Genomic DNA, 56,199 nt, shown 5'->3' with positions numbered 1-56,199 from the left:
GAACTCGATCTCACTCACCTCACCGGTGGCGTAGTCGAGCATGCCCAGACGCGCCAGACCGCCGCGGCGGTAGCCGAGCACGCCCCAGTCGCGGAAGGTCGACACGCCGAGCAACCGCTCGCCGGCACGGTGGGGGATCACGACGGAGCGGCCGCCGGCGGGATCGGATGCGGGGACCCGCACGAGTTCGAAGTCCAGGGCGCCGTCGTTGTGCAGGACGAAGAGCACGTCCTCGCCGTCCACGACGGCGTGCGCGCTCTCGTACTCGACGCCCTCGACGCGCGGCCACACCACGCGCGGCTCCGAGCGCAGGTCGGAGGCATCCACGAGCCATTCCTCCGACGTGATCGACGAGCCGAGCCCGATCACGAGGTAGCGGTCGCTGCGCGTGAATCCGGCCCCGACCCAGTAGCGCTCGTCGGGTTCGTGGAAGAGCTTGGCGTCGTCGTCGACCGAGGTGCCCAGCTCGTGCAGCCACACGGTGTCGGGGCGCCAGGCGTCGTCGACGGTGGTGTAGACGATGAACCGGCCGTCGGGTGAGAACGTGGCGCCCGCGAACGTCTCGGGGATCTCGTCGGGCAGCTGCTCGCCGGTGACGAGGTTGCGCACGCGCACCGTGTAGCGCTCGTCGCCGGCGACATCGACGCCGTAGAGCATCAGCGTTCCGTCGTTCGAGACCTCGAAGCTGCCGAGCGAGAAGAACTCGTGCCCCTCGGCCTCGATGTTGCCGTCGAGCAGGATCTGCTCGCCCGGGACCTCGGTATCGGGCGACAGCTCGGGCGGCGTCCAGTCGTCGGGCGACGCGAGCGGCGCACGGCACTGGATGCCGTACTGCTTGCCCTCGACGGTGCGCCCGTAGTACCACCACTGGCCGCGCCGCGTCGGCACCGACAGGTCGGTCTCGAGGGTGCGGCCCTTGATCTCCTCGAAGATGCGCTCGCGCAGTCCCGCGAGGTGCGCGGTGCGTTCCTCGGTGTAGGCGTTCTCGGCTTCGAGGTGCGAGATGACGGCGGCGTCCTCCTTGGCGCGGAGCCACTCGTAGCGATCCTCGACCTCATCACCGTGGTGGGTGCGGACGATCGGCCGGGCTTCGGCGATCGGTGCGGATGTACGGGCGGATGCTGCGGCAAGCGTGTCGTCGACGGTCACATGTCTACGCTAGTCGAGCCCCCGGGCACCGGCTCAGCGGACGGTGATGAGCAGACGCTGCCAGCCGGTCGAGCCGTCGGGCGCGATGGGCGCGCGCTCCTGGATCTGGACCGTCCCGTCGTTGTCGACCGCGCGCGCCGTGATGTAGTGCGTTCCCGGCGTCGCCTCCCACGCCAGCCGCCACTGCACCCAGGTGTCGTCGTTGAGCGGCGCCGACAGCTCCGCCGGCTGCCAGTCGCCGTCGTCGATCGAGACCTCGACCCGCTCGATGCCGATCGTCTGCGCCCACGCCATGCCGGCGATCGCGATGGCTCCGGCGTCGATGGGCGTGCCTGCGCGCGGGGTGTCGATGCGCGACGACATCTTGATGGGGGCCTTGGCGCTGTAGCCGCGCGGCGTCCAGTACGCCTCGTCCTTCTCGAACGTCGTCACCGTGAGCTGGGTGAGCCATTTGGTCGCCGACACGTAGCCGTAGAGGCCCGGCACCACCATGCGCACCGGGAATCCGTGTTCGAAAGGGAGCGGCTCGCCGTTCATCGTGACGGCGAGGATGGCGTCGCGGTCATCGTCGGTGAGAGTCTCGAGCGGCGTACCGGCGGTGAAGCCGTCGACGCTGCGCGAGAGCACCATGTCCGCACCCCCGGTGGGCTTCGCCAGTCGCAGCAGATCGCGCACCGGCACGCCGGTCCAGATGGCGTTTCCGACGAGACCGCCGCCGACCTCGTTCGACACGCAGGTGAGAGTGATCGCATACTCGTCGAGCCCGCGGTCCAGCAGCTCCTGAAAAGTGAGCTCGAGCGGTTGCTCCACCATGCCGTCGATGGTCAGCCGCCAGGACTGTGGGTCGATCGAAGGCACCGTGAGGGCGGTGTCGACGCGGTAGAAGTCGCTGTTCGGCGTGATGAGCGGCGAGAGACCCGGCACGTCGAGCTCGGCGCCCGCGGGAATCGACACCTTCGAGCGCGGTGCCGGCAGACGAAGCGCGTCACGGATGCCGGCGATCGAGCTCGTGGCCACCGACACCGCCCGTGCTCCCACACCGACCACGACCGCCGCTGCGGCCGAGATCAGGGCCAACGTGAGGAAGGCGCGACGGTTCGGCGCGACGGCGGATCCGGTGGCCGCGTCGGATTCGGGGGAGGGGGCCGACGCGGCATCACGCCATGCGCGGAGCCGCCGCGTCAGCAGCCACAGCACCGCGCCGCCGGCGGCAGCGCCGGCGAGCGGCGGGAGGAAGGCGAACGTGGTCGCGCCGGCCCGGGTGAGGATCGCGGCTGTCGCCAGAGCGGCGCCGACGGTGAGCAGTGCGACGCCCCACAGCGGCCTGGCCAGCTCGACCAGCCCGGCGATCGACGACGCCACCACGACGGCGAGGCAGAGGCCGGCCAGCAGCGCGATCTTGTCGTACTCGCCGAAGGTGCTGATAGCCAGCTCCTTGAGCGGCTGCGGCACGATGTCGATGACGAACGAGCCGACGGCCAGCAGCGGGCTGACCTCGCGGGCGGTGACCAGAGCCACCAGCTCGGCGGTGGCGAGCAGCACGGCCGCCGAGACGACGCCGGCACCCGCGGCCAGCAACCAGAAGCGTGCCCCTGCCATCCGCGTTCGCATGTGCCGCCCCTCCGTCGCCGACGCCGTTGCGCCCGGTGGTTGTTCGCGGCGGGGACGGAAGCGGATTGGAAGCCGCGAGCATGCCGGCCGGCGGCATTCACACCGCAGCCGGGCGAGTTGAACCGCGGGACCGCCGATGTAGGATTCTTTCTGGCCGGTTGCCGGTTCCTGAACACCTGGTGAACTCTTCGTTCGTCACGCCGATCCCGTCGGCATCCACATCCCTTCTTCCCGGAAAGCGAACGGTGGAAACCGCAACCCTCATCACCGTCGTGCTGGTGATCGCACTGGCGCTGTTCTTCGACTTCACGAACGGCTTCCACGACACCGCCAACGCCATGGCGACGCCGATCGCCACCGGTGCGCTCAAGCCCAAGACCGCGGTGCTGCTCGCGGCACTGCTCAACCTCGTCGGTGCATTCCTGTCGACGGAGGTGGCGAAGACCATCTCGGGCGGCATCATCTACGAGGATCAGATCTCGGAGTCGGTCTTTCCTGCGGTGATCCTCGCGGGCCTCATCGGCGCCATCACGTGGAACATGCTCACGTGGCTGCTCGGCCTGCCCTCGTCCTCGTCCCACGCTCTGTTCGGCGGACTGATCGGCGCGACCATCGTGGGCGTCAGCGTCACCGCGATCGACTTCGGCGTGGTCATGTCGAAGGTGATCCTGCCCGCGCTCATCGCGCCGTTGACGGCGGGGATCATCGCGTTCACGGTGACCAAGATCGCGTACGCCCTGACTCGCCGCTACGACGGCAAGCCCGACGGACGTGACGGCTTCCGCATCGGTCAGATCTTCACGTCGTCGCTCGTGGCGCTGGCGCACGGCACCAACGACGCGCAGAAGACGATGGGCATCATCACGCTGCTGCTGATCACCGTCGGTCTGCAGGACCACCCTGAGCCCGAGTGGTGGGTCATCTTCGCGTGTGCGGTCACGATCGCGCTGGGCACCTACATGGGCGGCTGGCGCATCATCCGCACGCTCGGCAAGGGGCTCACCGACGTCAAGCCTGCACAGGGCTTCGCCGCCGAGAGCTCGACCGCGGCGACGATCCTCGCATCCAGCGCGCTGGGCTTCGCGCTGTCCACCACGCAGGTCGCGTCGGGCTCGGTCATCGGATCGGGACTCGGGCGACGTGGCTCGCAGGTTCGCTGGCGCACCGCGGGCCGCATCATGGTGGGCTGGGTGCTCACCCTGCCCGCTGCCGGTGCGGTCGGTGCTCTGGCCGCGCTCATCGTGACCTGGCTCGGCTTCTGGGGCATCATCATCGACGCCGTGCTCGCCGCCGCGGTGATCCTCGCGATCTTCCTGCGCTCGCGTCGCAACGAGGTCACCGCGTCCAATGCGATGAGCGAGGTGGCGGAATCGGGCCGCGCCGTCAAGGTCAAGCGCAACCCGCCGCCCACCCGCCGCCAGCGGGCCATCGCCCGCGAGGAGGCGCGCACGCGCGCGGCGGAGCAGACCGCCGCGAAGAAGGCGGCCAAGGCCGCCAAGGCTGCCGAGCGATCGACGCGGCCCCCGAAGGACGGAGGCGCGCGATGATCGCGATCGACTGGTTCGCGTTCGTCCAGGTGTTCGCCGCCGCCCTCACCGCGGCCGTCCTGGTGGTCGGGTTCTACGCGCTGGGACTGCGACTCCTCGTCCGCGCGGGACGACCGCCGGTGGTCGCCCCCGCGGAGTTCACCGACGCCATCACCGTCATCTCCGAGAAGGAGGCGCGCCGGGCCGAGAAGGCCGCGGCGAAGGCGGCCAAGCGCAACCCGCTCACCGACGCGCAGAAGCGGCTGGCACTCGTTGGAGCGTACGGCTCGTTCAGCGTCTGCGCAGCCGCCGTCGTCGGCGGCATCCTGCTGATCGTCTTCAACCACTGACGGAACGGATGCCGCGACGCGGCCCGCATCGCCGGCGCGGGCGTCGCGACCACCGCTTAGGCTGAGCGCATGACCCCTGCGGCATCGGTCCAACTCGGTCAGTATCCGCCTGCCAGGCGGACCCTCCTGCATCTCAGCGACACGCACCTGCTGGCGGGCAATCGCCCGCTCGGCGGGCGGTTCGACACCGCGGCGAACCTCGCGCGCACCCTCGAGGCGGCTGAGGCCACCGGCATCCGTCCCGACGCCGTCGTCTTCACCGGCGATCTGACGGATCTGGGTGAGCCGGAGGCGTACGCGGCTCTGCGGGCGGTCGTGGAGCCGTTCGCCGAGCGGCTCGGCGCGCCGGTCGTGTGGATCGCGGGCAACCACGACGAGCGGCCCGAGCTGCGGCGGAGCCTGCTCGATCTGGAGCCGACGCAGGAGCCGGTGACGGGCGTGTGGGATCTGGACGGTCTGCGCCTGATCGCACTCGACTCGACCGTCCCGGGCTGGCATCACGGCGACCTCGACATGCGGCAGCTGGAGTGGCTGAGCGAGGTCCTGGCGGTGCCGGCTCCGCTGGGCACGATCCTGGCGCTCCACCACCCGCCGCTGCCCTCGCACGTGCCGCTGTTCGACATCCTCGAGCTGCGGGATCAGGGGCGCTTCGCCGAGGCGATCGCCGGCACCGACGTGCGCGCGATCCTCGCCGGACACCTGCACTACTCGACGAGCGGGACCTTCGCGGGCGTGCCCGTGAGCGTCGCCGCAGCGAGCTGCTACACGATGAATCTCGCGCGGCCGGCGGTGGACGTCAACGGCATGGACGCCGGTCAGTCGTTCCACCTCGTCCACGTGTACGACGACACCATCACGCACGCGGTCGTGCCCGTCGTCGACGCTCCGACCGGCGATTACTTCTCGGCGGAGTGGCTCGAGCGGATGTCGCGGCTGACGCCGGAGGAAAGGCTCGAGGCCTTCTCGCGCAAGCGCCCGTGACGCGGCGCGCGGGTTCGCCGCGGCGTATGGCCGAGCGATGCGGTTGTACTTCGTGGACAGCGGCCGCCGAGCGGCGCGCGGGTAGTCTCGAGGCATCTCCGCACACCGCTGTGATCGACCCACGAGGACTGCACACATGGCACTGGACGCAATGATGCGAACCCGCACCGAGACCGACTCCCTGGGATCGCTGGAGATCCCCGGCGACGCGTACTGGGGCATCCACACCGCCCGCGCGCTGGAGAATTTCCCCATCTCGAAGCGGCCGATCTCGGTCTACAAGGACCTCGTCAAGGCGCTCGCGATGGTCAAGCAGGCATCCGCACGGGCCAATAAGGAGATCGGCGTCCTCGACGCCGAGAAGGCCGACCTCATCGATCGCGCCGCGCAGTTGGTCATCGACGGTCAGTACCACGACCAGTTCGTCGTGGGCGTGATCCAGGGCGGCGCCGGCACGTCGACCAACATGAACGCGAACGAGGTCATCACCAACATCGCGCTCGAGCTCGCCGGCCGTGAGAAGGGGGACTACGCCTTCCTCTCGCCGATCGACGACACCAATCGCAGCCAGTCGACCAACGACGTCTACCCGACAGCGATCAAGGTCGGGCTGGGGCTGGATCTGCTCACGCTGCTGGATGAGCTCGATCTGCTGCGCAAGGCCTTCCTGGCCAAGGCGGTCGAGTTCCACGACGTGCTGAAGGTGGGACGTACGCAGCTTCAGGACGCGGTGCCGATGACGCTCGGTCAGGAGTTCCACGGATTCGCCACGACGCTCGGCGAGGACCACAGCCGGCTCAAAGAGAACGCGTACCTGCTCTACGAGATCAACATGGGCGCCACGGCGATCGGCACCGGCATCACGACGCATCCCGGGTACGGTCAGGCGGTGCTCCGGCACCTGCGCGAGATCAGCGGGCTCGACCTGGACCTCGCCACCGACCTCGTGGAGTCCACGAGCGACACCGGGGCGTTCATGTCGTTCTCGTCGTCGCTCAAGCGGAACGCGATCAAGCTGTCGAAGATCTGCAACGACCTGCGTCTGCTCTCGTCCGGTCCGCAGGCCGGATTCGGCGAGATCAATCTGCCGGCGCGGCAGGCAGGGTCCAGCATCATGCCCGGCAAGGTGAACCCGGTGATCCCCGAGGTCGTGAATCAGGTCGCGTTCGCAGTGGCGGGCGCCGATCTTACGGTGACCATGGCGGTCGAGGGCGGCCAGCTGCAGCTCAACGCATTCGAGCCCGTGATCGCGCACTCGATCTTCCAGTCGATCACCTGGATGCGCCGCGGCATGCACACCCTGCGCGTCAACTGCGTCGAGGGCATCACCGCGAACCGCGAGCGGCTGGGCGGCATGGTGGGCTCATCGGTCGGCGTGATCACCGCGCTGACGCCGTTCATCGGCTATTCCGCCGCCGCAGCCCTCGCCAAGACCGCGCTGCTGACAGGTCGTAGCGTCGCCGACCTCGTCGTCGAGGCCGGGCTCATGTCGCGCGAGGACGTCGTCAAGCAGCTCTCGCCGGCGCGCCTGTCGGGGCTTGAGGCGATCACGGCGGCGATCCCGGTGATCCCGCCGGTGGGTGATCCGGCCAGCGAGCACGGCGACGATCCGCGGACTCCGTAGTCCGGATCCCGGCGCGGACGATTGCCCGCGGTCGCCGGTGCCGATACGGTCGTGCTCAGCCCCCGCCATCGAGAGGAAACGACATGACCGATCCGCAGAACCCCGCCGACCCCGCGCCGCCCGCCTCGGGCAGCGTGCCGCCGGCGCCGCCGGCCTACGACGCCCCGCCCGCCTACGACGCTCCGCCGGCGGCAGCGCCGGCAGCGGCGCCCGCCGCCTCCGGGTATCCCACGGCACCGCCGCCCGCATACGGCGCTCCGGAGAACGCGCCCGTCCCGGGCAAGACGCTCGGCATCGTCGCGTTCATCGTGTCATTCTTCGCGTCGCTCATCGGCCTCATCCTCGGCATCGTCGCGCTCGTGCAGAGCAAGAAGGCCGGGCACAAGAACGGCTGGGCGCTGGCCGCGATCATCCTCGGCTCGGTCTTCCTGGTGATCACGATCATCGTGGTGATCGCGCTGGTGAGCATCGCCGCCGCCGGTGCAGCCCAGATCGCCGAGTTCTGCGCGCAGGTCGGCTCCGGCACGCACACGACGACGTCCGGGCTCACGATCACGTGCCCGTGAGCTGAGTCTCGCGCCCAGTGAAGAGGGCGGATCCGCGACGCGGGTCCGCCCTCTTCGCATTCAGTCCAGGATGCGGCAGTGCGTCGTGAGCGAGCCGATGCCGTCGATCCCGACGGTGACCGTCGACCTGTCGCGCAGGAACACCTGCGGGTCGCGCGAATAGCCCGCTCCACCCGGGCTCCCCGTCGAGATGAGCGTTCCCGGCAGCAGCGTCGCGGACTTCGAGAGGTGTGCGATCAGAGTCGAGACCGGCCGCACCATCTGGGCGGTCGTGGCATCCTGCATCGTCCGCCCGTCGAGCACCGTCCAGATGTGGAGGTCCTGCGGGTCGGGGACCTCGTCCGCGGTGACGACGAAGGGGCCTGTCGGCGTGAACCCGTCGAACGACTTGCAGCGGGACCACTGCGCCTCGGAGTACTGGATGTCGCGCGCCGTGATGTCGTTGACGACGGTGTAGCCCCACACGTGCTCGAGAGCGGTCTCGGGCGCGACATCCTTCGCGGGGCTTCCGATGATCACGCCGAGTTCGGCCTCGTAGTCGACGGACTCGCTGAGCGAGCGCGGCCAGATGGTGGTGTCGTCGTGCCCGGCCAGCGAGTTCGGCCACAGCACGAACACGGTCGGCGTCGAGTCGGTCTTCAGCCCCAGTTCGCTGGAATGGGCCGCGTAGTTCAGTCCGATCGCGAGGATCACGGGAGGGGAGAGCACGGCGGACGCGTACCGCTGACCGGAGAGCGGATGCCTCGTCCCGGTCGGCGCGGTCTCTCGCACGCGCTCCAGCAGGTCATCGCCGCCGGCGATGAGCTGTTCGAGCAGCCGGGGCGCGCCGTCGAACAGCTCGTCGACGAACACGGCCTCATCGCCATCGACCAGGATGAGCCGCGGGGCGTCAGATCCGGGCGGGACGACGTGGGCGAAGCGCATCCTTCCAACCTACCTGGCCGCTTCCGGAGAGGCGGCGCGTCGGTTCTAGGCTGGGCGCATGACGCACGATCAGGGCCCCGCTCAGCCCCGGCCCTCGCTCACCCCGCCCGAATTCGCGTCGGCGCTGTCGCAGCCCCGTCACGCGGCTCCCGCCGTGATCGCACCGCCGGCCACCTCACCCGCGCCGGTCCCGGTCGCGGGCGCGGCTCCGCGGCGGGGGCGGACCGCCACCATCTGGATCGTCGGGCTGCTCGTCCTGGTGCTGGTTGCGCTGGTGGGGTACTTCCTCAACGCGATCGGGCCGGGAGCATCGCTCGTGGGCATGGTGCTGGCGCTGCTTCCCCTGGCGGGTGTGCTGTTCGCGGTGCGGCTGGTCGATCGGTGGGAACCCGAGCCCCGCGGCCTGCTCGTCCTCGCCGTGGCGTGGGGAGCCGTCGCCGCGGTCGGCATCGCACTCGGAGTCGACCTGCTCATCACGCTCGCCATCGGAGTCGACGCGTCCCCGCTGCGCGAGGCGTTCTCCGTCGTCGTGCAGGCACCGATCGTCGAGGAGCTGGCCAAGGGGATCGGCGTCTTCCTCATCTTCGCCACCGCGCGGCGGGCGTTCGACGGTCCCGTCGACGGCATCGTCTACGGCGCCCTCGTCGGCGCCGGCTTCGCGTTCACCGAGAACATCCAGTACTTCGCGCTGGCGTTCATCGAGGGCGGCGCTGCCGAGACGTCGGCGACCTTCTTCGTGCGGGGCATCCTGTCTCCCTTCGCGCACGTCATGTTCACGAGCGTGACGGGTTTCGCCCTCGGGCTCGCCGCACGTCGCGGAGTGACGGCGGGTCAGGCGGTGGGCCCGTGGCTGCTGGGCCTGGCCGGGGCGATCGCCCTGCACGCCCTGTGGAACGGGTCCGCCCTGTTCGGCGACTTCTTCGTGCTGTACCTCACCCTGCAGATCCCGCTGTTCGCCGGCTTCATCCTCGGGGTGATCGCCTTGCGCCGCGAGGAATCGCGCCTGACCCGGCGGCGCCTCGGCGAATACGCCGCGGCCGGCTGGTTCACCCCGCAGGAGGTCGACATGCTGGCCACGTCGGCCGGCCGCCGGACCGCGATGGCGTGGGCGCGCACCCTCCGCGGCGACCGCACACCGCTCATGAAGGGGTTCATCGCCGACGCCACCGCGCTCGCGGCGACGCGGCAGCGGGCCCTCACCGGGCGCGACCCGCATGCCGCGTCGGAGGAGCGCGAACTGCTCTCGCGCACCGCCGCGACACGCGCCGCGATGTTCGCTCCGTAGCTCTTGACACCGCTGAGGTGCCTCGGCATCCTGAAGTCAGGCCAACTCAGCGCTCGGTTGACACGCAGGCATCGCCGCGGCACCGAGCGCTGAGTTCTGAAGCAGGACGGCTCGGTTTCCCTCTCGGCGAACTCGCCGCGTGCGCTCGCGGCGAGCGTGCTTGGATGGTTCCATGACTGACGACCGAACCAAGCCCGAGATCGACGCACCCGCGGGCCCGGCGCCCGCCGACCTCGTCGTCCGCGACATCATCGTGGGCGAGGGCGCCGAGGCGAAGCCCGGCGACACCGTGACCGTCCACTACGTGGGCGTCGAGTACGAGACCGGCGAGGAGTTCGACTCGTCGTGGAACCGCGGCGAGAGCATCCAGTTCCCGCTCCGCGGCCTCATCCAGGGCTGGCAGGACGGCATCCCGGGCATGAAGGTCGGCGGACGCCGCGAGCTCGTCATCCCGCCGCACCTCGCCTACGGCCCCGCTGGCGGGCACTTCCTGGGCGGCAAGACCCTCATCTTCATCATCGACCTCATCGCGGTCGGCTGACCCCCGCCCACGTGCAAGGGACGGATGCCGTGAGCCACGGCATCCGTCCCTTCCGTCTTTGTACCGGTCGTCGACTCAGCCCGACACCGACACCGTCTCGCCGATCATGCTGTGCTGCTCGACCAGGTCGGCGTGGACCTCTGCGACCGCACGCCGCGTGACCTTGCGGTTGCGGGTGCGGCCGTCGGTCGACGTGAACCGCTCGGCCGCCTCGTGGTCGGTGAGGTGGACAGGCTGGACGATCGTCCAGTCCAGCTCCGACCCGCGCAGCAGGCTCTCCTGCAGTTCGGAGTCGAAGATCTGCGGCTTGATCATGAGCGCGAACAAGGCGCGGTCGACCAGGCCGAGCAGGTCTCTCGTCGGGCCGACGCCATAGGACGACTGCACGATGACGCGCCGCACGCCGGCGGCGCGGGCGGCACGGATGAGCTCGGCGGTGCCGCGGGAGCGGACGTCGTCCGGGGTGCCCTGTGCTCCGCGCAGCCGGACGCGGAGCATCGGCTCGGAGATGCCGAGCGTCACCACGACCGCGTCGTGGCCGGGGAGGAGCCGGTCGAGGGTGGCGCGGTCGGTGGCATCGCCGTCGACCCGCTCCAGGCCGGCACGAGGCGTGAGCCGCGAGGCGCGCCGGGCCAGGGCGGTCACGCGATGGCCGCGTTCGAGCAGGGCGTCGCACACGGCGCGGCCGGAGCCGCCGGTTGCTCCGATCACGAGGATGTTCATGGTGTCTCCATTCGTCGGGGAGGGGATGTCTCCGACTCTGGCATCGCCGGTTTGGATGTTCTATCGTCAGATGTACGCATTACTTGATCGATCGTCCAAGGAGGCTGAATGGCGACGCCGATGCCCTGGGACCGCGAGGACCCGCTCACGGAGGCGCTGTACCAGCTTCGGATGCGCGGGGCGTTCTACTCGTGGACGGAGGCCGCCGGCGAGGCGGCGGTGTCGATGCCGGAGTTCCCCGACACACTGAGTTTCCATATCGTGGCGCGCGGCACCGCCTTCCTCGAGGTGGACGGCGAGGAGTCGCAGCGGCTCGACGCCGGCATGCTGGCCCTCGTCCCGCGGGGGATCGGGCACCGCGTCGCGACACGCCCGGGTGCTCCCGTTCTCGGGCGCGCCGACCTGCTACCGCAGACACTGCTGGGCGACGCGTTCTCGGTGCTGCGGCTCGGTGCTGCCGAAGAGGACGCCGAGCTGGCGATGCTGTGCGGCGTCGTCGCCTTCGACTCGCCGGCGGTCAACGACATGCTCGCCGTGCTGCCTGCGGTCGTCCAGGTGGATTCGGCGCGGCATCCCGTGATGGCGGCCCTGGTCCCGCTGCTGGCGGGCGAGCTGCGCGATCCGCGGCCGGGTGGTGAGGCGGTGGCCACCCGCCTCGCCGACGTGCTCGTCGTCGAGACCGTCCGGGCATGGCTCGCAGATGAGCCGGATGCGGCGACGGGCTGGCTCGCCGCCCTGCGCGATCCGCTCCTGGGCGCGCCCCTGGCTGCCATCCATCGCGAACCGGGGCACCCCTGGACGCTTGCCGAGCTCGCCCGACGGGCCGCGATGTCGCGTTCGGCCTTCGCGGCGCGGTTCACGGCGATGGTGGGAGTGCCGCCGATGGCCTATGTCGTGGCAGCGCGCATGCGCGCGGCGCGCGCGATGCTCGCGAGCGGCGAGAGCGTCGCGGCCGTCGCCGCTGCGCACGGGTACGGCTCGGAGGCGGCGTTCAGCCGCGCGTTCTCGCGCACCACCGGCGAGACCCCGGGTCGGGTACGTCGCGCCGCGGCGGCTTGACGCGAGGCATCCGGCGTCTGAATTTTTGCATTCACGGGAATAGATACCTCGGACATCCGCGTTGGACCGGGGTAATGCTCGTCGCGCACCGCGACGGGCCCCGAGACGAAGGATGAGCATGACCGACACCGCCACCACGATCGACGTTCCCGGCTACAAGACGGGCACCTGGGTGCTCGACCCCGCGCATAGCGAGGTCTCGTTCAGCGTGCGCCACATGATGATCTCGAAGGTGCGCGGCACCTTCGGACTCAAGAGCGCCACCCTGATCGCACCGGCGAACCCGCTCGAGGCGAAGGTCGAGGCCAGCGTCGACGTCGCTTCGGTCGACACGAAGGATGACGGCCGCGACAACCACCTGCGTTCGGCGGACTTCTTCGACGCCGAGAACCACCCCACCATGGAGTTCCGCTCGACCGGCGTGCGCGTGCAGGACGGCGACTTCCTGGTCGACGGCGACCTCACCATCCGTGGCGTGACCAAGCCCGTCACGTTCGACTTCGAGTTCGGCGGCTTCGGCATCGACCCGTGGGGCAACTACAAGGCCGGTGCGACCGCGAAGGCGATCGTCAACCGCGAGGACTTCGGCCTGACCTGGAACGCCGCGCTCGAGACCGGTGGCGTGCTCGTCGGCAAGGACATCACGATCACGCTCGACCTGCAGGGCGCTCTGCAGCAGGACTGACCGCCGAGGAGGGGGACGGATGCCGTGGGCTCGCGGCATCCGTCCCTTCATCGTTTCTACGCCGCCGGCCCGGGCGCAGCCGGTCCTGCGCCAGCAGGATCCCGAGGAACACGACCAGCGCGCCGGCCGGCTCATTCCAGCTGATCGTCTCGCCGAGGATCAGCACCCCGAGGATCACGCCGACCACCGGCGTGATGTAGGTCACCGTCGATGCGCGGGTGGGTCCCCACGCGCGCACCGTGTTCTGGTTCCAGACGTATGCGATGCCCGTGCCGAGGCAGCCGAGCAGCACCAGACTGACGACGATCGGCACGTCCAGCCGCACCGGCGTCAGCACGAGGAACGGGGTGAGCACCGCCATCACGGCGGCCGCCATGGCGATATAGCCGAACGTGAACGCGATCGCCGACATCCCCGTGCTCGAGACGAAGCGCCGCATGTACGCGAAGCTGAATCCGTAGCTGGCGGTCGCGCCGAGGATGGCGAGTTCCGCGACGAGGCTGCCGTCGAGCGCCACGCCCTGCCATGGCGCGATGATCACGACGACCCCGAGGATGCCGACGCCGATGCCGAGCACCTGCAGAGCCTTGAGGCGCTCGACGCGGAACACGAGCCACGCCATGATCGCCGTCATGATCGGCGTCGTCGCGTTGAAGATGCTCGCGACGCCCGAACTGACGTGCTGCTGAGCCCAGGAGAACAGCAGGAACGGGATGACGCAGAACGTCAGGCCGAGCACCAGGAGATGCGCCCACACGCGCACGCTGCGTGACAGGCGCTCGCGCCGCAGCAGCACCAGCGCGCCCAGCGTGAGCGCACCCAGGAGGATGCGCGTCCACGCGACCTGGGCGGGTGAGATCCCGGTGAGTGACACCTTCATGAACAGGAAGCTCGCGCCCCACACGATGCCGGCGAGCACGAACTGGATCGTGACCCAGCGCGCGGACGGTGCGCGCGCGGCGCGGGTCGCAGGCGGCGTCTCGATGGTGGTCACGAGGCCACGGTACGCGCGCGGTCGGCGGCGCCGACGCCTGGGCCGGTGCGACGTCCGAAATCCGCCGATGCGCGACCGTTCCGCTATGGCACCGGGTTCTCGGCGTCGTAGGCGCGGAACAGCGGGCTGAATCGCACGAGCGTCGCCACGAGCGCGATGATGATGAATCCGCCCAGGAGCGGCGGGAACCACAGGGCGGTCAGTGTCGCGAGCGTGCCGGCGTAGAGGGCGCCCAGGCGCGGGCCGCCCGTGACCACCACGATGAAGATGCCCTGCAGCCTTCCGCGGATGGAATCGGGCACTGCAGCCTGCACCATCGTGTTGCGGAAGATCGAGCTGACGTTGTCAGCGGCGCCCGACACGGCCAGCGCGGCGCAGGCGAGGCCGATGAGCACGACGTTGGGGGTGTCTTCGTCCACCTCCCCTGGGGAGAACCACCCGAGCATGGCCGACCCCAGAACGAGACCGAGGGCCGTGATCGCGCCACCGTAGACGATGATCGCCCGCTCGATGCCCAGGCCCTGCCGCCGAACGGCCCCGACACGACCCGAGAACAGGCTGGACGCGAACGCGCCCGCGGCCACCGACGCCGTGAGCAGTCCCGTCGTGATGGGTCCGCCGCCGAGCAGGACCGCGCCGATCGCCGGGAAGAGCGACAACGGCTGCCCGAACGTCATCGCGATGATGTCGAGGATGAACTGCAGGCGGATGTTGGAGGCGCGGCGCAGGAACCGCCACCCGTCGCGCAGCGACTCGAGGCCGGGCCGGACGATCTGGCCCTCGGGGCGGAGCGTGGGAAGGGTCCACAGTCCGAGGAAGAGTGAGGTCATCAGCACCACGTCGAGCGTGTACGTCCACGCGTAGCCGGTGAGGGCGACCAGCACGCCGGCGAGGGCGGGCCCGGCCATCACCATGATCCCGAACGTGATGCCGCCGAGCGCCGATGCCGCGGGCAGCAGCTCGCGGGGGAGCAGGCGTGGCACGATCGCCTGTCGCGTCGCCAGCACGATCGAGTTCGCCGCGGAGTTGACGATGCTGAGCGCGTACAGCCACCACACCGTCTCGAGCTGCGTCCAGGCGAGGACGGCGAGCAGCGCGGTCGAGCCGAACGTCACGGTCGCGGCGATGAGCGCGACGGCACGCCGGTCGAACGCGTCGGCGAGCATGCCGCCGTAGATGCCGGCGACGATCATCGGCGCAAGCCCCGCGACCGCGATCATCGCCACCGCGAACGTGGAGCCGGTGAGGTCGTACATCTGAAGCATGATCGCGACGATGGTCAGCTGCCCGCCGAGCCCGGCCAGGGTGGACCCGATCCACATGCGCGCGAACGCGGGACTGGCGCGGAACGGCCGCAGGTCGATGAAGTGGCTGCGATGCTCGCCGGCCGCGCTCACGAGGCGACCCCGGCGGTCTCCATCAGCGGTCCGCGTCGGCTTCCGGGGGCGTCGCGGGCGGTGTGCTGCACGCGTTCGAGCGTAGCGGCGGCCGCGTGCCGGTCCGCAGCGGGAGCCTGGTGGTCGGGCCGGGCGATGGGCTGGTAGACTCTTGAGGTTGCCGTTTGATCGGCCGCGGATAAAGAGAGCTCACGCAGCAGGCGTCGGGCACCGCGCAACGACGAGAAAGGGGATCACTTTATGGCACTGGAAGCAGACGTCAAGAAGGCGATCATCGAAGAGTACGCGACGCACCCCGGTGACACCGGATCCCCCGAGGTGCAGGTCGCGATGCTGACGCAGCGCATCAAGGATCTGACCGAGCACCTCAAGGAGCACAAGCACGACCACCACTCGCGTCGTGGGCTGTTCCTGCTCGTCGGTCAGCGCCGCCGTCTGCTCGGCTACCTCCAGGACATCGACATCAACCGTTACCGGTCGCTGATCGAGCGTCTCGGACTGCGCCGCTAAGGCACATCGCGACCAGCGTTCAATCGCGCAAAACTTTCTTGGAGAGCCGCCCCACGGTGTGGGGCGGCTCTCGTCGTCTCCGGCATCCTCCTCTCCCATGCCGAAACACCAGTCGGTGACGAGGACGCGCCGATGCGGATGCCCCGTCCCCGGCGTGTCGCGTGACGGACTGGTGTTTTCGCGCGTGCTGTCGCCGAGCAGAGGCAGAGGCCGAATCCGGGTCAGCGCGTGGCGAAGCCGAGCGGCACGTGCGAGACCGGGTCGAGGCCGGTCAGCGTGACCCAGCCCTCGGCGAGAAGTGCGGCGTCGCTGCCGGGTTCGGGCGTGTTCGGCAGGTCCTCGACCGCGAGCCGGATGTGGCCGACCCCCCGCTCCGACAGCGTGGTCTGCACGATTCCGAAGGGGGCCAGCGCCGCCTCGGCCACGCCCTGGTTGGCGGCTGAGTTCGGGACGTTGACGTTGATGACGGTCCCGCGCGGTCGCTCGAGCAGGAAGGGCAGCAGGTCCACGACGGCGGAGGCCGCGGCATCCCAGTGGAACTCGGTCGGGTTCATGCCGACATCCAGTGACACGGCCGCTCCCCACGCCCCGTTGAGCCCGCCGGTCAGAGCCGCGCCGACGGTGCCGGAGTGCAGGATGGCCCGGCCCACGTTCGCGCCGTGATTCACGCCCGACAGAACCAGCTCGGCGGGGTCGCCGAACGCGCCGTGGGCGGCGATCAACGCGATCAGTCCGGGGCCGCCGCGTACGGCGAAGGCGGGTACGCCGTCGAGCTCGGGAAGCTCCCGTCGCTCGATCGCGATGCGCCCGTCCTCCTCTGCCGCCACGATCGAGGCGCTCGACCCGCTCGATTGGCGTGCGGGGGCAGCGACTGTCACCTCCAACCCCGCATCCCGCGCCATGCGCGCGAGGACGTGCAGTCCCGGCGCGTCGATGCCGTCGTCGTTGGTGATGAGTGCACGCGTCATCGCTCGTCCTCCGGCTCGGCGAGGGCCGCGAGACCGTCCGGGCTCACGTGACCGGTGACCGGCTGCGAGATGTGCGCGGCGGAATCATCGAGGATCTCTCTGACCGTCACCGACTCGCGCAGCTTCGCGATCGTGTCGGCATCGCCCGTGCCCAGTCCGTGGCGTGTGACGTTCAGGGCTCCGGCGGCAGCACCGGTGACCACGGCATCCCTCGGTCGCTCGCCCCGCACCATGCCGGCGGCGACCCCTGCCGTGAGCGAATCGCCCGCACCGCGCGTGTCGGCGACGGACATGCGCGGCTGGGTCACTTCGGCGAATCCCTGAGCGTCGAGGATGAGGAGGGGATCGGTGGCCCGCGACACGATGACCGCTTCGGCCCCTTTGCCGTGGAGCGCTCGCATCGCCGTCATGATCTCGGCGACCGAGCCGTTCGTGACGAACCCGCCCCGCGTGAGCTCTTCGTCGCTGACCTTCAGCACGTCGACGCCGCCTTCCAGGGCGGCGTCGAGCCTCTCACCGGCGAGGTCGACGATGACCTTCGCGCCCCCTTCTCGCAGATCCGCGGCCAGTCGCCGGTAGGTGTCGGCGGGCAGGGCTTCGTCGCCGGCCGGGCCGCTCAAGATGGCCAGGCCCGATGCCAGGCCCTCGCGCAGCGTCAGACCATACAGCTCGTCGAGGTCGTGCCGGGCCAGCGGCTCGCCCTCCGTCTCGGCGATCACCCGCCGCTCGCCGCCGCGGCGGTCGTGCACGTACGCCGACCCCTTTCCGGGACGTTCGAGGCCGGCGACGCCGATGCCCTCGTCCTCCAGCAGGTGGCGCAGCATCCGTCCCACCTCGCCGGTGAGGGTGCAGCACATCGTCACGGACGCGCCCAGTCGCAGCAGCATGCGCGCCTGCCAGACGCCCTGGCCGCCGGCGTGCACGTGGATGTCGGGCTCGCCGCCGTGCTCCTCGACCGTCACCGTGAGCGTCGGGGACGGCGCGAAAATCGTCACGTCGCTCATGTCGGCCACGCTATGGCGTGCGTCGTGACGCGGGCACCCCCTTGCAGAGGCCGGGCGGGCCGTGCAAGGGAGAGGTCGGGTTCAGGATGCCGCGGCCCGCGCGGCGACGAGATCGGCGTGGTGGATCGCGGCCACGTCCGGATGGGCGCGCAGCCGGGACTTCAGCGCGTTCTCGCCGTACAGGGCGTGGATCGGGTTGGTCGGGTCCTGCGTGACGCCCCTGGCCTGCGCCGCCAGCGCGGCGGGCAGCTCGATGAGAGGCAGCCGCTTGTCGAGGGCGGGGTTGAAGAAGAACGGCACCGAGATGCGGTCGTCGGGATAACGCGGCGAGATCACTCGGTGCTTCGTCGCGATGAGGTAGCCCTGCGTCGCGTACTCGAGGAGTTCGCCGATGTTCACGACGAATGCGCCGGGAACCGGCGGCGCATCCACCCAGTCTCCGTCGCGCTCCACCTGCAGGCCGCCCTTCCCGGGCTCCACCCAGAGCAGCGTGAGAACACCGGAGTCCTTGTGCGCCCCCACGCCTTGCTGGGGCGTGGGGTCTTCCTTGCCGGGATACCGGACGATCTTGATGAGGGTGGACGGCTCGCCGAAGTGCTCGTCGAAGTACGTCTCGGGCGCCCCCAGCGAGAGCGCCCAGGCGCGCAGCAGCCTGCGGGCGACACCCGAAAGGTGGTCGTGCCATTCCGACACGACGTCGCGCAGCTCGGGTTGCGCTGCGGGCCACAGGTTGGGTCCGATCAGGCGCGCGAAGTCGGGTGCCGCGGGGTCGTCGACCGCCTCGCGCTCGGGTCCGATGTCGATCTGCTCGCGCCAGTCGACCCTGCCCTGCGTGCGCTCGCCGCCGACGCGGGTGTAGCCGCGGAAGTGCGGGCTGTTGACGTTCTCGATGGCGAGCTTGTCGGCCTCGGGAAGCGCGAAGAAGTCCCGGGCCACCCTGAGGAGGCGGGACTCGAGCTCCGGCGTGACACCCGTGCCGGTGAGATAGAAGAATCCGACGTCGTGGGTGGCCGCGCGCAGGTCGTCGCGGAAGCGCGCGGCCGCATCAGGCCCCTGATCGAGCTGCGACAGGTCGAGGATCGGCAGGTTGAGGTCGGTCATGAGGTGAGATTAGGCGGATGCCGCGGCATCCGCTCCTTTGTTGCACAGGGTTAAGCGGCGGTGCCCGGGACCGTGGTCCCGGGCACCGCCGCTGCTGCTGTCACGCGGTGGCGAAGAAGGCCCGGATGTCGCCGGCGAGGACCTCGGGGACTTCGAGCGCGGCGTAGTGTCCACCCCGCTCGAAGCGGCTCCAGTGCACGATGTGGGAGTTGTCGCGCTCGGCGAAGACCTTGATCGTCTGGAAGTCGTCGGCGAACACGGCGACGCCGGTGCGTGCCGCGCTCACGCGTGGTTCCGCCTCGGCGAGGGCGTTCTCGCGGTAGGCCCGCGACATCCCGGCCGACGCGTTGGCGAACCACGCGATGCTCACCTCGGTGAGGATGGCGTCCAGGGGTACCAGGCTCGTGCCGTTGCCGAACGAGTTGAACAGCTCGGAGTACGCGAGCAGCCCGACGGGGGAGTCCGACAGACCGGCCGCGATGGTCTGCGGCCGGGAGGCGTTCATGGTGTTGTAGCCGCCGACGGACTGGAACCACTGCATGTGCTCGAGCCCGGCGTAGTCCTGCGGCTCGAGCTTCTCGAACTCGGCGGGGTCGCCCGACGGGAACGAGAACAGCTGCAGCACGTGCAGTCCGAGGAAGCCGTCGGGGTCGAGCAGTCCGAGCTCGCGGGCGACCATGGCGCCGTTGTCGCTGCCGTGGATCCCGTACGACTCGTAGCCGAGGCGGCGCATGAGGGTGTCGTACGCGGCGGCGACGCGGGCCGTGGTCCAGCCGGCTTCGGTGACGGGCTGGCTGAAGCCGAAGCCGGGCGCGTCGGGGATGACGACATCGAACGCGTCCTCGGCGCGACCGCCGTGCGCGACCGGGTCCACGAGGGGGCCGATCACGTCCAGGTAGTCGGCGAACGAGCCCGGGTAGGTGTGGGCCAGCAGCAGCGGGGTGGCGTTCTCGTGCGCCGACGTGACGTGGACGAAGTGGATCGTCTGCCCGTCGATCTCGGTGGTGAAGTGCGGGTGCTCGTTCATGCGTGCTTCGGCGGCGCGCCAGTCGAACCCGTCGCGCCACCGCGCCACGGCATCGCGGAGGTAGGACGTCGGGGTGCCCGACTCCCAGTCGTCGACCGGCGCGGGCTGGGGCAGGCGGGTGCGAGCGAGGCGGGCCTGGAGGTCGTCCAGATCGGCCTGTGCGATCTCGACGCGGAAGGGGCGGATGGCGGTGGAGGCGGTTGCGTTGCTCATGACACTGACGTTATGGTCTATATAGGCAGGTTTCGTTCCTGATATCCCGAATCCGCCACGAGAGGTTGCGCCATGGCTGACACGTCGGCGCGGATGCTGGCGCTCCTGGGTCTGCTGCAGGCACGCGCGGGCTGGACCGGTCCGGAGCTCGCCGGACGGCTCGGAGTCTCGGCGCGCACCATCCGCAACGACGTCGAGCGCCTCCGCTCGCTGGGATACCCGGTCGATGCGACGCGGGGCCGTGCCGGCTCGTACCGGCTGGGCGCCGGTGGCAAGATGCCGCCGCTCCTCCTGGAGGACGATGAGGCGGTGGCGGTGGCGATCGGACTGCGAGTCGCGCCGGGGGTGACGGGGATCGCGGATGCCGGAGCCCGCGCGCTCGCGAAGCTGCTGCAGGTGCTGCCCGCGCGACTGCGGGCGACCGTCGACGCTGTCGCGGCGACCGTGGACCGCGCCCCCGAGAACGTCGGCACCGACGCGCCGGATCCCGAAGTGGACTCCCGGACGCTGGGGGCCGTCGCGCAGGCGGTCCGCGACGTCGAGTGGCTGCGCTTCGACTATCGCGGACAGCCGCGGCGCGTGGAGCCCTACCGTGTGCTCAGCTGGCAGCGCCGCTGGTATCTGGTCGCCCGGGACCCTGAAGACGGAGAGTGGGAGACCTTCCGGCTGGACTGGGTCGAACCGCGCATGCCGACCCGGCGGTCCTTCGCGCCGGTGCCCGTCCCCGGCGGTGACTACACCGCCTTCGCGTTGCGCTCGATCGCCGCGAGCGGATGGAAGGTGCACGCCCGGCTGCGCATCGACGCGCCCGCCGATCGCGTGGTCGCCCGCATCAACCCCACGGTCGGAGTGGTGGAGGCCGTCGACGAGCGGACCTCGGTCCTCGTCACCGGCGCCGACAGCCTCGAGACCATCGCCGCCTACATCGGCATGCTCGGCATGGACTTCACCGTCGACTCGCCGTCCAAACTCGTGCCGCACCTGCTGCACCTGGCCGACGTCTACACGCGCGCGGCCGCAGGATCGCGGACTCAGCCGTTCTGACGCGGGTCGGGCCGCGGCATCCGGTCTCCCTCCCGCGGTCGCCGCGAGCCGGTGGGATCGTTGCGACGGCCCTCACGCGAGGCCAGCGTGCGGTCGGCGAAGAGCCACGTCGGCCGTGGCTCGATGAGAGGCCGGAAGATGCGGCGCACCGGTTTGGTCGAAAGGCCCAGCGCGATGAGCACCGACAGCACGATCACCAGCGGCAGCCAGATCCAGGTCGGCTCGGCATGGCGCAGCACCCCGTTCTCTCGGAAGGGGTACAGCACGAACGAGTGCAGCAGGTAGACGTACATCGTGTACTGCCCGAAGTGCGTCCACCAGTGGCCGCCGCGCGGAATGAGGGCGAAGAAGGCAGCCGAGAGCACGAGCGCGACCGCCATCAGGGCGAGCCGCACACCGCCGGCCCACCACTGCGTGCCACCGATCGCGGCGTAGTTGTCGTCGTAGAAGAGCCATTCGCGCAGGTTCATCTCGCGCCATCCGTCGACGAAGAACCAGGCCGCCCACCCCGCGACCACGAACAGGCCGATCCCTCCCGGGATCGCCCACCACGGTCGCCGGTCGAGCAGCCTCAGGCGGTCGACGATTCGGTGCTCGCGCAGCCACCAGCCCAGCGCGAAGAAGGGGAGCAGACCGAGGGTGCGCGAGAGGGAGAACGTCGAGTCGATGTTCGGCACGTAGCCGGCCCCGATCGAGATCGCGAGCGTCCAGACCAGCGGCCAGCGCAGGAGCGCGAGGTAGGGCAGCACGAGGCGGAAGATGCCCAGCGCCAGCAGGAACCACAGCGTCCAGGAAGGCTCCGTCAGATTGGCGGTCGCGCGGCCCTCGACGAGCCACTTCGTGAGCGTCCACAGACCCTCGAAGATCACGTAGGGCACCAGGATGTCGGTGATGACGCGGGCCATCTGCGTCTTCGTCGGCGACTCGGACTTGGAGAAGTACCCCGAGATGATCGCGAACGCCGGCATGTGGAACGCGTAGACGAGCAGGTACAGACCCAGCGCGACGTCGGAGTCGTACGTCAGGCGCTGCACCGCGTGACCCAGGACGACCAGGACGATGCAGGCGAAACGTGCGTTGTCCCAGAACGGGGTGCGTCGCCGCGCCCGCGGGATCGACCCGGTCGGCGGTGCCGCCGCTGGCGGAGCGCTGCTGGTCATCGTCACCCCCTCGCTCGGCGCAGACCAGACTAACCCGTCTCCCGATTCCGGCGATTCCGCCGTCCGCTGCGACTCGCGTGGCAGGCCGAGCGGTAGTCTCTTCGGCGCGATGACGACGATCGACGACGCGCTCGAGCGCGACCAGGCCATTCCCGACCTCGACTGGCACGTCTTCCCGACGGGTACGGAGCGGGATGTCTTCGCTGCGCCGAGCGGCGGTCTGGCTCGCGTGCGCCTGGGCGATCCGGCTGCGCAGCGCGTGGTGCTGATGCCCGGTGTCGCGGGCTCGAAGGAGGACTTCGTGCTCCTGATGCCGGTGCTCGCGGCGGCGGGCTACCGCGTGGAGTCGTTCGACCTCGCCGGGCACTGGGAATCGGTGCTGGCCGGACCGGCGCACCTGGACCCCCCACGGGATCAGTACGACTACCGTCTCTTCGTCGACGACCTCGTCGCGATCCTCGAAGACGGCGCGCCCGCGCACGTGCTGGGCTACAGCTTCGCCGGACTGGTGACCGAGCTGGCGCTCGTGGAGCGTCCCGAGCTGTTCCGCAGCCTGACGCTGATGTCGGCACCGCCTGCGACGGGTCAGGTGTTCCGCGGCGTCAAGCACATCGGGCCCATCTCCGACATGTCGCCGCACCGGGCGGCGGGCCTGATCCTGTGGGGCATCCGCTACAACCTCAATCGCACTCCGCCCGGCCGCATCGCCTTCGTGCGCGAACGCCTGGCCGTGACCCAGCGGGCATGCATCGACGACGTCGTCGGACTCATGATGTCGATGCCCGACATCGCCGACCAGGTGGCGGCCGTCGACGTTCCGAAGCTCATCGCGGTCGGAGAGCAGGATCTGTGGCCGCAGGCGCAGCACGACGAGTACGCGAAGCGGATCGGGGCGCGCGTCGCGACCTATCCGACGGGTCACGCGCCGTGCGAGACCGCCCCGCACCAGCTCGCGCGCGACATGCTGCGCCTCTTCGCCGACGCAGGCTAGCCCCGGGCGCGCGGAGTGGCCGCGGAGTAAGGTGTCGGGATGCGATCGGCCATGAGTCCGAACGACCCGCCGGCATGGTGGACCGGAGCGGTCGTCTATCAGATCTATCCGCGTTCGTTCCAGGATTCGGATGGCGACGGCGTCGGCGACCTGCGCGGTGTGCTGCAGCGCATCGACCATCTGGTCGCGCTGGGGGTGGACGTGGTGTGGTTCTCGCCGATCTACCGCAGCCCGCAGGACGACAACGGCTACGACATCAGCGACTATCGCGACGTCGACCCGATCTTCGGCACGCTCGCCGACCTCGATGAGGTCGTCGCGGCGCTCCACGAGCGGGGGATCAAGGTCGTGATGGATCTCGTCGTCAACCACACCAGTGACGAGCACCCGTGGTTCATCGAGTCGCGGTCGTCGAAAGACAACCCCAAGCGCGACTGGTACTGGTGGCGCCCCCCGCGCGAGGGCATGGAGCCCGGATCGCCCGGCGCCGAGTCGACCAACTGGGGGTCCTACTTCTCGGGACCTGCGTGGGAGTTCGACCGCGCGACCGGCGAGTACTACCTGCACCTCTTCAGTCGAAAGCAGCCGGACCTCAACTGGGAGAACCCCGAGGTGCGGACGGCGATCTACGACATGATGCGCTGGTGGCTCGACCGGGGAATCGACGGCTTCCGCATGGACGTCATCAACCTCATCTCGAAGACCGTCGGCGACGACGGGTCGCTCGCCGACGGGGTCGGGGACGGCCTCTACGGCGACAACCGCGCCCACACCGTGAACGGGCCGCGCCTGCACGAGTTCCTCCACGAGATGCATCGCGAGGTGTTCGAGGGACGGCGTGATGGGCTGCTGCTCGTCGGCGAGACTCCGGGCGCGACGGTCGAGGACGGGCGGCTGTTCACCGATCCCGCGCGGGAAGAGCTCGACATGGTGTTCACGTTCGAGCACATGCACCTGGATCACGGGCCCGGCGGCCGCTTCGATCTGCGCCCGCTGGATCTGCGGGCGCTGAAGGCCACGATGGCGCGATGGCAGGCGGGACTGTTCGACGCGGGCTGGAACGCGCTCTACTGGTGCAACCACGATCAGCCTCGTATCGTGTCGCGATTCGGCGACGACGGGGCGTACCGCCGCGAATCAGCCACGATGCTCGCCACGGTCCTGCACCTCCACCGCGGCACGCCGTACGTCTATCAGGGTGAAGAGCTCGGGATGACCGACGCGCATTTCGACGAGCTCACCGACTATCGCGACATCGAGTCGATCCGGTTCGCGGCCGAGGCGCGCGCCCACGGACGGCTGACCGACGAACAGCTCGTCGAGGCGCTCGCGGCCGGCAGCCGCGACAACGCCCGCACTCCGGTGCAATGGGATGCCGGCCCCTCGGCCGGCTTCACGTCCGGCGAGCCGTGGATCGGCGTCAACCCCAACCACGTGAGCGTCAACGCCGAGGCGGAGCGTGCGGATCCGGCATCCGTCTTCCATCACTACCGGCGGCTCATCCGGCTGCGTCACGAGGATCGGGTGGTGCGCTTGGGCGACTTCGCCCTCGTGGAGCCCGAGCATCCGCACGTGTACGCCTTCACACGCTCGGGCGGAGGTCCGTCGCTCTTCGTGGCGGGCAACTTCTCGGGCGAGCCCCAGCAGGTGACCGTCGCGGGGATGAACGGCGCGCGAGCCGAACTCGTGCTGGGCAACTACGCCGATCCGCCGGGCCTCGAAGGTGCCGCGCTCTCGCTGCGACCGTGGGAGGCCGTCGTGCTGCGCGCGGCCACCGACGGATGAAGGTGTAGCGTCGGGGGCCCGGGGACTCTCCTGCCCTGCGCACGGAACGAGGCCACCATGACCGCTGCTGCACCGACCCTCGGCGTCATCGGTACGTCGCGAAAACCCGATGAACGGCGCGTTCCGATCCATCCCAGCCATTTCGAGCGCCTCCCGCTTGACCTTCGTGACCGGATCATCGTGGAAGAGGCGTACGGCGTGCGGTTCGGCGTCTCCGACGACCAGATCCGCCCGCTCGTCGGACGCATCGCATCGCGTGAAGACGTGATCGCGGCATCCGACATCGTGCTCCTGCCCAAGCCGCAGTTGGAGGATCTCCGCGATCTCCACGACGGCCAGGTGCTGTGGGGTTGGCCGCACCTCGTCCAGGACGAGCGGATGACCCAGCTGGCGATCGACAAGCGGCTGACGGTCATCGCCTTCGAGGCAATGAACCATTGGGGAGGCGACGGCACCTTCGGGCTCCATGTGTTCCACATCAACAACGAGCTCGCGGGCTACTGCTCGGTGTTGCACGCGCTGCAGCTGTGCGGTGCGACGGGCGACTACGGCCGACGTCTCACCGCGGTCGTCATCGGCTTCGGAGCGACCGCTCGCGGTGCCGTCACCGCACTCCGCGCGCACGGCGTCCACGACGTCCGCGTCCTGACCAATCGGCGGACGGCGTCGGTGGCCTCGCCCATCCACGCCGCGCACATCATCCAGTTCGACCATGACGACGAGCCGTACCTCAGCGAAGTGATCACCGACGAGGGCCGCGTGCCTCTCGCGCCCTTCCTCGCCGAGAGCGACATCGTCGTCAACTGCACCCTGCAGGACCCGAACCGCCCGCTCCTTTATCTCCGCGAAACCGATCTGGGCGCGTTCCGCCCCGGGAGCCTGATCGTCGACGTCTCGTGCGACGAGGGGATGGGGTTCGAGTGGGCACGGCCGACGTCCTTCGCAGACCCGATGTTCACCGTCGGCGGCTCCATCGACTACTACGGCGTGGACCACAGTCCCTCCTATCTGTGGAACTCGGCCAGCTGGGAGATCAGTGAGGCCCTGCAGTCCTTCATCCCCATCGTGATGGGCGGGCCGGCCGCGTGGGCCGGCAACGAGACGATCCGCCGCGCAACGGAGGTCTCGGACGGTCGCGTGCTCAACCCGGCGATCCTCGAGTTCCAGCGCCGCGATTCGGTCTTTCCGCACGGGATCGGAATATCCTGACCACAGCCGCGTTGCATGAGATACATTCACATGCATAGAAAACGCGAGGAGCGATCGTGAACGACAGCACACCTCAGATGCAGTTCGGCATCTTCTCGGTGAGCGACATCACCGAGGACCCGACAACCGGCACCACACCCAGCGAGGCGGACAAGATCCGCGCCGCCGTCACCGTGGCCAAGCACGCCGAGGAAGTCGGGCTCGACGTCTTCGCGCTGGGCGAGCACCACAACCCGCCGTTCTGGTCGTCGTCGCCCACCACGACTCTCGCCTACATCGCGGCGCAGACCGAGCGCCTGATCGTCTCGACCGCCACGACGCTCATCACCACGAACGACCCGGTGAAGATCGCCGAGGACTACGCGATGCTGCAGCACCTGTCGGGCGGTCGTGCCGACCTGATGCTGGGTCGCGGCAACACCGGCCCGGTCTACCCCTGGTTCGGCAAGGACATCCGTCAGGGTCTGCCGCTCGCGATCGAGAGCTACAACCTCCTGCACCGGCTGTGGCGTGAGGACGTCGTGGACTGGGAGGGCAAGTTCCGTACACCGCTGCAGGGCTTCACCTCGACCCCGCGTCCCCTCGACGGCGTCGCGCCCTTCGTGTGGCACGGCTCGATCCGCACTCCCGAGATCGCCGAGCAGGCCGCCTACTACGGCGACGGATTCTTCGCGAACAACATCTTCTGGCCCAAGGAGCACTACCAGCGGCTCATCACGCTCTACCGTCAGCGCTTCGCGCACTACGGGCACGGCACGCCCGAGCAGGCGATCGTCGGCCTGGGCGGCCAGGTGTTCATGCGTGCCAACTCGCAGGATGCCGTCCGCGAGTTCCGGCCGTACTTCGACAACGCACCGGTCTACGGCCACGGCCCCTCGCTCGAGGACTTCAGCGAGATGACGCCGCTCACGGTCGGCTCGCCGCAGCAGGTGATCGACCGCTACGCCGCGATGCGCGAGACGTACGGCGACTACCAGCGCCAGCTGTTCCTCCTCGACCACGCGGGTCTGCCGCTCAAGACGGTCCTCGAGCAGCTCGACATCCTGGGTGGCGAAGTGGTCCCGGTGCTGCGCCGCGAGCTGCAGAAGAACCGGCCGGCGGAGGTCCCGGATGCCCCGACACACGCGAGCCTCGTGAAGGCGGCGTACGGCGACCAGTCCCCGCGTCAGGCCGTTCCCGGCGCCAACCGCGGCGACAACCTCGTCGGCGAGAGCCCGTACCAGGACACGCCTGCGAAGGCCGGAGCCGCGTTCGGGCTCGGAAACTCCGGCCGCTGAGCCGGCGAAGCGAGACGAAGACATGACTTCCGCACCACGCCGCATCGCCGTGATCTCCGCCGGCCTGTCGAACCCGTCCTCGACGCGGATGCTCGCCGACCGCCTGGCCGCCGCGACCGCGAAGCACCTCTCAGAGCGCGACGTCCAGACCGAGGTCGACGTGTTCGAGCTGCGCGACTACGCGCACGACATCACCAACAACCTCCTCACCGGGTTCGCGCCGCCCGCGCTCGAGTCGATGATCAACGCGGTGGTGTCGGCGGATGCCGTCATCGCGGTCACGCCGATCTTCTCGACGAGCTACTCCGGGCTGTTCAAGTCCTTCATCGACGTACTCGACCCCAATGCGCTCACCGGCAAGCCCGTGCTGATCGGGGCGAACGCCGGAACCGCGCGCCATTCGCTCGCGATCGACTACGCGATCCGTCCGCTGTTCGCCTACCTGCACGCCGAACCCGTCGCGACGGGTGTCTTCGCCGCGTCGAGCGACTGGGGCGCCACCGCTGACCAGGTCGCTCCGCTCGGCGAACGGATCGAGCGCGGCGCCCGCGAGCTCGCCGAGGCGATCGCTCGGCGGCAGCCGGTCGAGGACGCCGATCCCTACGACCCGGCGAACTACCTCGGTGAGGGCCGGTCGTTCGGTCACCTGCTCGGCGGTCTCGCGGGGGAGTAGTCCGGCTCCGGGCGATCAGCGCAGCTGAACGTCCCCCGGGCCGATGAGCGGGCGCCAGCCGCCCTCGCCCCGCACGGCGGGGGCGGCGAGCACATCGGCGTCCGTGAGCGGACCGAGGTCCAGGGCGGCGAGGCCGGCGATCTCGGCGATGGGTACCTGGAACGTGCGGAAGGCGCCCAGCCGCGGTACGGCCAGCGCGCCCTGGCGCAGGTCGAGCAGCTCGGACTGATCCAGCACGAACCCGGCCGCCTCCAGTCGCGGCATCCCGTCGTCGGCGGCAGCCGTCCACGCGGCGACCTTGAAGAAGCGCCGCGGGATGGCGACGCCGCGATAGACCGGATCATCGTTCGCGAGGATCGGCGCCGTGAAGACGCTGACCCGCTGCGCGGTCGCGTCTGCGTACTGCAGGACGTGGTCCTCGAGCCCGAGCCACAGGTCCTTCGACTGGTTGAAGGCAGCCGCCTGCGGCGCCGCGTTCGTGTAGAAGAAGGTCGCCTCGGTGGCTTGCCGGGCCTCGGCCGCGCCACCCCAGCCCGGATCGCGCCGGCGCACGAGGTGCCCGCGATCGAGATCGTTCGCGGCATAGAGCTCGGGCCCGGCCTGCTCGCCGACGGGCAGCCTCGAATCGAGCCGCCACTCGCCGGTGCGCGGCACATCCCGCAGCGCAGCACCGTCGATGTTCACCCCGGTGACGGCCGCGAGCGTGCGCGCGGGATCGAGCAGCACGGTGAAGCGCGGGTACGGCAGTTCGCGCACCTCACGCCCGCCGGCGGGGCGGGGGAGCGGAACCCGGATGCCGAGAAAATCGTCGTCGTATCCCGCCGAGGTCATGTCCGCCACCACTCCATCCTGGCCGCCACCGGTCATTCCGGCCGCCGAGTGCGCATGCGGCGCGCCAGCACCGCGTCCACGGTGAGGCCGATCCCGACCGCGAGAGCCACCGACACGACGACGGCCACGACCGGTCCGCCGGGCACGACGGCCGCCACGGCCGCGCCGATGAAGGCCTGGTAGAGCGCCCATGCGAGCGCCGCGAGTCCCGCCACTGCGAGGTACCGCGGCGCACGGATCCGCGTCGCGCCGGCGGTGAGGTTCACGGCGAGGCGCGCGAACGGGATGAACCGCGCGGTGAAGAGCACCAGCGCAGAGCGACGCTCGAGCCGGGCCTGCGCCCACGCGAACGCCGACTGCACGCGGGCCGCCCGCATCCATCGCCAGCGCTGCAGGCCGACGGTGCGTCCCACGAGATAGCAGGCGGCGTCGCCCAGCAGTGCGGCAATCGTCGCCACCGCCACCACCCAGCCCAACGGCGGCTCACCGCCCGACACGGCGAGAGCACCGAACGCGGTCACCGCGGCTTCGCCCGGAATCACCACCAGGAACGCGTCGCCGAGGACGAGCGCGAACAGCAGGGGGAGCGCCCACGGGCTCTGCGCCGTCTGTGTCAGCAGCTCGTCGATCACGCCTCCTTCCTAACGGGCCAGGGTGAACGGCGACGGAACGGAGCCTCTCCGGTGACGTGGAGCGGTGCATCCGGTGAACTCTCGTCACCGGGGTCGTTTTGTGGCGTCCGGTCGTCTGTCGGGCCGTCACGCTGGTCGCGTGAGAGTCGCACTGCTCGCCGAATCGTTCCTGCCCCACATGAACGGGGTGACAGGGTCGGTGCTTCATGTCCTTCGTCACCTTGCCGCCCAGGGCCACGAGACCCTGGTGATCGCGCCGCGCGCGGGCGAGTTCACCGCCGACCTGCACGGTGCGCGCACCGAGCTGCTGCGCTCGGTGCCGCTGCCCTCCTATCCCGACGTGCGCGTCGTGTTCGCGCGGGCTGCCCGGCTCACCGCGATCCTGCGCGAGTTCCGGCCCGACGTGGTCCACCTCGCCTCGCCTTTCGTGCTCGGGTGGCAGGGCCTCGCCGCCGCCGACGCGCTGCGGATCCCCGCGGTCGCCGTGTACCAGACCGACGTCATCGCGTACGCCGAGAAGTACGGGATGCCGCAGGCGTCCGCGCTCGTCGGCCGTCATGTATCGCGCCTGCACCGCCGGGCGACGCTCACGCTGGCACCCTCGACGGCGTCGCTGCACCAGCTGGAAGGGCTCGGCGTCGACCGGCTGCGCCGGTGGGGGCGCGGAGTCGACACCGAGCGCTTCGGCCCCGAGCGGCGCAGCGACGCGTGGCGCGCGCGCGTCGCACCGGGGCAGACCGTCGTCGGCTATGTGGGCCGGCTCGCCCCCGAGAAGCAGGTTGCGGACCTCGCTGCGCTGGCGGGCATCGAGGGAACCCGCCTCGTGGTCGTTGGAGACGGACCGGCGCGGCCCGGCCTTGAGGCGGCTCTCCCCGATGCTGTCTTCACCGGCCACCTGTCCGGGTCGGCGCTCGCCGAGGCGCTGGCGAGCTTCGATGTGTTCGTCCACCCGGGCGAGAGCGAGACGTTCGGGCAGACCATCCAGGAGGCGCTCGCCAGCGGAGTGCCCGTGGTCGCGACGGGCGTCGGCGGTCCGCTCGACCTGGTGCGCTCCAGCGTCGACGGCTGGCTCTACCGCCCGGGCGACCTCCGCGACCTGCGTGCCCGGGTCGCCGATCTCGCCGGCGACGACGGCAAGCGCCGGGCGTTCGGGGCCGCAGCCCGCGAATCGGTTCGCGACCGCACGTGGGACGCCGTCTGCCGTCGGCTGGTCGAGCACTACGACGAGGCGCGGATGCTGCGGCCCATCGACGATGCGCTGGTGCAGCGAGGAGCGACACGGCCCGCGATGCCGGCCACGGCCACCGGGCAGCCGCGGCCCTGGGGCCGGTACGTGGCGCTCGGGGACTCGCTCACCGAGGGCCTCTGCGACGCCTCGCGCATGCCGCCGGGACAGTACCGGGGCTGGGCCGACCGCTTGGCGCAGCTGCTCGCTCACGCCCGCGACGAGCGTGAGCCGTTCCGCTACGCGAATCTGGCGGTGCGCAGCCGTCGGGTCGAGCACGTGCTCCACGAGCAGCTGCCGCGCGCGCTCGCGCTGCGGCCCGACCTCGTCTCGGTGCTGATCGGCGCGAACGACCTCGTGGGCAGGCGGGCCGACCCCGTGCGCCTCGCCGCCGCCCTCGAGCAGGGGATCGCGACGCTGCGCGCCGCGGGCATCGACGTGCTGCTCGTGACGCCGTTCCTCCCTCGCCGGCGTGCGGCCCGGATCTTCGCTCGCCGGTTCGCCGTCTACGCGTCCGAGCTGCGTCGCATCGCCGCCGCGACCGGGGCGATCCTCCTCGACCTGGACGCATTGCCGGCGATCGGCGACCTCGACCTGTGGGCCGACGACAAGGTGCACCTGCGCTCCCGGGGGCACCGGTTCCTGGCGTATCGCGCCGCCGAGGCGCTGGGTGTGCCCGACGCCGAGGCGCTGGCGGGACTGGACGCCGCGCTCCACGCCGACGACGACCCGATGCCCGTGGGGTCGTGGCTGGGCCGCGACGCGCTGCCCTGGGTCTGGCGCCGCCTGCGCGGTCGCACGGCCGGTGATGGCCTGCTTCCCAAGCACGACGACTACTCCGAGATCGGCGGACGTGGCGACGTGCGGGAACGGTCGAGGGTGAGCTGAGCGCGCGCCACGGGTCATGCGCGGCCGGGGGCTCACTCCGCGTTCCAGCGATACTCCGACTCCGGCCGACCGCCCGTCCCGTAGCGAGGCGAACGGATGACGCGGCCTTCCGCGGTCAAGTGCTCCAGATACCGGCGCACGGCGACCCGCGACATCCCGAGTCGCCGCGCCGCCTCACCCGCCGAGGCGGGACCGTTGCGGCGGACGTCGTCCGAGACCACGGCAAGCGTCTCGGGTGCGAGCCCCTTCGGGAGCCGGACGGGCGTTGCCGGATGCATCGCTCCGAGCATCGCGTCGATCTCGGCCTGCGTCGGCGCTCCCGCGGACTCGTCCGCCCGGCGTCGGAACTCGCGATACTGCTCCAGCCGCTCGCGGAACACCGCGAACGTGAACGGCTTGACCAGATACTGCGCGACGCCCAGCGCGACCATGCCGCGCACCACCTCGGCGTCGCGGACCCCTGTGATCGCGATCACGTCGACCGTCGCGCCGCGGGCGCGCACGTGCCGCAGCACGTCGACACCGGTGCCGTCGGGCATCGTGACGTCCAGCAGGACCAGGTCGATCCGGTCGGCGCCCGCGAGGAGCGCCTCGATCGCGGCGCGGGCACCCGTGCATTCGCCCGCCAGCTCGAACCCCTCCAGCCGTGCGAGATAGCTGCGGTGCAGCTCCAGCGTGAGCGCATCGTCGTCGACCACCAGGACGCGGATCACGGATGCCTCGCCGGCAGCGTCACGACGAAGGTCGTCGGATCCTGGCGCACATCGACGGTGCCGCCGGCATCCGTCACGATCGACCGCACCAGTGCCAGTCCTACGCCACGCCCTTCGGTGCCTGCCGGCTTCGTCGAGAATCCGTGCTCCCAGATCCGGTCGCGGATGTCGTCGGCGATGCCGGCGCCGCTGTCGGACACTTCGACGCGCAGGGCGGGGGAGCCGGGCATTCGGGCGAAGACGACGCGCACCCAGCGCGGCGTTTCGCCGGAGGCCGCGGCATCCATCGCGTTGTCGATCATGTTGCCGATCGCCGAGACGGCGTCCATCGGCGGGAGCGAGCTGCGCGGCGCGGCCGGATCGATCTCGGCCGACCACTGGATCCCGCGCTCGCGCGCCTGTGCGGCCTTGCCGAGAAGCAGCGCGCCGACGGTGGGGTCGCCGTCGCGGCGAGCCGCGACCTGATCCACCAGTGCCTGGCTCTGCCGCGAGGTCTCGGTGAGGATCTCGATGGCCTCGGCGGTCCGGCCGAGCTCGAGGAGCGACACCGCCGTGTGCATGCGGTTGCCGTGCTCGTGCGTCTGGGCGCGCAGCGCCTCGCCGAGCGTGCGGACCGACTCGTACGAGGCGACGGCGTCGCGGATCGAGCCTGCCGGCAGATCGCCGGCCACCCGGCGCGTGGTGCGCCGGGCCAGCAGCGCGCCCACCACGCCCGCGCCGAGCAGTGCCAGCGCGATCGACACGACGAACGGCAGTCGTGGCAGCAGCTGCGACGAGATGCTGCCGAGGGTGACACCGACCGACACCCAGCCGACGAGGCGACCGTCGTCCTGCACCGGCGCGATGGTGCGGACCGAGGGGCCGAGCGTGCCGGTGAACTCCTCCGTGAGCACTGCCGGCGCCTCGGGGATCGTGCCGAGGTACTGCCTGCCGATCTCGGACGGTGAGCGGTGGGTGACGCGCACGCCATCAGGGGTCATGATCGTCACGAAGTCGAGCGCGGTGACCTCCATCACGTCCGCGGCGACCGGCTGCAGCCGTTGCGACGCATCCGGACCGCCGACGGCACCGGCGACCTCCGGCAGCGCCGCCAGCGACGTCGCCACGGCACGAGTCACCTCCTCGGCTTCGGAGCGCTCCGAACGCTGCGCGTCGAGGACGAGGACCACCGAGAGCACCGTCACGAGCAGCGCGACCGACCCGGCGACCACGAGGAACACGCGCGAGGCCGCGCTGCCCGGGCTCGTCCGCATCGACATGGCACTCCTCGTTGATGGCCGTGGCTCCATCCTCGACCCTTGCGCCTGGATCGGCGCCCTGATCGGCGGGACCAATACGACCACAAGTCGACCCCGCCGCCGAGGGAGGCGGACGCTGTCTTCACGTCGCACCCGTCCGTGCGACCCGGACAACGACTGTTCACCCCTAGGAGGCGATGATGGCTCTCTCGACCCGGACGACTTCGTTCACACTTCCCGGCTTCAACTTCCGTCGCGGCAAGCGCGCATGGGACAAGCACACCTGGCTCTACCTCTCCGTGATCGCCGCCGTCGTGCTCGGCGCGGCCGTCGGCCTGATCTGGCCCGACGTCGGCGTCGCCCTCAAGCCGCTGGGCGAGGGCTTCGTCGCGCTGATCAAGATGATGATCGCCCCGATCATCTTCTGCACGATCGTCGTCGGGGTCGGGTCGATCGCCAAGGCCGCCACCGTCGGCAAGATCGGCGGCCTGGCACTGCTGTACTTCATGGTCATGTCGACGTTCGCGCTGGCCATCGGGCTGTTCGTCGGCAACATGCTCCACCCGGGCGAGGGACTGGACATGGCCGGCTCGAGCTACGAGTCGACCGCGGAGGCGAAGACGACCCAGGAGTTCATCCTCGGGATCATCCCGACCACGTTCTTCTCGGCCTTCACCGGCGAGAGCGTGCTGCAGGTTCTCTTCATCGCACTGCTCGTGGGATTCGCGCTCCAGCAGATGGGCGACCGCGGTGCGCCCGTCATGAACGCCGTCAAGCACCTGCAGGCGCTGGTGTTCCGCATCCTCGGCATGATCCTGTGGCTGGCACCGCTGGGCGCCTTCGGTGCCATCGCGGCCGTCGTGGGCAATACTGGGATCGCCGCGATCTGGGCGCTGGGCACGCTGATGATCGCGTTCTACCTGACGTGCCTGATCTTCATCATCGGCGTGCTCGGCACCTTGCTGTGGGCGGTGACGCGGATCAACATCTTCGCCCTCGTGAAGTACCTCGCGCGGGAGTACCTGCTGATCGTCGGCACGTCGTCGTCGGAGTCCGCCTTGCCCCGCCTCATCGCCAAGATGGAGCACCTCGGCGTCTCGAAGCCCGTCGTGGGCATCACCGTTCCGACCGGCTACTCGTTCAACCTCGACGGCACTGCGATCTACCTGACGATGGCGTCGCTGTTCATCGCGAGCGGCATGGGCGCCCCGATGTCGCTGGGCGAGCAGATCGGCCTGCTGGTGTTCATGATCGTCGCCTCCAAGGGCGCCGCGGGCGTCACCGGGGCAGGCCTTGCCACGCTCGCCGGAGGCCTGCAGGCCTACCGTCCCGACCTCGTCAACGGTGTCGGCGTCATCGTCGGCATCGACCGGTTCATGTCGGAGGGCAGGGCCGTCACCAACTTCACCGGCAACGCGGTGGCCACCGTGCTGATCGGCTCATGGACGAAGGAGTTCGACGCGAGCCGGGCTCGCAGCGTCCTGGCCGGCGACCTGCCTTTCGACGAGACGACGCTGGCCGGTGACGACCACGACGGCATGTCGAATGCGCCGGACGCGGTCGGAGTCCAGGGCCTCGAAGAGGCCGCGGTCGCGGAGGCCGGTGAGAAGGAGAAGCGGGCACGCGAGCGTGCGGAACTGCTCAGCCGCTGAGTCGGTCAGGCGCTGAGGACGGCTCGGGGCCCCGCCGCGGCGGGGCCCCGAGCCTGTCGTGGTCGGATCGGCCCGTCAGCGCTCGTGGTCGATCTCGCCGGCCTCGATCGCGGCGTCCCGTTCATGCTCGATGACCTCGTCGGCCTCGGCCTCGACGGATTCCATCGGGTCGAGCGTCGGGGGCGGAGTCTCGAACTCCACCTCGTCATCGAGCGGGACGTCGCGTTCGTCGTCCGGGATCCGTTCCCTGAAGTCGCTCATCGCGTCACCGCCGTCCTACCCGCTCTTGCGCCGGAACTCCCGCTTGGTGACGGCTCCGTGAGTGCCGTGGATCCCGGAGTCCGCATCCAGGTGCGCCTCGCCCTCGCGGCGCTGGGCGTTCTTCTTGTCGAGGGCTTCCTTGAACTTGCGCTTCATCTCGTCGGATGCCGCGCTCGCCGGCTTGTCGTCGGTGCTCATGCTCCAACCCTAGGTGCGGCATCCGACGCCCGCCAGGGATGCCGGGATTCGGGCGCCCGCTGATAAGCTGTCTCGGGTTGCCCTCTGGGCGGCCCGCTCAATTCCATATGAGCAACGGAGCAGGCCGGCAGCTAGCTGGTCCCCTGTGGTGGATTCCTCGACGCGATGCGGCGGGTGGTCTTCTACTGGTGACCAGCGCTGGCGAATCCCGCGGACATGCCGCGCGCCGACATCTGCCTGTTCCTGCTCCTTCGCACAAGCTCGTGCGCGAGACGCGCGTGCGAGCCTAAACAAAGAAGGAGAGACCTCTTGGAAGGTCCTGAAATCACCGCCGCCGAAGCCGTCCTCGACAACGGACGCTTCGGCACCCGCACCGTCCGGTTCGAAACCGGGCGACTCGCGCAGCAGGCACAGGGTGCCGTCGCCGCGTACCTCGACGAGGAGACGATGCTCCTCTCGGCCACCAGCGCCGGCAAGCACCCGCGCGAAGGCTTCGACTTCTTCCCGCTGACCGTCGACGTCGAAGAGCGCTCGTACGCCGCGGGCAAGATCCCCGGCTCGTTCTTCCGTCGCGAGGGCCGCCCCTCCACCGAGGCGATCCTCGTCTGCCGTCTCATCGACCGCCCGCTGCGCCCGTCGTTCGTCGAGGGTCTTCGCAACGAGGTGCAGATCGTCGTCACGGTGCTCTCGATCGCACCCGGCGAGTTCTACGACGCGCTCGCGATCAACGCGGCATCCCTCTCGACCCAGATCTCGGGACTGCCGTTCTCGGGTCCGATCGCGGGTGTCCGTCTGGCCCTCATCCCGGGTCACGGCGAGAACGCCGACCAGTGGATCGCGTTCCCGACCGTCACCCAGCTCGAGGAGGCCGTCTTCGACCTCATCGTCGCCGGCCGCGTCATCACCGACGCCGACGGCAACGAGGATGTCGCGATCATGATGGTCGAGGCCGAGGCGACCGAGGGTTCGTGGAACCTCATCAAGGGCGGCGCCACCAAGCCCAACGAGCAGGTCGTGGCCGAGGGTCTCGAGGCCTCGAAGCCCTTCATCAAGCAGCTCGTCGCCGCGCAGAACGTCGTGGCGAACACCGCTGCGAAGGAGATCAAGGAGTTCCCGGTCTTCCTGCCCTACAGCCAGGAGACCTACGACTTCGTCGCGCACCGCGCCTATGACAAGCTCGTCCCGATCTACCAGATCGCCGACAAGCAGGCCCGTCAGAACGCCGACGACGAGCTGAAGGACGCCGTCAAGGCCGAGCTTCTCGCCGCCGTCGAGTCCGGTGAGCTGCCGGCCGTCGCGACGCTCGAGTTCTCCGCCGCCTACAAGTCGGTGACGAAGAAGATCGTGCGCGGTCGCATCCTCGCCGAGGGCGTCCGCATGGACGGCCGTGGCCTTGCCGACATCCGTCCGCTCGACGCCGAGGTGCAGGTCATCCCGCGCGTCCACGGCTCGGCGATCTTCCAGCGCGGCGAGACCCAGATCCTGGGCGTCACCACGCTGAACATGCTCAAGATGGAGCAGCAGATCGACTCGCTGTCGCCTGTCACGCACAAGCGCTACATGCACCACTACAACTTCCCGCCCTACTCGACCGGTGAGACCGGCCGTGTGGGCAGCCCCAAGCGTCGCGAGATCGGGCACGGCTTCCTGGCCGAGCGCGCGCTCGTGCCGGTGCTGCCCAGCCGCGAGGAGTTCCCCTACGCGATCCGTCAGGTGTCCGAGGCCCTCGGCTCCAACGGCTCGACGTCGATGGGCTCGGTCTGCGCGTCCACGCTCTCGCTCCTCAACGCCGGTGTGCCGCTGCGCGCGCCGGTCGCGGGTATCGCGATGGGCCTGGTCTCGGACGAGGTCGACGGGCAGACGCGCTACGCCGCACTGACCGACATCCTCGGCGCCGAGGACGCCCTCGGCGACATGGACTTCAAGGTCGCCGGCACGAGCGAGTTCGTCACCGCCATCCAGCTGGACACGAAGCTCGACGGCATCCCGTCGTCGGTGCTCACCGCGGCGCTGCAGCAGGCGCACGAGGCGCGTCTGACGATCCTCGGCGTGCTGAACGCCGCGATCGACGGTCCCGACGAGATGGCGCCGACCGCCCCGCGCGTGATCAGCGTCCAGATCCCGGTCGACAAGATCGGTGAGCTGATCGGACCCAAGGGCAAGACGATCAACGCCATCCAGGACGAGACCGGCGCGCAGATCTCCATCGAGGAGGACGGCACCGTCTACATCGGCGCGACCGATGGTCCGTCGGCGGAGGCCGCGCGCGCCCAGGTGAACGCGATCGCCAACCCGACGAACCCGGAGGTCGGCGAGCAGTTCCTCGGCACCGTGGTGAAGATCGCGACCTTCGGCGCGTTCGTCTCGCTGCTTCCGGGCAAGGACGGGCTCCTGCACGTGACCGAGGTCCGCAAGCTCGCGGGCGGCAAGCGCGTCGAGAACGTCGACGACGTCCTGTCGGTCGGTCAGAAGCTCCTGGTCAAGATCACCAAGATCGACGACCGCGGCAAGCTGTCCCTCGAGCCGGTGCTCGAAGAGCCGGCCGACCAGGAGGGTCGCGACGCGGCCAACCCCGGTCCGGAGGCTCCCGCAGAGGGCTGAGTCGCATCGCGGTCTGACTGCCTGTCCGGATGCCCGTCCTGCTCCTTCCGGAGCGGGGCGGGCATCCGGCGTTGCGGCGGAGGGCTCGCCCTGGTCCACCGAACGGGGGACAACCCGCTGTGCGACGCCGCGTCGTGATGAAACCGTTATGTAATGTTTATCGACAGTTCGCCTCGGTGAGCGGCCGGGTGTCCGGACTGCCCTACCCTCGAAGTACGCGCCGGGGGGTGCGGACACAGTGATCACGAAGACTCCCACCGGGCTTCGTGAGGGGGTGGCACATGGCTTACTTCGGCGTTGACTCGACGCTCCCGCCGACGAGCCCGGATGCCACCGGCCCGGCCGCGCCCGGAGTCCACCCCTCCGCACCCATCCCCGTTCAGGGGCCGTCGGTGGGCAGCAACGTGCGCGTGCCGCTCGGCGAGAGCGGTGTCGAGGTCTTCCCGCTGATCCTCGGCGGAGCCGAGTTCGGCTGGAACGTCGACCTCGAGTCGAGCCATGCGATCCTCGACGCGTACGCCGAGCTGGGCGGGAATGCCGTCCACACCTCGGACAGCTTCTCAGGCGGACGCAGCGAGCACATCATCGGTCAATGGCTGCACTCCCGCGGCCTGCGTGACGACGTGGTGCTCGCGGTGCGGGTCGGCGGGCACGCCGACAACCCCGGACTCGGCCCGGTCAATCTGATCCGCTCGGTCGAGGCCTCGCTCACGCGGCTGCGCACCGAGCGCATCGACGTGCTCTCGCTCGACGCGTCGACCGACTCGATGACCGCGCTCGAGGACACTCTGGCGACCGCCGAGTGGCTGGTCGAGTCGGGCAAGGTCGCCGCCATCGGGGCGATGGGCTACAGCGCCGCTCAGCTGGTCGAGGCCCGCATCCTCGCCTCCGCGGGCTATCCGCGCATCACGGTCCTGGATGTCCCGTTCAACGTCCTGCGGCGTCACGAGTTCGACGCCGACCTGCGCCTCGTGGCCGGCGCGCAGGGCATGGCCGTGACGCCCTCGCACGCGCTCGAGCACGGATTCCTCGCGGGCAGGCAGCGTACGCGCCTCCGTGGGTCGCTGTCGGTGCGCGGCGCGCAGCTGGCCGCGAATCTCAACCGCCGCGGCAGCCGAACGCTGCGGGCGCTCGATGCCGTGGGCACCGAGCTCGGTGTGCCCGACGCAGCGGTCGCCGTCGCGTGGTTGCTGTCGCAGAAACTCGTGACGGCCCCGATCGTCAACGCGTACGCCCCCCAGCACGTCGAGGAACTCGTGCAGGGGGTGGGGGTGCGACTCAGCCGCTCCCAGCTGTCCGACATCGCCCGCGCGTCGGAATAGCCGGCGGCGCGCCGACCTCTCCACAAGCCCGGGAACGGCATCCGTCGGTGACGTAGGGTGGAAAGCGGTGCCCCGTCCGGGCACGCGACCCCCGACGGAGTGAGCTGCGTGACGCACTACATCTACCTCGTGCGACATGGCGAGCATCAGAACGCCGAGCACGGACTGGTCGACGGACCCCTTTCGCCGCGTGGCCGCCGTCAGGCAGCGCTTCTCGCAGACCGGCTGTCGGGGGTGCCGTTCGATGCGGTGTGGCACTCCCCGCTCGAGCGGGCGAGCGAGACGGCACGAGCGGTGTCCGAGCGGATGCCGTCGCTTGCGCCGGAGCCCTCCGCACTGCTGTTCGACTGCGTGCCGACGGGCATGACCGACGAGACGCCCTCGGTGTTCGAGCCGTTCTTCGGCTCCGTGACCGAGGCCGAGGTCGAGGCGGGGCGGGCTCAGATGTCCGATGCGGTGAGCGAGTTCCTGGTGCGCAAGCGCGGCGAGGTGCACGAGCTCGTCATCACGCACAACTTCGTGATCGCGTGGTTCGTGCGCGAAGTGCTGCAGGCGCCGGAATGGCGCTGGATGACTCTCAACCAGGCCCACTGCGGGCTGACCGTGATCGCGCAGAAACAGGGACGCCCGTGGACGATCCTGTCCCACAACGACATGTCGCACCTGCCCGTCGAGCTGCGCACCGGGCTTCCCGAGGTCTATCCCGTCTGACACGCTTCGCCGGCCGGAAGTAACGGTTGTGCAACGGTCGCCCCAGAGGCTGTCAGGGGGAGGGGAGGTTCCGACATAAACGAGTGACGGGGCTGCACCGCCGCACCCCACCAGCAGCTCGACCTCCCCCCTACGGAGCCGCCATGCGCACACGCACGCCCCTCGCCCTCCTCCTCGCCACCGGCCTCGTGGTGACGCTCGCCGCCTGCTCGGGGCCGTCAGGCTCAGGTGCACCGAAGCCCGAGGACTCACCCCTGAACGAGTACATGTCAGCGGTGTGGGGCGGTGATCTCTCCGAGGACGAGCAGCGCGAGCGGTTCGAGAAGGAGAACGCGGAGCGCGAGGAGCTCGTCGCGGAGTGCATGTCGGAGGAGGGCTTCGAGTACATCCCCAACACCGGTGGCTCGTCGATCTCTTTCGGCTCCGACGACGCGTGGAAGCCCGACGACCGCGAGTGGGTGGCCCAGTACGGCTACGGGATGATCAACTCGCCGATGAGCGAGGAGCCGCCGACCGACCAGGAGGAGTGGGTGGATCCCAACCAGGACTACATCATGAGCCTCCCGGAATCCGAGCAGACGGCGTTCTACGAGACGCTGCACGGCCCGCCCATGCCCGAGGACCAGATGAACGAGGACGGCTCGTACGAGTACGACTGGGAGCAGGCGGGATGCTACGGCTGGGCCCAGCACGAGGTCGAGCAGAAGAACCCCGCGATGGCCGACGAGTTCGAGCCGCTCATGAAGGCGATGGAGGAGTTCTGGACCAAGACCCAGGAGTCGAACGCGTTCGACGAGATCAACGCGGCATGGAGCTCCTGCATGGCCGACGCCGGGCATCCGGGCTATGACGCGCAGATGGACGCGCAGATGGAGTTCAACGAGGAGCTGAACGCCTACTACGAGAACCAGACCGAGTGGGTCGAGGACGATCCGAAGCTCGCCGAGATCGGGGAGCGCGAGATCGAGGTCGCCCTCGCCGACCTCGACTGCCGCGAGGAGACGGACTACCGCAAGGTCCAGCTCGACATTCAGTTCGCGCTCGAGGAGGAGTTCATCGCCGACCACAAGGCCGACCTCGACGCTCTCAAGGCCGCGGCGGAGCAGGGCCGCTAGCGTGGCGGGATCGCAAGAGCAGCAGGACGAGAGCTTCGACGAGATCCTCGGGACAGGGACGACCATTGCCGAGGCCGAGGATGGTGGTGAGGCCGCCGCCGTTCCGCCGCGCGCCGGCCTGTTCACGCGCTGGCGGCGCGTGTTCGACGGCAACCGTGCGCTGTGGATCGTGGCGGCGGTGGCCGTGGCCAGCCTCGTGGTCGGGCTTCTCGTCGGACGCTTCGTGGTGTCGCCCGCAGAGGCATCGGCGCGGGCGGAGCCTCCCGAGCCCGGCCTGATCACGGTGCCGGTCGAGTTCGGCGAGCTGAGCAACGACGTCACCATCCGCGGCGAGGTCGGCTACGCCGACGCCGCCGAGATCACCCTCGACACCTCCTCGCTCACGGGGCCGGCGATCGTGACCGGCCGGGTCCCCGAGGCCGGTGCCGAGTTCGGCCCCCTGGCTGTGGCCCTCGAGATCGCCGGCAGGCCGGTCATCGTGCTGCCGGGAGACCTCCCCGCGTACCGCACTCTGCGGTTCGGGATGTCGGGGCCGGACGTGGTGCAGTTCAAGCAGGCGATGGCCGCGGTCGGCATCAACGCCGGGGATCCGGCATCCGACGTCTTCGACGCGGCGGCCGCCGCTGCGGTGCCGGCGCTCTACGACCTCGTGGGATACGCCCCGCCGCCTCCGCCGGAGGGCGGCGACGAGGCGGTCCGGGCCGCTTCGGAAGGCGTGACAGCTGCGCAGCAGTCGCTCGCCGCGGCCAACGATGAACTGAACCGTGCGGGCAGCGGCGCGTCTGCGGTGGCCCTCCGCGAAGCCGACAACCAGGTGGCCAGCGCGCAGCGGCAGCTCGACGCCGCCCGGATGGCGGTGCCGCTGGACCCGCTCGTCGTGGCGGATCTCGAGGACGCCCTCGCTCTGGCGAAGCTCCGCCGCGACGAAGTCGCGGCCGCGCCCGACACGCGGGCACAGCGTGCCGCCGTCGATGCCGCACGCTCGCAGGTCGCTCAGGCGCAGGAGGCGCTCACGCGAGCGCGTGAGGAGGCGCTGCCCTTCCTGCCCTCGAGTGAGGTGCTCTACCTCGCGGCGCTTCCGCGACGCGTGGACGCCGTGACGGCGGCCCGTGGCTCGATCCTCCAAGGCGTCGCCATGACGGTGTCGGGTGCCACCCTCGAGCTGACCGGCTCGGCCGCCGAGGCGGACGCGACCCTGCTGCAGGTCGGTGGCGAAGCATCGTTCGAGCTGCCGGACGGCGCCAGCCACCGCGCCGTGATCGCCGAGGTGACCCCCGGCGAGGAGTCCAGCGGGCGCTGGACGATCGGCTTCACCCCTGACCCGCTCACACCGGAGCAGATCCAGCAGCTGCAGGGGGCGAACGTGCGAGTGTCGATCCCCGTCGGCGCGACCGAGGGCGAAGTGCTGTTCGTGCCGCTCGCCGCGGTCACGGCCGGCCCCGGCGGAGAGAGCCGAGTCGAAGTGGTCGACGGCGATCCGCGTGACGGCGACCAGGCCGAGACGCGTCTGGTCGACGTCGAGACCGGGCTCGCCGCGGACGGCTCGGTCGAGGTTCGCCCCGTCGAGTCGGGCGAGCTCGAGGAGGGTGACCTCGTCGTGGTGGGCCGATGACATCGCCCCTGATCGAGCTGCGCGACGTCACACGGTCGTTTCCCGGACCCCCCGAGGTGCAGGCGCTGAAAGGCGCCTCCCTGTGCGTGGAGGCGGGGGAATACGTCTCGATCGTGGGGCCGAGCGGCTCGGGCAAGTCCACGATGCTGAACATCCTCGGACTGCTCGACCGGCCGAGTGTCGGCGAGTACCGGATCGAGGGGCACCTCACCGGCGCACTCGGTGAGGATGAGCGCGCCGCCGTCCGTGCTCGCCGGATCGGATTCGTGTTCCAGTCCTTCCACCTGCTGGCGCGCCGGAGCGTGCTCGACAACGTGATGATGCCGATGCTCTACAGCGGCGTTGCGCGGGCCGAGCGCGAGCCGCGCGCGCGCGAGGTGCTCGAGCGGGTCGGCCTCGGGCACCGCATCGACTTTCTTCCCGGCACGCTCTCGGGCGGTGAGCGGCAGCGCGTCGCGGTCGCCCGTGCGGTGGTGAGCCGTCCGAGCCTGGTGCTCGCGGACGAGCCGACGGGCAACCTCGACGGCGACACGACGGGAGGAGTCCTCGATCTGTTCGACGAGCTGAACGCCGATGGACTGACGCTGGTCGTGATCACCCACGACCCTGCCGTCGCCGCCCGCGCGGGCCGCAGCATCCGGATCGCGGACGGCCGTCTGCAGGAGGTCGCATGACCACCGCGATCGGCGAGGAGAACGCCACCGTTCCCACCGACTCCCCGGATGCCGCGGACCCAGCGCCCGACGACGCGATGTCGGCGTCACCGCTGGTGACGAAGGTGCCGCGCGCCGACCGCTTCACGATGGGCGATCTGCTGGCAGAGGCGACCGCCGACATCGGCACGCGACCGGCGCGACTGGTGATGACAGTGCTCGGAACGGTCCTGGGCATCGGCGCGCTCGTGGCCACCCTCGGATTCGCCCAGACGACGGCCGGGCAGATCGCCCGTCAGTTCGACGCGGTCGCGGCGACGCAGGTGGTCATCGCGCCGTCGTCGGCGCAGACGGCGAGTGGGACGAGCGTCGCCACGTCGCGCCTGCCCTGGGATGCGGCAGACCGGGTGGCGCTCCTGGTCGGTGTCGACTCGGCAGCGCTGATCGGCGAGGTCGACCTCGGCACCGAGACGATCACCGCCGTTCCGGTCAACGACCCCTCGGCGCCGGCGGTGGCGCCGCCGCCCCTGTTCGGCGCGACGGCCGACCTGCTGGAGGCCGCCGGCGGGCGGCTGGCGACCGGCCGCATGTTCGACACCGGGCACAACGCGCGCGCCGATCGTGTAGCCGTGCTCGGCGAGCGCGCGGCAGAGCGGCTCGGCATCAACCGGGTCGACAGTCAGCCCTCGATCTTCATCGCGGGCCTGGCGTATGCCGTCATCGGCATCTTCGATGAGGCCGAGCGACGGGCGGACCTGCTGGACGCCGTGGTGGTGCCGATGTCGACCGCACGCGCGGACATCGCGCTGGGTGCCGCCGAAGAGCTTCTCATCCGGATCGCCCCGGGCGCCGGGCAGCAGGTGGCAGAGCAGGCCGTCGTTGCCCTCGCTCCCGACGCGCCCGACTCGTTCGACGTGTCGGCCCCGTCGTCGCGTTCGGAACTCGGCGACAGCGTGCAGGCCGACGTGAACATCGTGTTCCTGATCCTCGGGGGTATCGTCCTGCTCGCCGGCGGTCTGGGCATCGCGAACGTCACGATGCTCACCGTGATGGAGCGCACGCCCGAGATCGGCCTGCGCCGCGCGCTGGGCTCGACCGGGCGCCAGATCGCCGGGCAGTTCATCATCGAATCGATCGTGATCGGACTCCTCGGCGGCCTGATCGGGGCATCCATCGGCGTCATCGCGGTCGTGGGCGTCTCACTCGCGCAGCAATGGACGCCGATCGTCGACCCGCTGGTCGCGATCGGCGGCGCGCTCCTGGGCGCCGTCGTCGGCCTGGTCGCCGGTGGGATCCCGGCGCGGCGGGCGGCGCGTATCGAGCCGGTCAGCGCGCTGCGCGCCGGCTGACGGGGCTACGGCAGAGGCGGCTCCGCTCCGTCCTCGCCGAGCGCCTTGCTGTACCAGCGGGAGGCGTTGGGGTTGTCGTTGTAGCGGGGGATCGTCACGAATCCGGTCCGCGCGTAGAGGGCGGCGGCCGCCTCGAGGGAGTGGTGGGTGTCGAGCACGAGCTCGCGTGCGCCGAGCTCCCGCGCGCGGGACTCGAGTTCGTCCATGAGCAGGCGTCCGCAGCCCCGCCCGCGGGTCTGCGGGCGCAGATAGAGGTGCTTCACCTCGTAGCGCATCCCGTGCGGTCCGGGCGGCAGCCGACGGATGCCTCCGCAGCCGACCGCCGCGCCCTCGTCGTCGTCCAGCACGATGAACACGCCGCGCGGCGGTTCGAACGCGGCGCGATCGGGGAACGTCGTCGTGTATGAGACGTCGATCTCGGCGAAGCCCTCGGTCCTCGAGCGGAAGTACTCCGCGAGGAGCTCATGGGCATCGGCGGCGTCGACGGGGGAGGGGCGCAGGGTCACCACACCACCAGCGTAGACGCGGACGCCCGCCCGGCCGGTCGTGCCTGCCCGCCTAGGATGGAGGCCATGACGACGCGCGTGGCCATCGTGGGCGGCACCGGCAAGCTCGGCGGAATCATCCGCGACGTGGTGGAGGCCGAGCCCGGATACGAGGTCGCGGCCGTGCTGTCGTCCCGTTCCGAGCTGTCGGAGCTGGCGGGGGCGGACCTCGTGGTCGACGCCTCGACCCCGGCGGTCTCGATCGACGTCGTGCGCGCCGCGATCGAGCGGGGCATCAATGTGCTGGTGGGCACGTCCGGCTGGTCCGCCGAGCGCATCGCGCTCATCCGGCCGCTCGCCGACGCCGCCGGCACGGGCGCCGTCTTCATCCCGAACTTCTCCCTGGGCTCGGTGCTCGGCTCGGCGCTCGCCGCCGCGGCGGCGCCGTTCTTCCCGTCGATCGAGATCGTCGAGGCGCATCGCGAGACGAAGATCGACTCGCCCAGCGGCACGGCGGTCCGCACCGCCGAGCTGATCGCCGCGGCACGCGAAGCAGTCGGACCGGTCGAGTCTCCCCACGTGGATCAGCGTGCCCGAGGGCAGCAGGTGGCCAGCGTGCCCGTGCATTCGCTGCGCCGGCCGGGTGTCGTGGCGCGGCAGGAGACCATCCTGTCCGGTGCGGGGGAGTCGCTCACGATCGTGCACGACACCGTGGAGCCGGCGCTCGCCTATGCCCCCGGCATCCGTCTCGCCCTCGGCGCGGCCCGCGACGCGCGCGGAGTCGTCGTCGGCCTCGACAGCCTGATCGACATCGGCATCGGCCGGGCCGCGCCCGCTGTGGCGCCCCAGCCGCCCGTGGACGAGGGAGGCGTGCCGGGTCAGGTCGCCCGGACCACGAGCGCATGAGCGCACGCATCGGCGTCGCCGTCATGGCGGTGCTGCTCGCGCTGTACATCGCGCTGGTCGGTCAGCGGGCGTGGCTGCTGCTGGTGAGCGGCGATCCGGTGGGCATCGGCCTCGGGATCGCGCTGCTGGTGCTGCCCATCATCGCCGTCTGGGCCCTGGTGCGGGAGCTGTGGTTCGGGATCAGGGCGCAGCAGCTCGGCCGCCGGCTGGAGGCGGAGGGCGCGCTGCCGCAGGACGAGGTGACGCTGCTGCCGAGCGGCCGGGTCGCGCGCGCCGACGGTGATGCCGTGTTCCCGGCGTATCGGGCCGACGTCGAATCGCATCCGGACGACTGGCGCGCCTGGTACCGACTCGGCCTCGCGTACGACGCGGCGGGCGACCGTCGACGCGCCCGCGAGGCCGTGCGCACCGCGATCCGGCTCGAACGCGCCGACCCCGCACGCTGACGCGCGGTGATCAGGATGCCGCGGGCACCGCGGCGGCGACCGCAGCCTCGACCGTGGCATGGCGGAACCCGAAACCGCTGCCCTCGAGTACGTCAGGTACGACGTGCATGTCGGCGGTGAGGATCGCCTCCGTCGCGTCACGGCCGAGCACCAGCTTCATGCCCCACTCCGGCGCCCTTACCAGGAACGGCCGGTTCATCCGCACTGCGAGAGCGAATCCGAGATCGTTCGCCGTGGCGCGCGTCGGTCCGCTCAGGTTGACGGGGCCGTCCATCCCGGCGTCGATGACGTGGCGGATCGCACGCACCTCGTCCTCGAGCGAGATCCATGGCCACACCTGCGTGCCCCGGCCGATGGGCCCGCTGAGCCCCGCCTTCGTCAGCAGGAGCAGGGGAGCCAGCACGCCGTCGCGATGGACCACCGGCGCCGTGCGCAGCAGTGCGACCCGCGCATGATCGCCCGCGGCCCGCGCCGCGCCCTCCCACTCACCGCACAGATCGGCGAGGAAGGTCTCACCGCGCTCCGACCGCTCCGTGAGACGCACTCCCGGCGCCGAGCCGTAGTAGCCCACGGCCGACGCGGACACGAAGGCCGGGGCATCCGTTCCCAGCTGCCGGATGGCGCGCGCGAGAGCCTGCGTCGGCGTGATGCGGGACCACAGCAGGGTGTTCTTGTAAGCGGGCGTCCACGGGAAGCGCCCGATGCTCGCCCCGTTCAGGCCGACGACGGCCGTGGCCCCGTCGAGTACGCCCGGGTCCAGCGGACGGTCGTCGGTGAGCCACTCGACCTCGTCGGGGGATTCCGCGGGACGGCGCACGAGCGTCGTGATCCGCACGCCGTCCGCGCGGAGGCTGTCGACCAGGGCGCTCCCGATCAGACCGGATGCCCCCGCCACGACGATGCGGCGGGCGGCATCCGCTGCGGGTTCAGGCAAGCGTCGCCTCGAGTGTGATCTCGATGCCCGCGAGGGCCTGCGAGACGGGGCATCCGGTCTTCGCGCCCTGGGCGATGCGCTCGAAGTCCTCGGGCTCGAGTCCCGGGACGACGGCGTTGACGTTGAGGTGGCTGCCGGTGATGCCCGTACCGGGCTTGAAGGTGACCGACGCGGTCGTGTCGATGGACTCCGGGGGCGTGCCGTTCTCTGCGAGCGCGTGCGAGAGCGCCATGCTGAAGCAGGACGAGTGCGCGGCCGCAATGAGCTCTTCGGGAGTCGTCACCGTGGTCGACCCCTCGCTGCGGGCCTTCCAGTTGACGTCGAAGGTGCCCAGCCCCGACGACACGAACGACACCTCGCCCGATCCGTCGGCAAGGCCGCCCTTCCAGGCGGTGGTGGCTTCGCTCGTGACGGTCATGGGGGCCTCCTCGATCGTGGTGCGCCCGACCACCGGGCGCTTCGCGGTCAGCCTAACGGCGACGGATGCCGCGGCGCGACGGGTTGACGGTGCTCGAGGAGTCGATCACGCTGAGCGCGGGCTCGCCCGGCCGACGATGCCGGCCCGCTGCAGGACCAGGTAGAGCTGGCAGCCCAGGCACAATCCGAAGACGGCGTTGAGGAAGGCCGCCACGAACGCGGCGGCCGCGGCGATCGTCAGTGCCCAGGGGACCCCTGCCAGGTGGAGGACAAGGCCCACGACCGCGACGAAGAGGCCCACGCCCTGGGCGAAGCGCGGCGGACGCGGGTCCTCGAGCTCGGTCGGGGGCGCCAGGCGCGGCGCGACGGTCTTGCGGTACAGCACGCCCCACGGTGCGGTGCGCGGCGAGAGGACGCCCCACAGGAACAGCAGCGCCGCCACGAGCAGGAGCAGGAACGCGGGGTCGAGGAAGCGCTGGAGTGGGCTGGCGAACGTGATCAGCCAGGCGGGCTTTCCCGCCACATACGCGAAATCCATCGACTGATCGAGCCACGGGACGGAAAGCATCCGGCCATCGGGCAGCTGTGCCGTCGAGAGTCCGGTGAGTCCGAGGAACACCACGATCAGCAGCAGCGCGGATGTGATGGCGGCGGCGAAGCGGGGTCCGCGCGGGTCGATGCCGCGCCGAGACGCGGCATCCGGTCGGTCAGACATTCGCGTTCTCGGCGGTGAGGCGCTTCAGCTCCAGCTCGAGCACATCGCGGCTCGGGATGCCGCCGAACCGGGTCTGGACGACGCCGTGGCGATCGAGCACGAGAGTGGTCGGCGTCTGGAGCACATGGAAGTGCTTCGCGATGTCGGGGCGGTGCGTCAGGTCGATGTCGAGGTGGCGCACCCCCGGGTGGCTGTCGGCGATCGTCGAGAGCGTGCGGTGCACGCCGGGGCAGCGGGCGCACATCTCGGTGCTGAACTGCAGCAGGGTGGCGGACTCGCCGAGGGCGTCGGCCCCGAGGCGGTGCGGTTCGACCACCTCATGGGCGATGTCGCGACGGGGCCGGGACTGGCTCCAATTGAGGAGGACGCCGAGGGCCACCGTCGCCGCGAGCAGCACGGCGAGGGCGATCAGAGCACCGACCAGGGTCACAGCAGATCAGGCTAACCCCTTTCGGGCTCGAGCTGGGCGCAATGGCGGAAGATGACATCCCGCCGCGGCTGACCCCCGCCGGCTCCGGCGCGGGTATCGTGGCAGCCGTGACGACGCCGATCCCGACCCCGTACGAGGACCTGCTGCGCGATGTGCTCGAGCACGGCACGCACAAGTCGGACCGCACCGGCACCGGCACCACGAGCTCGTTCGGGCGCCAGATCCGCTTCGATCTTTCGCAGGGCTTCCCCCTGATCACGACCAAGCGCGTGCACTTCAAGTCGATCGCCTATGAACTGCTGTGGTTCCTCCGTGGCGAGTCGAACGTCCGGTGGCTGCAGGAGAACGGCGTCACCATCTGGGATGAGTGGGCCGACGCCGAAGGAGAGCTGGGGCCCGTCTACGGAGTGCAGTGGCGCTCGTGGCCGACTCCGTCCGGCGAGCAGATCGACCAGATCTCGCAGGTGCTCGATCAGATCCGGTCGAATCCGGACTCCCGCCGGCTGATCGTGTCGGCGTGGAATCCCGCCGACATCCCCGACATGGCACTGGCGCCCTGCCACGCCCTGTTCCAGTTCTACGTCGCCGACGGAAAGCTGTCGTGCCAGCTGTATCAGCGCAGCGCCGATCTCTTCCTCGGTGTTCCCTTCAACATCGCCTCGTACGCGCTGCTGACGCTCATGATCGCGCAGCAAGCCGGCCTCGAGCCGGGTGACTTCGTGTGGACGGGCGGCGACTGCCACATCTACGACAACCATCTCGATCAGGTTCGCGAGCAGCTCACCCGCGAGCCGTACCCGTACCCGGCGCTGCGCATCACCCGCAAGCCCGAGTCGATCTTCGACTACACGTACGAGGACTTCGTCCTGGAGGACTACCAGCACCATCCCGCGATCCGCGGCGCCGTCGCGGTATGACCGCCCCGGTCGGGATGATCTGGGCCGAGGCGGCCGACGGCGTGATCGGCGCCGACGGCGGCATGCCGTGGCACGTCCCCGAAGACATGGCGCACTTCAAGACCGTCACGATGGGCGCTCCCGTCGTCATGGGACGGCGCACCTGGGAGTCGTTCCCCGACCGCTTCCGCCCGCTGCCCGGGCGACGCAACATCGTCGTGACGCGCCAGGAGGACTGGACGGATGACGGAGCCGAGCGCGCCGGCTCGCTCGAGGCCGCGCTCGCCGCGGCCGGCTCCGACGATCCCGAGCGCATCTGGATCATCGGCGGCGGCCAGCTCTATCGCGAGGCGATCTCGGTGGCGGATCGCCTGGAGGTGACCGAGCTCGACGTCGAGGTGGACGGCGACACCCGTGCGCCGGACCGCGACGGATGGCGAGCGGTGCGAGAGGACCCGGCGCAGGGGTGGCACACCTCGCGCTCCGGCATCCGGTACCGCTTTCTGACCTTGGAACGCCCCGCCTAGGCTGACGGTCATGGCGAAGACGGCACTCATCACCGGTGCGAGTTCTGGACTCGGAGCCGAGTACGCGCGGCAACTCGCGGCCAAAGGCGCCCACCTCGTGCTCGTCGCACGCGACCGTGATGCGCTGGACCGATTGGCCAAGGGGCTGCGGGCGACGTACGGCGTCGAGGTCGAGGTGCTGGCGGCCGACCTGCTCAACCCGCGGCAGCGGGCGCGGGTCGAGGAGCGCCTCGCGGATCAGGCGCGACCGATCGGCGTGCTGGTCAACAACGCCGGCTTCGGCCTGCCCCTGTCGTTCGAGTCCAACGACATCGACGACGAAGTGGCCCACCTGCGCTTGCACGTCGAGGTGCCGATGCGGCTGACGCATGCGGCTCTCGGTGCGATGCTCGCCCGCGGGCACGGCCGGATCCTGAACGTCGCCTCGGTCGCGGCGTTCATCCCACGCTCGACGTACGGCGCATGCAAGGGCTGGCTCGTGAGCTTCAGCCGCTGGGCGAACGGCCGCTACGCCCCGCGAGGGGTCACTGTGACCGCTGTCTGTCCCGGGTACACCCACACCCGTTTCCACGAGCGCATGGGCCTCGCGCCCGGCAAGGAGGGGATTCCCGACGCCCTCTGGCTCGACGCGCGCGATGTCGTGGCTGCCTCCCTGCGCGATGCCGCGCGCGGCATCGCGGTGTCGGTCCCGTCGCTGCGCTACAAGATCCTCGTCGCGCTCGCGCGGTTCGCGCCGCCGTCGGTCGCCGCCCGCGTGGGCGAGCGCGGCCGCTGACCAGCGGGCGGCGAGGGGCGCGGCATCCCGATACCCTGAAGGCATGACGCATACGGGCAATCCCTTCGGACAGGTGCTCGTCGCCCTCATCACCCCGATGACGGCCGACGGCGAGGTCGACTGGCCCGCCGTCGAGAAGCACATCGACGATGTCGTGACCGCGGGCGCGGACGGAATCGTCGTCACCGGTACCACCGGCGAGACATCGACCCTGACGGATGCCGAGAAGATCCGCCTCGTGGAGGTCGGCAAGGACGTCGCCGCCGGGCGCGCGAAGATCATCACGGGCGGCGGCTCGAACGAGACCGCGCACGCGATCGAGCTCTACAAGGCCAGTGAGAAGGTCGGCGCCGACGGCATCATGATCGTCACGCCGTACTACAACAAGCCGACGCAGGCGGGCATCCTCACCCACTTCCGTCTCGTGGCGGACGCCACGGATCTGCCGGTGATCCTCTACGACATCCCCGGCCGCACCGGCGTGCCCATCCGGTACGAGACGATCCTGCGCCTGGCCAAGCACCCGAACATCCTCGCGATCAAGGACGCCAAGGGCGACTTCAGCGAGGTGAGCCGCGTGCTCAACCAGACCGACCTGATGTACTTCTCCGGCGACGACGCCAACATCCTGCCGCACCTCGCGATCGGCGCCACCGGCCTCATCGGCGTCACGGCGAACATCGCCGCGCAGCCGTACCGGGTGATCGTCGACGCGGTCAACCGCGGCGATCTGACGGCAGCCACGGCCGCTCACATGCAGCTCGAGCCGCTCGTGCGCGCTGTGATGACCCACGTGCCCGGCACGGTGTCGGCGAAGTACATCCTGCACGGCCTGGGGCGGATCTCGAGTCCTCGCGTGCGCCTGCCGCTGGTCGGGCCCGAGGAGTGGGAAGCCGCCAAGATCGAGGATGAGCTCGCCCTGGTCCGCGACGTGCCGGGTGCAGACTTCTCGAACTTCCGCCCCGACCGCAACGCCGCCGCCGGCGGAGCGCTGCCGAAGGTGTCGGGCACCACCAGATGACACAGCGCGTCGCCCTCCCCGATCGGGACGACGGCGCGGATGAATGAAAACGGATGCTTCGGCGTCCGAGGGAGGCTGACAATGCCCACGACCCCATACGACCCGCCCGAGCTCGAAGCGGGGACCCTCCGGGTCGTCCCGCTCGGCGGCCTCGGCGAAGTCGGCCGGAACATGACCGTGTTCGAGTACGGCGGCAAGCTGCTGGTCGTCGACTGCGGCGTGCTGTTCCCCGAGGAGCACCAGCCCGGCGTCGACCTCATCCTGCCGGACTTCGAACCCATCAAGGGCCGCCTCGACGACATCGTCGGGGTGGTGCTGACCCACGGTCACGAAGACCACATCGGCGCCGTGCCCTACCTGCTCAAGCTCAAGAGCGACATCCCGATCATCGGCTCCGGGCTGACGCTCGCGCTCACCGAGGCCAAGCTCAAAGAGCACCGCATCAAGCCGTACAGCCTGACCGTGGCCGAGGGCCAGCGCGAGAACCTCGGCCCCTTCGAGCTCGAGTTCGTCGCCGTCAACCACTCGATCCCCGACGCGCTCGCCGTCGCGATCCGCACGCCCGCGGGCCTCGTGCTCGCCACCGGCGACTTCAAGATGGACCAGCTGCCCCTCGATGGCCGGCTGACCGATCTGCGCGCCTTCTCCCGCCTCGGCGAGGAGGGAGTGGACCTCTTCCTCGTCGACTCGACGAACGCCGACGTGCCCGGCTTCACGCCGCTCGAGCGCTCGATCGGGCCGGTGCTCGACCAGGTGATCGGCAAGGCTCCGCGCCGCGTGATCGTCGCGAGCTTCTCGAGCCACGTGCACCGCGTTCAGCAGGTGCTGGATGCGGCAGCCGCGCACGGCCGCCGGGTCGCACTCCTCGGGCGCAGCATGCTGCGCAACATGACCATCGCGGAGGAGCTCGGCTATCTGCACGTTCCCGAGGGCGTGCTGATCGACTACAAGAAGGCGCGAGACCTGCCCGACGACCGGATCGTGTACATGTCGACCGGTTCGCAGGGTGAGCCGATGGCGGTGCTCAGCCGCATGGCCAACCTCGACCACGCCATCGAGCCGGGTCCCGGCGACACCGTGATCCTCGCCTCGAGCCTCATCCCGGGCAACGAGAACGCGGTGTACCGCGTGATCGACGGGCTCACCAAGCTCGGTGCGAACGTCGTCCACAAGGGCAACGCGAAGGTGCATGTGTCGGGTCACGCCGCAGCCGGCGAACTGCTGTACTGCTACAACATCCTGAAGCCCCGCAACGTCCTGCCGGTGCACGGCGAGTACCGCCACCTCATGGCCAACGCGCGCCTCGCACAGGACACGGGCATCGATGCGGAGCGCACGATCCTCGCCGACAACGGCACGGTCATCGACCTCCGTGACGGCGATGCGCGCGTCGTGGGTCAGCTCGACCTGGGATTCGTCTACGTGGACGGCTCGACCGTCGGCGAGATCACGGATGCCGACCTCAAGGATCGCCGGATCCTGGGCGAGGAGGGCTTCATCTCGGTCATCGTCGTGGTGGATGCCTCGACCGGCAAGATCATCTCCGGGCCCGAGATCCACGCGCGCGGATTCGCCGAGGACGATGCGGTGTTCGAAGCCGTCAAGCCCAAGATCGCCGCCGCCCTCACCGAGGCCGCCCAGTCCGGCGTACGCGACGCGCACGCGCTCTCGCAGGTCGTGCGCCGCACGATCGGCCGCTGGGTGAATCAGTCGCTCCGGCGCCGGCCGATGATCGTCCCGCTCGTGATCGAGGCGTAGCCGAGATCACCGCAGGCGGAGTATCGAGGCGTAGCCGAGATCACCTCAGGCGGAGTATCGAGGCGTAGCCGAGTTCACCACAGGCGGAGTATCGAGGCGTAGCCGAGATCACCATCGGCGGAGTATCGAGGCGTAGCGCCCGAAGCGCCGCGCGCTTGCGGGCGAATGTCGCCTCCGCGGCTTACCGTGGAGGAATGGCCAGGAGCACCAGCCCGACCAAGGGATCGCGCGCGTCTTCGGGCGCGTCCTCCGCCGCGTCGAAGACACCGTCATCGCGCGCCCGCAAGCCCGCCCCGGCACCCAAGCGCTACGTCGGCGAGACCGACAAGCCTCCCTTCGCCGCACGGGCGTGGCTCGGGCTTGCGCACGCGACCGGCGGGCTCTTCCGCGCCTTCGGCCCCGAGACGCTCGAGAAAGAGCAGCGTCGCGACGGATTCCCGTTCCTCCTGGTCCTCCTCGCGATCGCGGGTGCCGTCAACGAGTGGTTCTTCATCGGCAACGAGGTCGCCAAGACGATCAGCGCCTATTCGGTCGGGATGCTGCTGGGCCGCGAGGCGTTCGTGCTGCCGGTGCTGCTGCTCCTTCTCGCCGGCTGGATGTTCCGTCACCCCTCGTCGGTGCACGACAACGGCCGGGTGGGCATCGGCTTCGGCCTGCTGATCATCACGATCGCGGGCTTCTGCCATGTGGCGGGCGGCCGGCCCCAGCCGAATGACGGACTGCCGACACTGAGCGAGGCGGGGGGACTGTTCGGCTGGATGCTCGGCGAGCCGCTCGCGATGCTGCTCACCGATGTGGGCGCCTACATCGTGCTGTCGCTGCTGGCCGTGCTCAGCATCCTGATCCTCACCAAGACTCCGCCCAATCGCATCGGCAGCCGTCTCGGCGACCTGTACGCGTGGATGTTCGACGCCGAGCCGCGTGAAGAGAAGTCGAAGGCCGACAAGGCAGGCGCGGAGGCCTCGGATGCCGAGGACGACGACGACTCCGATCCGTCGCTGCCGTGGTGGCGTCGCAACAAGACCGGGCGCGAGAAGGACCCCGAGGACGGCATCGGATCGCAGGACCTCACCACTCTGCTTCCTCCGGGCCCGCCGCAGGGCGGCTTCGATCAGGCGATCGCCCCCGTCGTGCCGCCGCCCGCCGATGCGCTCACCGAGGTCATCGATCCGTCCGTGCTGTCCGCGGCGAAGGCGGCCACCTCCTCGTCCCGCACGTCGCTGCGCGACGACTCCGACACCGGGCCGGTCGACGACGGCGTACTGCCCGGGCTCGACGGGATCGGGTCGCAGGAGTCCTATGACTCGCCCTCCGCCCCGTACCGGCTTCCCTCGGTCAATGCGCTGGCTGCGGGCACTCCGCACGTCGCGCGCTCCCAGGCGAACGACGACACCGTGCGCGCCATCACCAGCGTGCTCGACCAGTTCTCGGTCGACGCGCGTGTCACCGGCTTCTCGCGCGGTCCGACGGTGACGCAGTACGAGATCTCGCTCGGGCCCGGCGTGAAGGTC

Annotated in this window: 55 protein-coding genes (2 of these 55 running past the window's edge); 33 read left to right on the top strand and 22 right to left on the bottom strand. The window is 70.2% G+C overall.

Annotation, left to right across the window (positions count from 1 at the left end; genetic code table 11):
• Positions 1-1,149 carry the 5' portion of a prolyl oligopeptidase family serine peptidase gene (locus HF576_RS07620; protein ID WP_168912221.1) on the bottom strand. The gene continues 987 nt to the left of window position 1, outside the view, so only the first 1,149 of its 2,136 coding nucleotides appear in the window; the start codon lies at positions 1,147-1,149; its stop codon lies off the left edge, out of view.
• A 33-nt stretch (positions 1,150-1,182) separates the two neighbouring features.
• Positions 1,183-2,760 carry a molybdopterin-dependent oxidoreductase gene (locus HF576_RS07615; protein WP_168912220.1) on the bottom strand — a complete coding sequence of 526 codons (1,578 nt, stop codon included), beginning with the start codon at positions 2,758-2,760 and terminating at the stop codon, positions 1,183-1,185.
• Between the two features lie 245 nt (positions 2,761-3,005).
• Between HF576_RS07615 and HF576_RS07610 the strand changes: the two genes are divergently transcribed.
• The 5 genes from HF576_RS07610 (at position 3,006) to HF576_RS07590 (ending at position 7,807) form a co-directional block, all read left to right on the top strand.
• Positions 3,006-4,307, top strand: coding sequence for an inorganic phosphate transporter (locus HF576_RS07610; protein ID WP_168912219.1), 1,302 nt, complete (start codon positions 3,006-3,008; stop codon positions 4,305-4,307).
• A complete protein-coding gene (locus HF576_RS07605; RefSeq protein ID WP_168912218.1) occupies positions 4,304-4,636 on the top strand; it encodes a peptidase in 333 nt (110 codons plus the stop codon). Before HF576_RS07610 ends, HF576_RS07605 begins: the two co-directional genes overlap by 4 nt.
• Positions 4,637-4,705: 69 nt before the next feature.
• A complete protein-coding gene (locus tag HF576_RS07600; RefSeq protein ID WP_168912217.1) occupies positions 4,706-5,617 on the top strand; it encodes a phosphodiesterase in 912 nt (303 codons plus the stop codon).
• Positions 5,618-5,753: 136 nt separating this feature from the next.
• The gene (locus HF576_RS07595) at positions 5,754-7,241 is read left to right on the top strand and encodes an aspartate ammonia-lyase (RefSeq protein WP_168912216.1); all 1,488 of its coding nucleotides are present in this window, start codon (positions 5,754-5,756) and stop codon (positions 7,239-7,241) included.
• Positions 7,242-7,324: 83 nt separating this feature from the next.
• Positions 7,325-7,807: a DUF4190 domain-containing protein gene (locus tag HF576_RS07590; RefSeq protein WP_168912215.1), complete on the top strand. Its 483-nt coding sequence runs from the start codon at positions 7,325-7,327 to the stop codon at positions 7,805-7,807.
• Between the two features lie 60 nt (positions 7,808-7,867).
• Here the strand turns inward: HF576_RS07590 and HF576_RS07585 are convergent, their stop codons facing one another.
• The gene (locus HF576_RS07585; RefSeq protein WP_168912214.1) at positions 7,868-8,731 is read right to left on the bottom strand and encodes a fumarylacetoacetate hydrolase family protein; all 864 of its coding nucleotides are present in this window, start codon (positions 8,729-8,731) and stop codon (positions 7,868-7,870) included.
• Positions 8,732-8,789: 58 nt separating this feature from the next.
• Here HF576_RS07585 and HF576_RS07580 point away from each other — a divergent pair, with 58 nt between their 5' ends.
• Together HF576_RS07580 and HF576_RS07575 are read left to right on the top strand one after the other, a co-directional pair.
• On the top strand, positions 8,790-10,016 hold the full coding sequence (locus HF576_RS07580) for a PrsW family intramembrane metalloprotease (RefSeq protein WP_168912213.1): 1,227 nt from the start codon (positions 8,790-8,792) through the stop codon (positions 10,014-10,016).
• A 172-nt stretch (positions 10,017-10,188) separates the two neighbouring features.
• Positions 10,189-10,557 carry an FKBP-type peptidyl-prolyl cis-trans isomerase gene (locus tag HF576_RS07575; RefSeq protein WP_168912212.1) on the top strand — a complete coding sequence of 123 codons (369 nt, stop codon included), beginning with the start codon at positions 10,189-10,191 and terminating at the stop codon, positions 10,555-10,557.
• A gap of 75 nt (positions 10,558-10,632) precedes the next feature.
• On the opposite strand, the gene HF576_RS07570 is transcribed toward HF576_RS07575, so the two are convergent.
• Positions 10,633-11,280: an NAD(P)-dependent oxidoreductase gene (locus HF576_RS07570; RefSeq protein WP_168912211.1), complete on the bottom strand. Its 648-nt coding sequence runs from the start codon at positions 11,278-11,280 to the stop codon at positions 10,633-10,635.
• 108 nt (positions 11,281-11,388) lie between these two features.
• Between HF576_RS07570 and HF576_RS07565 the strand changes: the two genes are divergently transcribed.
• Both HF576_RS07565 and HF576_RS07560 read left to right on the top strand, forming a co-directional pair.
• A complete protein-coding gene (locus HF576_RS07565; protein ID WP_168912210.1) occupies positions 11,389-12,339 on the top strand; it encodes an AraC family transcriptional regulator in 951 nt (316 codons plus the stop codon).
• Positions 12,340-12,457: 118 nt separating this feature from the next.
• Positions 12,458-13,024: a YceI family protein gene (locus tag HF576_RS07560; RefSeq protein ID WP_168912209.1), complete on the top strand. Its 567-nt coding sequence runs from the start codon at positions 12,458-12,460 to the stop codon at positions 13,022-13,024.
• Here HF576_RS07560 and HF576_RS07555 read toward each other — a convergent pair.
• Positions 12,987-14,018: a DMT family transporter gene (locus HF576_RS07555; RefSeq protein WP_343234205.1), complete on the bottom strand. Its 1,032-nt coding sequence runs from the start codon at positions 14,016-14,018 to the stop codon at positions 12,987-12,989. The two genes, HF576_RS07560 and HF576_RS07555, sit on opposite strands and share 38 nt — an antisense overlap.
• A gap of 83 nt (positions 14,019-14,101) precedes the next feature.
• The gene (locus HF576_RS07550) at positions 14,102-15,415 is read right to left on the bottom strand and encodes an MFS transporter (RefSeq protein ID WP_168912208.1); all 1,314 of its coding nucleotides are present in this window, start codon (positions 15,413-15,415) and stop codon (positions 14,102-14,104) included.
• Positions 15,416-15,655: 240 nt separating this feature from the next.
• On the opposite strand from HF576_RS07550, the gene rpsO reads away from it, so the two are divergent.
• A complete protein-coding gene (rpsO, locus tag HF576_RS07545; protein WP_005048780.1) occupies positions 15,656-15,925 on the top strand; it encodes a 30S ribosomal protein S15 in 270 nt (89 codons plus the stop codon).
• Positions 15,926-16,146: 221 nt separating this feature from the next.
• On the opposite strand, the gene surE is transcribed toward rpsO, so the two are convergent.
• The 4 genes from surE to HF576_RS07525 all read right to left on the bottom strand — a co-directional run bounded on the left by surE (position 16,147) and on the right by HF576_RS07525 (position 20,238).
• Positions 16,147-16,893 carry a 5'/3'-nucleotidase SurE gene (surE, locus tag HF576_RS07540; RefSeq protein ID WP_168912207.1) on the bottom strand — a complete coding sequence of 249 codons (747 nt, stop codon included), beginning with the start codon at positions 16,891-16,893 and terminating at the stop codon, positions 16,147-16,149.
• On the bottom strand, positions 16,890-17,897 hold the full coding sequence (locus tag HF576_RS07535) for a PfkB family carbohydrate kinase (protein ID WP_168912206.1): 1,008 nt from the start codon (positions 17,895-17,897) through the stop codon (positions 16,890-16,892). The genes surE and HF576_RS07535 overlap by 4 nt, the downstream gene beginning before the upstream one ends.
• Positions 17,898-17,978: 81 nt before the next feature.
• Positions 17,979-18,998: an isopenicillin N synthase family dioxygenase gene (locus tag HF576_RS07530; protein WP_168912205.1), complete on the bottom strand. Its 1,020-nt coding sequence runs from the start codon at positions 18,996-18,998 to the stop codon at positions 17,979-17,981.
• A 100-nt stretch (positions 18,999-19,098) separates the two neighbouring features.
• Entirely contained in the window at positions 19,099-20,238 is a 1,140-nt protein-coding gene (locus HF576_RS07525; protein ID WP_168912204.1) for an epoxide hydrolase family protein, read from the bottom strand.
• Positions 20,239-20,310: 72 nt separating this feature from the next.
• On the opposite strand from HF576_RS07525, the gene HF576_RS07520 reads away from it, so the two are divergent.
• The gene (locus tag HF576_RS07520; RefSeq protein ID WP_168912203.1) at positions 20,311-21,282 is read left to right on the top strand and encodes a helix-turn-helix transcriptional regulator; all 972 of its coding nucleotides are present in this window, start codon (positions 20,311-20,313) and stop codon (positions 21,280-21,282) included.
• Here the strand turns inward: HF576_RS07520 and HF576_RS07515 are convergent.
• A complete protein-coding gene (locus tag HF576_RS07515) occupies positions 21,270-22,442 on the bottom strand; it encodes an acyltransferase family protein (RefSeq protein ID WP_168912202.1) in 1,173 nt (390 codons plus the stop codon). The two genes, HF576_RS07520 and HF576_RS07515, sit on opposite strands and share 13 nt — an antisense overlap.
• Positions 22,443-22,551: 109 nt before the next feature.
• Here HF576_RS07515 and HF576_RS07510 point away from each other — a divergent pair, with 109 nt between their 5' ends.
• The 5 genes from HF576_RS07510 (at position 22,552) to HF576_RS07490 (ending at position 28,377) form a co-directional block, all read left to right on the top strand.
• Positions 22,552-23,433, top strand: coding sequence for an alpha/beta fold hydrolase (locus HF576_RS07510; RefSeq protein ID WP_168912201.1), 882 nt, complete (start codon positions 22,552-22,554; stop codon positions 23,431-23,433).
• A gap of 51 nt (positions 23,434-23,484) precedes the next feature.
• Entirely contained in the window at positions 23,485-25,218 is a 1,734-nt protein-coding gene (locus HF576_RS07505; protein ID WP_168912200.1) for a glycoside hydrolase family 13 protein, read from the top strand.
• Between the two features lie 57 nt (positions 25,219-25,275).
• On the top strand, positions 25,276-26,427 hold the full coding sequence (locus HF576_RS07500; RefSeq protein ID WP_168912199.1) for a N(5)-(carboxyethyl)ornithine synthase: 1,152 nt from the start codon (positions 25,276-25,278) through the stop codon (positions 26,425-26,427).
• A gap of 77 nt (positions 26,428-26,504) precedes the next feature.
• Complete coding sequence (locus HF576_RS07495) at positions 26,505-27,704, top strand: LLM class flavin-dependent oxidoreductase (RefSeq protein ID WP_168912739.1); 1,200 nt, start codon at positions 26,505-26,507, stop codon at positions 27,702-27,704.
• Positions 27,705-27,726: 22 nt separating this feature from the next.
• Positions 27,727-28,377 (top strand): FMN reductase, encoded by a 651-nt coding sequence (locus HF576_RS07490; protein WP_168912198.1) that lies wholly within the window; start codon positions 27,727-27,729, stop codon positions 28,375-28,377.
• Positions 28,378-28,392: 15 nt separating this feature from the next.
• On the opposite strand, the gene HF576_RS07485 is transcribed toward HF576_RS07490, so the two are convergent.
• Together HF576_RS07485 and HF576_RS07480 are read right to left on the bottom strand one after the other, a co-directional pair.
• Entirely contained in the window at positions 28,393-29,208 is an 816-nt protein-coding gene (locus tag HF576_RS07485; RefSeq protein ID WP_168912738.1) for a DNA/RNA non-specific endonuclease, read from the bottom strand.
• 32 nt (positions 29,209-29,240) lie between these two features.
• Entirely contained in the window at positions 29,241-29,840 is a 600-nt protein-coding gene (locus tag HF576_RS07480; protein ID WP_168912197.1) for a VTT domain-containing protein, read from the bottom strand.
• Positions 29,841-29,979: 139 nt separating this feature from the next.
• Here HF576_RS07480 and HF576_RS07475 point away from each other — a divergent pair, with 139 nt between their 5' ends.
• The gene (locus tag HF576_RS07475) at positions 29,980-31,953 is read left to right on the top strand and encodes a GDSL-type esterase/lipase family protein (RefSeq protein ID WP_168912196.1); all 1,974 of its coding nucleotides are present in this window, start codon (positions 29,980-29,982) and stop codon (positions 31,951-31,953) included.
• A gap of 32 nt (positions 31,954-31,985) precedes the next feature.
• On the opposite strand, the gene HF576_RS07470 is transcribed toward HF576_RS07475, so the two are convergent.
• Together HF576_RS07470 and HF576_RS07465 are read right to left on the bottom strand one after the other, a co-directional pair.
• Positions 31,986-32,666 (bottom strand): response regulator, encoded by a 681-nt coding sequence (locus tag HF576_RS07470; protein WP_168912195.1) that lies wholly within the window; start codon positions 32,664-32,666, stop codon positions 31,986-31,988.
• Positions 32,663-33,925, bottom strand: coding sequence for a sensor histidine kinase (locus tag HF576_RS07465; protein ID WP_168912194.1), 1,263 nt, complete (start codon positions 33,923-33,925; stop codon positions 32,663-32,665). Before HF576_RS07465 ends, HF576_RS07470 begins: the two co-directional genes overlap by 4 nt.
• Before the next feature lie 179 nt (positions 33,926-34,104).
• On the opposite strand from HF576_RS07465, the gene HF576_RS07460 reads away from it, so the two are divergent.
• Entirely contained in the window at positions 34,105-35,556 is a 1,452-nt protein-coding gene (locus tag HF576_RS07460) for a cation:dicarboxylate symporter family transporter (protein ID WP_168912193.1), read from the top strand.
• A 75-nt stretch (positions 35,557-35,631) separates the two neighbouring features.
• Here HF576_RS07460 and HF576_RS07455 read toward each other — a convergent pair whose 3' ends face one another.
• Together HF576_RS07455 and HF576_RS07450 are read right to left on the bottom strand one after the other, a co-directional pair.
• Positions 35,632-35,817: a hypothetical protein gene (locus tag HF576_RS07455; RefSeq protein WP_168912192.1), complete on the bottom strand. Its 186-nt coding sequence runs from the start codon at positions 35,815-35,817 to the stop codon at positions 35,632-35,634.
• Positions 35,818-35,832: 15 nt separating this feature from the next.
• The gene (locus tag HF576_RS07450) at positions 35,833-36,015 is read right to left on the bottom strand and encodes a DUF5302 domain-containing protein (RefSeq protein WP_168912191.1); all 183 of its coding nucleotides are present in this window, start codon (positions 36,013-36,015) and stop codon (positions 35,833-35,835) included.
• A 309-nt stretch (positions 36,016-36,324) separates the two neighbouring features.
• Between HF576_RS07450 and HF576_RS07445 the strand changes: the two genes are divergently transcribed.
• From HF576_RS07445 to HF576_RS07415, 7 genes are all read left to right on the top strand, one after another.
• Entirely contained in the window at positions 36,325-38,616 is a 2,292-nt protein-coding gene (locus HF576_RS07445; protein WP_168912190.1) for a polyribonucleotide nucleotidyltransferase, read from the top strand.
• Positions 38,617-38,897: 281 nt separating this feature from the next.
• Complete coding sequence (locus HF576_RS07440) at positions 38,898-39,938, top strand: aldo/keto reductase (protein ID WP_168912189.1); 1,041 nt, start codon at positions 38,898-38,900, stop codon at positions 39,936-39,938.
• 108 nt (positions 39,939-40,046) lie between these two features.
• The gene (locus tag HF576_RS07435) at positions 40,047-40,649 is read left to right on the top strand and encodes a histidine phosphatase family protein (RefSeq protein WP_168912188.1); all 603 of its coding nucleotides are present in this window, start codon (positions 40,047-40,049) and stop codon (positions 40,647-40,649) included.
• 143 nt (positions 40,650-40,792) lie between these two features.
• Positions 40,793-41,764, top strand: a complete 972-nt coding sequence (locus HF576_RS07430) for a hypothetical protein (protein WP_168912187.1) — start codon at positions 40,793-40,795, stop codon at positions 41,762-41,764.
• Between the two features lies 1 nt (position 41,765).
• Positions 41,766-43,376, top strand: a complete 1,611-nt coding sequence (locus tag HF576_RS07425) for an efflux RND transporter periplasmic adaptor subunit (protein ID WP_343234203.1) — start codon at positions 41,766-41,768, stop codon at positions 43,374-43,376.
• On the top strand, positions 43,373-44,050 hold the full coding sequence (locus HF576_RS07420; protein WP_168912186.1) for an ABC transporter ATP-binding protein: 678 nt from the start codon (positions 43,373-43,375) through the stop codon (positions 44,048-44,050). Before HF576_RS07425 ends, HF576_RS07420 begins: the two co-directional genes overlap by 4 nt.
• A 77-nt stretch (positions 44,051-44,127) precedes the next feature.
• Positions 44,128-45,378 carry an ABC transporter permease gene (locus HF576_RS07415; RefSeq protein WP_168912736.1) on the top strand — a complete coding sequence of 417 codons (1,251 nt, stop codon included), beginning with the start codon at positions 44,128-44,130 and terminating at the stop codon, positions 45,376-45,378.
• A gap of 5 nt (positions 45,379-45,383) precedes the next feature.
• Here HF576_RS07415 and HF576_RS07410 read toward each other — a convergent pair whose 3' ends face one another.
• Positions 45,384-45,887, bottom strand: coding sequence for a GNAT family N-acetyltransferase (locus HF576_RS07410; RefSeq protein ID WP_168912185.1), 504 nt, complete (start codon positions 45,885-45,887; stop codon positions 45,384-45,386).
• A 63-nt stretch (positions 45,888-45,950) separates the two neighbouring features.
• Here HF576_RS07410 and dapB point away from each other — a divergent pair, with 63 nt between their 5' ends.
• Both dapB and HF576_RS07400 read left to right on the top strand, forming a co-directional pair.
• Positions 45,951-46,769 carry a 4-hydroxy-tetrahydrodipicolinate reductase gene (gene dapB / locus HF576_RS07405; protein ID WP_168912184.1) on the top strand — a complete coding sequence of 273 codons (819 nt, stop codon included), beginning with the start codon at positions 45,951-45,953 and terminating at the stop codon, positions 46,767-46,769.
• On the top strand, positions 46,766-47,215 hold the full coding sequence (locus HF576_RS07400; RefSeq protein ID WP_168912183.1) for a hypothetical protein: 450 nt from the start codon (positions 46,766-46,768) through the stop codon (positions 47,213-47,215). The genes dapB and HF576_RS07400 overlap by 4 nt, the downstream gene beginning before the upstream one ends.
• A 10-nt stretch (positions 47,216-47,225) precedes the next feature.
• Here HF576_RS07400 and HF576_RS07395 read toward each other — a convergent pair whose 3' ends face one another.
• The 4 genes from HF576_RS07395 to HF576_RS07380 all read right to left on the bottom strand — a co-directional run bounded on the left by HF576_RS07395 (position 47,226) and on the right by HF576_RS07380 (position 49,711).
• A complete protein-coding gene (locus HF576_RS07395) occupies positions 47,226-48,149 on the bottom strand; it encodes a TIGR01777 family oxidoreductase (RefSeq protein ID WP_168912182.1) in 924 nt (307 codons plus the stop codon).
• Positions 48,142-48,567: an OsmC family peroxiredoxin gene (locus HF576_RS07390; RefSeq protein WP_168912181.1), complete on the bottom strand. Its 426-nt coding sequence runs from the start codon at positions 48,565-48,567 to the stop codon at positions 48,142-48,144. The genes HF576_RS07395 and HF576_RS07390 overlap by 8 nt, the downstream gene beginning before the upstream one ends.
• Positions 48,568-48,672: 105 nt before the next feature.
• On the bottom strand, positions 48,673-49,281 hold the full coding sequence (locus HF576_RS07385) for a DUF4395 domain-containing protein (protein WP_168912180.1): 609 nt from the start codon (positions 49,279-49,281) through the stop codon (positions 48,673-48,675).
• Positions 49,274-49,711 (bottom strand): thioredoxin domain-containing protein, encoded by a 438-nt coding sequence (locus HF576_RS07380; RefSeq protein ID WP_168912179.1) that lies wholly within the window; start codon positions 49,709-49,711, stop codon positions 49,274-49,276. The genes HF576_RS07385 and HF576_RS07380 overlap by 8 nt, the downstream gene beginning before the upstream one ends.
• A gap of 107 nt (positions 49,712-49,818) precedes the next feature.
• Here HF576_RS07380 and HF576_RS07375 point away from each other — a divergent pair, with 107 nt between their 5' ends.
• The 6 genes from HF576_RS07375 to HF576_RS07350 all read left to right on the top strand — a co-directional run.
• The gene (locus HF576_RS07375) at positions 49,819-50,628 is read left to right on the top strand and encodes a thymidylate synthase (protein WP_168912735.1); all 810 of its coding nucleotides are present in this window, start codon (positions 49,819-49,821) and stop codon (positions 50,626-50,628) included.
• On the top strand, positions 50,625-51,134 hold the full coding sequence (locus HF576_RS07370) for a dihydrofolate reductase (protein ID WP_168912178.1): 510 nt from the start codon (positions 50,625-50,627) through the stop codon (positions 51,132-51,134). Before HF576_RS07375 ends, HF576_RS07370 begins: the two co-directional genes overlap by 4 nt.
• Before the next feature lie 10 nt (positions 51,135-51,144).
• The gene (locus HF576_RS07365; RefSeq protein ID WP_168912177.1) at positions 51,145-51,909 is read left to right on the top strand and encodes an SDR family NAD(P)-dependent oxidoreductase; all 765 of its coding nucleotides are present in this window, start codon (positions 51,145-51,147) and stop codon (positions 51,907-51,909) included.
• A 43-nt stretch (positions 51,910-51,952) separates the two neighbouring features.
• Positions 51,953-52,930 carry a 4-hydroxy-tetrahydrodipicolinate synthase gene (gene dapA, locus HF576_RS07360; RefSeq protein WP_168912176.1) on the top strand — a complete coding sequence of 326 codons (978 nt, stop codon included), beginning with the start codon at positions 51,953-51,955 and terminating at the stop codon, positions 52,928-52,930.
• Between the two features lie 81 nt (positions 52,931-53,011).
• Positions 53,012-54,688 carry a ribonuclease J gene (locus HF576_RS07355; protein WP_168912175.1) on the top strand — a complete coding sequence of 559 codons (1,677 nt, stop codon included), beginning with the start codon at positions 53,012-53,014 and terminating at the stop codon, positions 54,686-54,688.
• A 194-nt stretch (positions 54,689-54,882) separates the two neighbouring features.
• Positions 54,883-56,199, top strand: partial view of an FtsK/SpoIIIE family DNA translocase gene (locus HF576_RS07350; RefSeq protein WP_168912174.1) — the beginning only. 1,407 nt of this gene lie beyond the right edge of the window; the window shows 1,317 of its 2,724 coding nt (coding positions 1-1,317); its start codon is at positions 54,883-54,885; its stop codon lies beyond the right edge, outside the window.

The organism is Microbacterium salsuginis, from assembly GCF_012524205.1.
GTDB lineage: Bacteria > Actinomycetota > Actinomycetes > Actinomycetales > Microbacteriaceae > Microbacterium > Microbacterium salsuginis.
Note: the sequence above shows the minus strand (reverse complement) of the source record. Positions and strands in the feature narration are given on the sequence as shown.

Excerpts from the sequence above, each read along its gene's own strand:
- HF576_RS07355 (WP_168912175.1), top strand. The coding sequence starts at position 53,012 with ATGCCCACGACCCCATACGACCCGCCCGAGCTCGAAGCGGGGACCCTC.
- HF576_RS07595 (WP_168912216.1), top strand. The coding sequence starts at position 5,754 with ATGGCACTGGACGCAATGATGCGAACCCGCACCGAGACCGACTCCCTG.
- HF576_RS07515 (WP_168912202.1), bottom strand. The coding sequence starts at position 22,442 with ATGACCAGCAGCGCTCCGCCAGCGGCGGCACCGCCGACCGGGTCGATC.
- HF576_RS07560 (WP_168912209.1), top strand. The coding sequence starts at position 12,458 with ATGACCGACACCGCCACCACGATCGACGTTCCCGGCTACAAGACGGGC.
- HF576_RS07580 (WP_168912213.1), top strand. The coding sequence starts at position 8,790 with ATGACGCACGATCAGGGCCCCGCTCAGCCCCGGCCCTCGCTCACCCCG.
- HF576_RS07510 (WP_168912201.1), top strand. The coding sequence starts at position 22,552 with ATGACGACGATCGACGACGCGCTCGAGCGCGACCAGGCCATTCCCGAC.
- HF576_RS07385 (WP_168912180.1), bottom strand. The coding sequence starts at position 49,281 with ATGTCTGACCGACCGGATGCCGCGTCTCGGCGCGGCATCGACCCGCGC.
- HF576_RS07450 (WP_168912191.1), bottom strand. The coding sequence starts at position 36,015 with ATGAGCACCGACGACAAGCCGGCGAGCGCGGCATCCGACGAGATGAAG.
- HF576_RS07585 (WP_168912214.1), bottom strand. The coding sequence starts at position 8,731 with ATGCGCTTCGCCCACGTCGTCCCGCCCGGATCTGACGCCCCGCGGCTC.
- HF576_RS07520 (WP_168912203.1), top strand. The coding sequence starts at position 20,311 with ATGGCTGACACGTCGGCGCGGATGCTGGCGCTCCTGGGTCTGCTGCAG.
- HF576_RS07530 (WP_168912205.1), bottom strand. The coding sequence starts at position 18,998 with ATGACCGACCTCAACCTGCCGATCCTCGACCTGTCGCAGCTCGATCAG.
- HF576_RS07575 (WP_168912212.1), top strand. The coding sequence starts at position 10,189 with ATGACTGACGACCGAACCAAGCCCGAGATCGACGCACCCGCGGGCCCG.
- HF576_RS07490 (WP_168912198.1), top strand. The coding sequence starts at position 27,727 with ATGACTTCCGCACCACGCCGCATCGCCGTGATCTCCGCCGGCCTGTCG.
- HF576_RS07430 (WP_168912187.1), top strand. The coding sequence starts at position 40,793 with ATGCGCACACGCACGCCCCTCGCCCTCCTCCTCGCCACCGGCCTCGTG.
- dapB (WP_168912184.1), top strand. The coding sequence starts at position 45,951 with ATGACGACGCGCGTGGCCATCGTGGGCGGCACCGGCAAGCTCGGCGGA.
- HF576_RS07370 (WP_168912178.1), top strand. The coding sequence starts at position 50,625 with ATGACCGCCCCGGTCGGGATGATCTGGGCCGAGGCGGCCGACGGCGTG.
- HF576_RS07600 (WP_168912217.1), top strand. The coding sequence starts at position 4,706 with ATGACCCCTGCGGCATCGGTCCAACTCGGTCAGTATCCGCCTGCCAGG.
- surE (WP_168912207.1), bottom strand. The coding sequence starts at position 16,893 with ATGACGCGTGCACTCATCACCAACGACGACGGCATCGACGCGCCGGGA.
- HF576_RS07565 (WP_168912210.1), top strand. The coding sequence starts at position 11,389 with ATGGCGACGCCGATGCCCTGGGACCGCGAGGACCCGCTCACGGAGGCG.
- HF576_RS07495 (WP_168912739.1), top strand. The coding sequence starts at position 26,505 with ATGCAGTTCGGCATCTTCTCGGTGAGCGACATCACCGAGGACCCGACA.
- HF576_RS07440 (WP_168912189.1), top strand. The coding sequence starts at position 38,898 with ATGGCTTACTTCGGCGTTGACTCGACGCTCCCGCCGACGAGCCCGGAT.
- HF576_RS07390 (WP_168912181.1), bottom strand. The coding sequence starts at position 48,567 with ATGACCGTCACGAGCGAAGCCACCACCGCCTGGAAGGGCGGCCTTGCC.
- rpsO (WP_005048780.1), top strand. The coding sequence starts at position 15,656 with ATGGCACTGGAAGCAGACGTCAAGAAGGCGATCATCGAAGAGTACGCG.
- HF576_RS07605 (WP_168912218.1), top strand. The coding sequence starts at position 4,304 with ATGATCGCGATCGACTGGTTCGCGTTCGTCCAGGTGTTCGCCGCCGCC.
- dapA (WP_168912176.1), top strand. The coding sequence starts at position 51,953 with ATGACGCATACGGGCAATCCCTTCGGACAGGTGCTCGTCGCCCTCATC.
- HF576_RS07460 (WP_168912193.1), top strand. The coding sequence starts at position 34,105 with ATGGCTCTCTCGACCCGGACGACTTCGTTCACACTTCCCGGCTTCAAC.
- HF576_RS07525 (WP_168912204.1), bottom strand. The coding sequence starts at position 20,238 with ATGAGCAACGCAACCGCCTCCACCGCCATCCGCCCCTTCCGCGTCGAG.
- HF576_RS07420 (WP_168912186.1), top strand. The coding sequence starts at position 43,373 with ATGACATCGCCCCTGATCGAGCTGCGCGACGTCACACGGTCGTTTCCC.
- HF576_RS07365 (WP_168912177.1), top strand. The coding sequence starts at position 51,145 with ATGGCGAAGACGGCACTCATCACCGGTGCGAGTTCTGGACTCGGAGCC.
- HF576_RS07505 (WP_168912200.1), top strand. The coding sequence starts at position 23,485 with ATGAGTCCGAACGACCCGCCGGCATGGTGGACCGGAGCGGTCGTCTAT.
- HF576_RS07535 (WP_168912206.1), bottom strand. The coding sequence starts at position 17,897 with ATGAGCGACGTGACGATTTTCGCGCCGTCCCCGACGCTCACGGTGACG.
- HF576_RS07615 (WP_168912220.1), bottom strand. The coding sequence starts at position 2,760 with ATGCGAACGCGGATGGCAGGGGCACGCTTCTGGTTGCTGGCCGCGGGT.
- HF576_RS07400 (WP_168912183.1), top strand. The coding sequence starts at position 46,766 with ATGAGCGCACGCATCGGCGTCGCCGTCATGGCGGTGCTGCTCGCGCTG.
- HF576_RS07455 (WP_168912192.1), bottom strand. The coding sequence starts at position 35,817 with ATGAGCGACTTCAGGGAACGGATCCCGGACGACGAACGCGACGTCCCG.
- HF576_RS07465 (WP_168912194.1), bottom strand. The coding sequence starts at position 33,925 with ATGTCGATGCGGACGAGCCCGGGCAGCGCGGCCTCGCGCGTGTTCCTC.
- HF576_RS07590 (WP_168912215.1), top strand. The coding sequence starts at position 7,325 with ATGACCGATCCGCAGAACCCCGCCGACCCCGCGCCGCCCGCCTCGGGC.
- HF576_RS07415 (WP_168912736.1), top strand. The coding sequence starts at position 44,128 with ATGTCGGCGTCACCGCTGGTGACGAAGGTGCCGCGCGCCGACCGCTTC.
- HF576_RS07500 (WP_168912199.1), top strand. The coding sequence starts at position 25,276 with ATGACCGCTGCTGCACCGACCCTCGGCGTCATCGGTACGTCGCGAAAA.
- HF576_RS07570 (WP_168912211.1), bottom strand. The coding sequence starts at position 11,280 with ATGAACATCCTCGTGATCGGAGCAACCGGCGGCTCCGGCCGCGCCGTG.
- HF576_RS07485 (WP_168912738.1), bottom strand. The coding sequence starts at position 29,208 with ATGACCTCGGCGGGATACGACGACGATTTTCTCGGCATCCGGGTTCCG.